Source organism: Corticimicrobacter sp., from assembly GCF_040137905.1.
In the GTDB taxonomy this organism is placed as follows: domain Bacteria; phylum Pseudomonadota; class Gammaproteobacteria; order Burkholderiales; family Burkholderiaceae_B; genus Corticimicrobacter.
In genome coordinates this window covers 1-51,242 of sequence record NZ_JBEFDG010000094.1, presented here as the reverse complement: position 1 = coordinate 51,242, position 51,242 = coordinate 1, and the positions used below count along the sequence as shown (strand labels likewise).

Below are 51,242 nucleotides of genomic sequence, written 5' to 3'. Positions count from 1 at the left end.
TCGGACAGCGACAGTACGAGTACGTCTGACAGCGGTTCGGATAGCGATAGCAGCAGTACGTCTGACAGTGGCTCGGACAGCGACAGTACGAGTACGTCTGACAGCAGCTCGGACAGCGATAGCACGAGCACGTCCGACAGCAGCTCGGACAGCGACAGCAGCAGTACGTCCGACAGTGGCTCGGACAGCGACAGCACGAGCACGTCTGACAGCAGCTCGGATAGCGATAGCAGCAGTACGTCTGACAGTGGCTCGGATAGCGATAGCACCAGCACCTCCGATACCGACTCAGATCATGAGCCTGAATTGGGGGTCAAGCTGGACGTTGCCTTGCAAAGCCGTGATGGCAGTGGCGATATCACTCATGTAAATGGTGGTAGCCAGAATCCTGACGGTTTCGATGTCAAGGATGGCAAGATCTATGCCATCGGTCAGAATGTCCAACTGTGGTACACCGACAGCAAGAGTGGCCGGGAAGGGCAGTCGAACTACAAGGAATATCGCGATCTGTCGCAGCAGGAAATTGAACAGATCATCAAGAACAGCCCGCAAGGCGTGAGCCAGGATAACTTCAAGGCTTACCAGCAAGGCAATGTCCACGGTTCGACGGGCAAGAGTGATGTCTTCATCCTGCAGCCGGAGAGCAGCTATTCCACTAGGCAGGTCGACAACCAGGGTACCCAGCACAACTGGCAGCAGATGAATGCTGTCACTGGCAACGCGGGCGACAGTCATCCCGATGTGGTCTTCATCCCGAGTGCATATGAGGGCAAGATCAAGCCCACGGGCGAAGTACCGCATCCGCAGAACAACCAGGTCAACCATATCGACAGCATTAACCTGACCGGTACCAATGTGAGTGGCAGCAACCAGCTGGCGGGTGTTGTCTATGGCAACGGCAAGACCGAAGGTGGGGTGCCGGCAACGCACGACTACGAGATCCGGCTCGATGCCGAAGTGCTCCATGGCAGCGATGCAGCCACGGTGTCTTCGGTCATCATCCAGGGGCTGCCTGCTGGTGCACAGATCATTGCGCCTGCGGGCGTGACTGCCGAGCATCAGGCTGACGGCAGCTGGATCATTACAGGGCCGCAGCTAGGCAATCTGCAGGCTGTGCTGGAAGTGCGCCTGCCAGCCGGCAGCAGCCCGCTGACACATATCGATGCCAAAGCCTATGCTGCTGACCCTGCTTCCAACCAGCAGGTCGAAAGTGATACGAAGTCTGCCACGTTGCACGCGGGCACGGATGGTGGTCATGATGGTGATAGCGGACAGTCGGGGGGATCGGACCATGCTGGCAGCACGGGACATGACTCCGATGCCGCTGGCAGTGATGCCGGCAATCATGGTGGCAGCGATGCTGGTCAGCCCGGCTCTTCCGAGCCACAACCTCAACCACAGCCAGAACCGACACCTATCACGCCGCCTGAGGATCAGCCCAACCTTGTCCGCAATGGTGATTTCGCTGAATACAGCAATCCCTACTATGCCGGCGATGGCTGGGCGAACTGGAACCGTAGCGGTTCTGGCTTTACCTGGGAGACTGTTGGCAAACCGTATGCAGGCTCTGGCGTCAATGCCTCGCAGGGTGTTTCGTCCATCAGCCAGGATGTGGCAGGTGTGAAGAGTGGCTCCGTGCTTGCGATCAATGTGGGCTGGGTGGATGTCCAGCGTGCTGGCGCAGGGGCGGGGGGCGTGTCGTTGGTCATCAAGCTCGGTGGTGTGGACTACGCTGTGCTGAGCAGTGCCGCCCAGGTTGCCGGATCGCATGATACGGGTCTGTTGACCATCGAGGCTTTGCACGGTGCGGCGGTCAGCAAGAGTGCGCTGGATGCTGTCAAGACGTTGTCCGGTGATTGGTGGGTCGATCCAAGCCTGCCTGGCAATGCCGATGGCTTTACGCAGATCCTGATCCGCCTGCCCGACGACATGCCCGATCATGACAGTACCAGACTGACGCTGGAGTGGAGTGTGAGCGGCAACTACAACCAGGCCGACAGTATTTTCGTGACGGGGCTGCAGTTGGTGGCTCCTGCCGAGATGACGATGGCAGCCGCCGAATCGGGTGATGAGCATGCCTCTCTTGCTGCGTTGTGGGCTCCTGATGAGGATGCCGATACGCATGTCCGGCAGCATGAGCAGGACCCTGCTTCGTTACATGCGCGTACTGTCAACGGTGGTGAGGGCGATGACGTGCTCTTCGGCAGTGTCGACGATGACATTCTGACGGGAGGCGACGGTGATGACACGTTCGTGTGGACGCTGAACGATGTCGGGTCCAATGAGCGCCCTTCGGTGGACGTGATTACCGATTTCGGCAAGTCTGGTACGGATACGCTCGATGTGCGCGGCCTGCTTTCCGAAGGCTTGCAGGATGGGAATGTTGATGACTACCTGAGTGTGCTGGAAGGCGACAAGGGACAGACCGTGATCGAAATCAGCAGCAAGGGCAAGGAGTTTGGCGTCGATCAGCGGATTGAACTGCAGAATGTGGATTATGACGCCAAGATGGCACAGGATATCGCGGCATCTCTGAAGGAGGATGGTACGTTAAAATCTTCTGACTATTGAGATCGTGTTGGATGCAATGACGCCCCAAGAGCCTGAGTATCGTATTCCAAGCGGTCATCGGGCCCGCCAGGTGACCCTGTTGTTCGGGTTCCTGGCGCTGGCCTCTGTACTTTGGCGCCAGCAAGCGCCGCTGGCACACTGGATATTGCCGGCATTGTTTTGCCTGGGTTGGCCATATCTGGCTCGAGAACTTGCCGAGCAGGCCTTGTCCCCCGGGGTCGCTCGGCGGCGCAACATCTTGGTGGACCAGTTCCTGGGTGGCGTCATGATTGCGATCATGCGTTTTGACATGCTGCCCTCGATGCTGGTGGTGTTGTTGGGTGGTCTGAATACCTGGCGTCAGGGCGGTGGCAGTCTGCTGGCCAGGGGTGTGGGCTTGCAGGCGTGTGGGCTGTTGCTGGGGGTTCTGTCCTACGGTTTCATGTGGTCACCGCACAGTAGCCTGTTGACTATCTTCCTGTGTGCGCCGTTGATCATGCTGCATCCCTTGTTGATCGGGCGCTCCCTCGACAAGGTGGTGGCCCGGCTGCGTCGTCAGCGCAAGGAGCATGAACGCAGGCTGCGTCACGATCCAGAGTCCGGCCTGTTTGTGCGGCGCTATTGGGAAAGTCAGGCACAGAATGTGTTTTCGCGTTGTCGCCAGGGGGATATCGCTTCATTGATCTGCCTGGCGTTTGACCCTGTTGCCGGCCGCGATGATGGCGTGGCCTCACAAACCAGAGACGCTTTGTTTCCTTCGCTGGGTGAATGCCTGCAACGTGTGCTGCGGGACGGCGATATCGTCGGACGCCTGGACGACTCGACCATTGGTATCGTGTTGCCAGGTGCCAGCCAGGCTCAGGCGCGCCTTGCCGTGCTGCGGATAAGGCGGGCGGTGCAGGATACGCCGCAATTGCAGGCTTTGGGTGTGACGCTGTGCTTTGGGGTTGCCGGCTATCGGCCCGAGTGGCTGGCGTTGGCCGATTGGGTCAGGCAGGCCAGCCAGGCGTTGTACCGTGCTCGCCAGGTGGGGCGGGACTGCATGGCGGTTGCGGGCGAGGCGGCCGTGGAGTCTGTGGGCAGGGCAGCAGACCTCGAGGCGCTGCATGCCCGTCAGCCGCAATTGATGGAAAAGCTTTTCGAAGGGCTGGAACAATCGGGATGCGGCCTGGGCCTGTTCGATCCCGATGATCGTCTGGTGCTTTCCAATGCATTGTTTCGCGAGTGGTTCAGTGTGCAGGCCGATACCAAGACCTTCGCCGACATGATGCGTTATTGTTTTCATCATGAGTGCGGTCCTGCGCTTGGCAGTACGCAGGATATTGATGCCTGGCTTCAGGTGGTCGATCACATGCGGCGCAGTGAGTTCTGTCGCCATTTCATGGTGGATATGGTGGATGGCGGCTGCCTCAGTGCGCTGGAGACTTCGTTTGGCGATGGTTGGGTGCTGTTGGTCCTGAACCGGGCAGACGTGACCGAGAGCCACGATGCGTAATATCTGTCAGGCCTGGAGTGGCATACCGGGATAAGGCAGTGCCGGGTCCCGTCACGCAGGACCCGGCACTATCCAGGATCGGGCTCAGCAGCAGCCTATGCGTCCTTTGCCACCGTAGCGCGCCTCCTGGCGCTCCCGAAAGAATGCTTCATAGCTCATCGGCTCCTGCTCCGGATGCGTCTTGCGCATGTGCGTCACATAGTTTTCATAGTCAGGCAGGCCAACCATGAGCCGCAACGTGCGACCCAGGTAGCGCCCCGCGCCGCCAGTGGCAGCCAGGGCATTGCCCGCCACGCCGTTGAAAAACAGTCGGCGGGCCATGATCAGTGTCCTGCAGGCGCAAGGGCCTCGTCGGGCAGGCGCTCATAGGGCGTTTCAGCCGTATGTGGCTGGCTGTCGCGGCGGGCGATCAGCACCGAACGGATGCCGAATACCAGGATGCTCAGCACCACGAAGATAAACAGACCGCAGAGCGTGGCATTGACGTAGTCGTTGAATATCACGCGCTGCATCTCGGCCAGCGACTTGGCGGGGGCCAGGATGACATCGTCGGCCACGGACTTGGCGTACACCTCGGCGCGTGACAGGAAGCCGACCTTCGGGTTGGCGTCGAACATCTTCTGCCAGCCTGCCGTGAGCGTGCAGATCAGCAGCCAGATGGTGGGCACGATGGTGACCCAGGCATAGCGGTCCTGCTTCATCTTGAACAGCACGACCGTACCCAGGATCAGCGCCACGGCAGCCAGCATCTGGTTGGCGATACCGAACAGCGGCCACAGGGTGTTGATGCCGCCCAGCGGATCGACCACGCCCTGATACAGGAAATAACCCCAGGCAGCCACGCACAGTGCGGTGGCCAGCAGGTTGGCTGGCAGTGATTCGGTGCGGCGCAGCGAGGGCGCGAAGGTACCCAGCAGATCCTGCAGCATGAAGCGACCGGCACGAGTACCGGCGTCAACGGCCGTCAGGATGAAGAGTGCCTCGAACAGGATCGCGAAGTGGTACCAGAAGGCCATCATGCCATCACCGCCAAACACCTGATGCAGGATGTAGGCCATGCCCACGGCCAGCGTCGGTGCGCCACCGGCACGGGAAATGATGGTGCTCTCGCCCACGTCGTGGGCCATCTGCGTCAACTGGTCGGGCGTGACCATGAATCCCCAGCTCGAGACGACCTGGGCGGCCTGTTCGGGCGTGGTGCCGATCAGTGCGGCGGGGCTGTTCATGGCGTAGTAGATGCCCGGCTCGATAACGCAGGCAGCCACCAGTGCCATCATGGCGACAAAGGACTCCATCAGCATGCCGCCATAGCCGATATAGCGGGCCTGGGTTTCGTTTTCGATCAACTTGGGTGTGGTGCCGGAGGCGATCAGCGCATGGAAGCCCGAAACCGCACCGCAGGCGATGGTGATGAAGAGGAACGGGAACAGGTTGCCGGACCAGACCGGGCCGGTGCCATCGACGAACTTGGTCAGCGCGGGCATTTTCAGCTCGGGCGCAACGTACAGGATGCCGATTGCCAGACCGACGATGGTGCCGATCTTCAGGAAAGTGGACAGGTAGTCACGCGGTGCCAGCAGCAGCCAGACGGGCAGCACGGCGGCGATGAAGCCATAGATGATGAGCGCCCAGGTGAGCTGCTTGCCATCCAGGTCGAACATCGGTCCCCAGGTCGGGTGTGCAGCGACATCCTGGCCGAACACGATGGCAGCCATCAGCAGCACGATGCCGAGGATGGAGATTTCGCCGATGCGGCCTGGCCGGATGTAGCGCAGGTACACGCCCATGAAGATGGCGATGGGAATGGTGGCGACCACGGTGAAGGTGCCCCATGGCGAATGGGTCAGTGCCTTGACCACGATCATCGCCAGCACGGCCAGGATAATCACCATGATCAGGAATGCGCCGAACAGTGCGATCACGCCCGGCACCTGGCCGAGTTCGGCCTTGATCAGGTCGCCCAGCGAGCGGCCATCCCGGCGCGTGGAGATGAACAGGACGATGAAATCCTGTACTGCACCCGCCAGCACCACGCCGGCCAGCAGCCAGAGCATGCCGGGCAGATAGCCCATCTGCGCGGCCAGCACCGGGCCGACCAGCGGGCCTGCCCCGGCAATGGCGGCGAAGTGGTGCCCAAACAGCACGTGCTTGTTGGTCGGCACGTAGTCCAGGCCATCGTTGTGCTTCCATGCCGGGGTCATGCGCGTAGGGTCGAGTTTGAAAACCTTGTTGGCGATGAAACGGCTGTAGTAGCGATAGGCGATCAGATAGACGCAGACGGCGGCGATCACGATCCAGAGCGCGTTGATGGTTTCGCCGCGCCCGAGCGCGACGGTGCCGAGCGCAAAAGCGCCGAGCAGGGCGATGCCCAGCCAGATGATATGGCTGGTCCAGCCCCTGTTTTCCAGGGTATGCATGTGTATCTCCTCGATTCCTCCGCGTGGTGCGGGGACTATCGGCTATTATTTCGGTTGCCCGCCTGGGCTCACAAGCGTGCTACTACGCAATTTCTCTACGTATTAATACACAGGCCATATACCGCTTTGCCATGAGGCTTCGCCTGAAAATCCTGCTGCTGGCAATTCTGCCTGTACTGGTTGCGCTGGCGGCGACGACCTGGAGCATGGCCCGACAGGGCATGGCATTGGCGCGAGAACAGCAGGCCATCGTCGAGCAGGCCTGGCTGGCAAGCAAGGAAAGTGAGCTGCAGCATTATGTCCGGTTGGCCTATAGCGTGATCGAGCCGCTGGCCGAGCGTGATGACGAGCAGGCCAGAATACAGGCGCTGGATCTGTTGGCGCGAATGGATTTCGGCCCGGACGGTTATTTCTTCGTATACGACGAGCAGGGTGTCAACCTGATGCATCCTCGCCAGCCGGAACTGGTCGGGCAGAATTTGTTCGATTTTCAGGATGCCAGTGGCCAGAAGCCCATCCGCCTGCTGCTTGAAGTCGCTCGCGAAGGCGGCCGTAATGGCAAGCCGGTGCGCTACCTTTGGCCTAAACCGTCGGCAGGAGGGCATGTTGCCGAAAAGCTGGGCTTTGTGGCCTCGCTCGAAGCATGGGGCTGGATGTTCGGCACCGGTATCTATCTCGATGATGTCGAGGTGGCCCTGGCGCAGGTCGATGCGGCTGCCCAGGACAGCATCCATGCCATGCAGCGACAGGCCATTGCGATTGCCTGTCTGGCGATCCTGCTGGTGACCGGCTGCGCGCTGGCGCTCAATATCAGTGACCACCGTCATGCCGATGCGCGGTTGCGGCAACTGGCGCGCAAGGTCGTCTATTCCCAGGAAGAAGAGCGGGCACGTCTGTCCAGGGAGCTGCATGACGGACTGAGCCAGATGCTGGTGTCGGTCAAGCTGATGGTCGAGACGGCACAGAATAGTCTGGCACGGCATCAGCAGGTCTGCCAGGCACCCGGACACAGTCTGGATGAGCCGCTGGCACGCGCCCTGGAGCGGTTGCACCAGTCCCTGGCCGAGTTGCGCAGGATGTCCCACAACCTGCGGCCGGCGTTGCTGGATGACCTGGGCTTGCCGGCCGCCTTGCGCCACCTTGCTGCAGAGTGTTCTCCCGAGGGGGAAAACCCTGCCGCGCTCCAGGTAAATGTGTCAGAATCAGGTCAGGCCGTACCGTTACCGGAGGCCTATGCCACGACGCTGTTTCGCGTTGCCCAGGAAGGGCTGACCAACATCGTCCGTCATGCCCGTGCGACTCGGGCGTCGCTGATCCTGCGCTATGCGCCCGATGGCGTCGAACTGGTCATCCAGGACAATGGCACCGGCTTTGGTGGCGGATCGTCCGAGAGCGAGGGAGGAATCGGCTTGCGTAACATGCGGGAACGTGTCGAGATGCTGGGGGGGCGGTTGCGGCTGGATGATGCGCAGGCGCATGGTGCATTGTTGCGTGCATGGTTGCCCCTGCCTGCCCGCAGTCCTGACTTCTCCAGTACGGTGAGTGCATGATCGAAACCGCTGCCGTGCAGTTGTTGCTGGTGGATGATCACGCGCTGGTCCGCGATGGCCTGCGCCTGCGGCTGGGGGCAGAACCCGGGCTGGAGATCATGGGCGAGGCCGAGAGTACCGCCAGTGCACTGTCGTGGTTGCGGGTACGAGAGCACCAGGGATTGCCGCTGCCGGACCTGATCCTGACCGATCTCAGCATGCAGGGCTCCGATGGGTTGGCGCTCATCGGCCAGGTGCATGAACAATGGCCGCAGATCGCCTGTCTGGTGCTGTCCATGCATGACCATGTCGAATACATCACCCAGGCCTTGCGGGCCGGTGCGCGTGGCTATCTGGTCAAGGATGGGCCGGCACACGAGATTGCCGTGGCGGTCACGGCCGTCATGGCGGGGCAGACCTGGTTCAGCGCTCGCATCATGGCCCGTCTGGCCCAGGCCGGGACCAGCGTTGCCTTGCTGACCCAGCGTGAGCGTGACGTGCTGCGCCAGATCGGTGAAGGCCTGTCCAGCAAGCAGATTGCCCAGAAGCTGTACGTGTCGGTGCGGACCATCGAGACGCATCGCTGCAATATCCGGCGCAAGCTGGCACTCGATGGACAGGCTGAACTGGTCAAGTACGCTGTCGAGCACCGGGATCTCTTCGAAGGCGGAGGAAGCGTGCCATGATGCTGCGCCCTGGCCGGGCTCGCGGGTATGTCCTGCTGGCGTGTGCCTGGTTGCTGGTGGTGCTGTCGGGACTGGTCTGGTCGTTCGACTATGACCGGGCACGGGTGTTGCAGCTTGCGCAGTCGCGCTATGGCTCCCCTGCTGTACAGGCCGTCGAGGCGTGGTTCGACCTGATGGAGCGCGGGCCTGCCGCATCGGAGCCAGAAACGCTCAGGGTGGTCAATGATTTCTGGAATACGCGGGTGCAGGGATCGACCGACCAGGCGGTCTGGGGCCAGGAGGATTACTGGGCGACGCCGCTGGAGAGCCTGGGCAAGCGGGCAGGGGATTGCGAGGATTATGTCATCGGCAAATACTTTTCCCTGATCAGGCTGGGCGTGGCTCCCGAGAAACTCCGGTTCGTCTATGTGCGCGCACGTATCGGCGGTATCGGCAGCCAGGAAAGCATTGCGCACATGGTGCTGGGCTATTACCCGACGCCCAATGCCGAACCGCTGGTGCTCGACAATCTGGTGGGCACGATTCTGCCGGCCAGCCAGCGGCGTGACCTCACGCCTGTATTCAGCTTCAATGCGCAGGGTATCTATGCGGGCGGACAGACGACGTCGGTTGACCGGATCAGTCGCTGGCGCGACCTGCTGACGCGGATGCAACAGGAAGGATTCCAGCCGTAAGGCTCGATTGATAATAAAGGCTTACCCATGTCTCTGCTCAGACAATTGCTTCTCAGCGTTACCCTGGCCATGATCTGCATCCTGGCGGGTACCCTGGCTTTCAGCATCGGCTCGGCGCGCGGCTACCTCAACGAACAATTGAGTGCGCAGGGCGAGAATGCTGCCGCCACGCTGGCGCTGGTGCTGTCGCAATCCACGAACCAGGACCCCGTGACCCGTGAGCTGATCATGATGGCCCTGTTCGATACGGCCCAGTTCAGCGACGTGCGATTTTCGGATACCGACGGCAAGGTCATTTTCGAGCGCAGGCTCGGGCAGGAAGGTGCGTCGGCTTCGGCGGCACCTGACTGGTTCAATCGTCTGCTGCCATTGACCACCGGTGCGGCGCAGCGTGGCGTGGCCGATGGCTGGGCCCAGGTCGGCGTGGTCAGCCTGACGCCGCATGATGGCTATGCCCGCGAGGCACTGTGGCGCAGCTCGGTACGCATCCTGGTGCTGGTGCTGGTGGCCGGGGCGACATGGGCACTGTTTGCGGTCTGGATGATTCGCTGGCTCAAGCGGGCACTGGTCAAGGAAGTCATGAACCCGGTGCAGTCGGTCGGCTTGAATGATACGGTTGATGAGCGACAGGCACCGCCTGTCATGGCTGAGCTGGCGTCGGTGTCGCAGGCCATCCATGCCATGCGCGAGCGGGTGCGTACCACGGCACAGGAACAGCATGCCCAGATCGAGCAGTTGCAACTCGAGCTACATACCGATGCCGTGACCGGACTGGCGACACGCCGCTACTTTGTCAATGAATTGCGCCGCCTGCTGCAGGCTGGCGGTGCGGGTGACGAATCGGCATTGCCGGACATCACCGGTCATGCGCTGGTCTTTCGGCTGCGTGACCTGGCTGCCATCAACCAGCAGATGACTCGCGTGCAGACGGATGAATGGCTGCGCTCGGTGGCCCAGGCGCTGGCCGTGCAGGTGCGGGACAATGGCGTGAAAGGGGCGGTACTGGCTCGGCTGAATGGTTCAGATCTGGCGCTGCTGCTGCCAGGTGTTTCGGCCCTGGAGGCCAATCGCCAGGCTCAGCGTCTGTTGCAGGTGCTGACCCGCCTGCGTGTGACCCTCGATAGTGGCAGGCAGTGCCGCTGGTCGCTGGCGCTGACCGACTATGTTCAGGGCGAGGATGTGGCGGCCGTCATGGGGCGTCTCGACCAGGCGCTGATGCGGGCAGAAAATGCCGGCCATGGCGAGATCGAATACCTCTCCGGGCAGGACCAGGGGGGCGGCTCCACCGGGGAAGGGCACTGGCGTCAATTGCTGGAGACCGCGCTGTCACGCAACCAGTTGCTGCTGTCATTGCAGCGCTGGCATGACGAGTCTGCTGGCGGGACCCCGGTCGATGCCGTGCGCTACGAAGCGACGTTGGGTCTGCGGACCCAGCAGAACGAGGTGTTGTCAGCCTATATGTTCATGCCGGCAGCCGTGCGCGTGGGCCTGTCGGCCGAATGTGACCTGCGGGCACTGGAACTGGCGTTGTCGTGGCTGGCGGTTGACGGCCGCGAACTGGTCCTGAAGGTATCGCTGGCATCGCTGGCCCAGACGGATTTCCGTGATCGGGTCATGGCGCTGCTGACACGCCATGCGCAACCGGCGCGGCGTCTGTTCATCGAACTGGATGCCTTTGCCCTGTCCGTCCAGGGGCAGCGCGATTATGGCGTGGATGTCCAGCAGTTCTGCGCAGGGCTCGCCCAGGCCGGCGTGAGGTTCGGCCTGCGCCGCCTGACGCAGCAGCTCGATGCCCTGCGCTATCTCGACAGCCTGGCGCTGGCCTATGTCAAGCTGGGTAGCGACTTCGTCGATGATCTGCCGCACCACGTCGGAGCACAGGCCATTCTGGGGGCCATCATGCAAACCATGTCAGCGATGCAGGCCCAGGCCGTGGCGGATGGCTCGGTCACGGCCGAGGCAGCGGAGCGGTTGCGCGAGGCAGGCGTACGCATCGTCGTGCTGCAATCCGAGGCTGAAACCGTGAGTGCCTTGCCGGGCTAGCGCAATCCTGCGAGGGCATGGCGCAAACCAGCCGGGCAATCGATGTGCGGTGCCTAGCCGGCAGGATTCATTCAGTATGCATTTCTGGCGTGACGGAATGGTGGGGCAGGTTATTATTGCCACCGTTGCCAGGCAGGGAAAGAAAACTGGCAGGCATATTGATGGTCGTAATGTTCTTGCCGCTGAGCCTGTTGCACAGTTCGACGACCAGTTGGCGCACCCACTCCCGGTTTTCCTCGTCGAGGCTCTGCAATGAACGGGCGATATCTGCGATCTGATCGCTCTGTCGAGGGGAACAGGTGCCGAGCAGGTCAACCAGTGGCACATTGAGCAGGTCTGCCAGGCGCAGCAGGCGTGGCAGTGGCGGCAGGGTTGCGCCGCGCTCGAAGCGGGAAATGGTTTCCTGCTCAACCGAAAGATGCTCGGCCAGTTGCTCCTGCGTGAGTCCTTTTGCCCTGCGATGATTGGCCAAAGTTAATCCGAGCTTGTTTGCGAAAGTTTTGATAGGCATGCTTTTCATACTCATGTGCTACAGATTTGGTCGTGTCACCACGACAGATAATGTGCTGGTTTGAGAATTTATGTAACGACATGGTTTGAGGTGTTTCCACAGAAGAAACGGACTGCCAAGGCTGCCACCTCTATGGAAAAATTCGGTCATGCCTGTCTGCGGGGCTCAGAATTAGAGCCGATCCAAGGTTTTCGTAACCTTTCGGGCAGGTGTATGGATGTCTGAAAGAGACAGGTCCGTCGCGCTTGGACATCCTGTCTGTTGCTTTCTTTATGATGGTTGTGCTAGGATTAGAGACTTGCCATTTTTGGCAGGTGCTTTTGTATTTGCAGTATTCAAATCATCAAGGCTGCCTTTGGGTTTGCCTTGTAATTCGCCCCAACCAATCGTAGTTGGGATTAAAGGGTACAACCCAGGGTCCAACCCCGGAGAAAATAATGTCGAAACCGACGTCCACGCCTGCCGCTCATCGGCTGGGGCTGCTGGGGCGCAAGGTTGGCATGACCCGCATCTTTACCGAACAGGGTGAATCTGTTCCGGTGACGGTGCTGGACGTGTCCAACAATCGCGTCGCTCAGGTCAAAACGCCCGAAGTCGATGGCTACGCCGCCGTGCAGGTTGCATACGGTACGCGTCGCGCCACTCGCGTGACCAAGCCGCAGGCCGGCCATTACGCCAAAGCTGGCGTAGAAGCTGGCTCCATCCTCAAAGAATTCCGCCTCGATTCCGCCACGGCAGCCGAACTGGCTCCCGGTGCCGTCCTGGCCGTTGAAAGTGTGTTTGCCGAAGGCCAGAAGGTCGACGTCACGGGCACCACCATCGGTAAGGGCTTCGCTGGCGTGATCAAGCGTCACAACTTCAAGTCGCAACGTGCTTCGCACGGTAACTCGCGCTCCCACCGTGCTCCCGGTTCGACCGGTATGGCACAGGATCCGGGTCGTGTGTTCCCCGGCAAGCGCATGGCAGGTCACATGGGTGACGTGACGCGCACGGCACAAAACCTGGACGTGGTCCGGGTTGATGCTGCGCGTGGTCTGCTGCTGGTCAAGGGTGCGGTCCCCGGTCATGTGGGTTCCGACATCGTTGTCCGCCCGGCAATCAAACACGTTGGCAAGGGGGCTTAAGCCATGGATATCAAGCTCCTGAACGATCAGGGTAATGCAGGCACCATCAGCGTGCCCGACACGATCTTCGGTCGCGACTTCAACGAAGCACTGGTTCACCAGATCGTCGTGGCCTACCAGGCCAACGCACGCAGCGGTGATCGTGCCCAGCTGAGCCGCTCCGTGGTCAAGCACAGCACCAAGAAGCCCTGGCGCCAAAAGGGTACGGGCCGTGCCCGTGCCGGTATGACGTCCTCGCCGCTGTGGCGTGGGGGTGGTCGTGCATTCCCGAACTCGCCCGACGAGAACTTCAGCCAGAAGGTCAACAAGAAGATGTTCCGCGCCGGCATCCGCTCGATTCTGTCGCAGCTGGCCCGCGAAGACCGTATCTCGGTCGTCGAAACCTTCTCGATCGATGCGCCCAAGACCAAGCTGGCCCAGGACAAGCTCAAGAGACTTGGCCTGCAGCCCGGTCCCCGCGAAGGCGTGCTGATCATCACCGATACGGTTGATGAAAACGTCTACCTGGCGACGCGCAACCTGGCCCACGTGGCCGTGATCGAGCCTCGCTATGCCGATCCTCTGTCGCTGGTTCACTATGCCAAGGTGCTGATCACCAAGGCTGCCATCGCTCAACTTGAGGAGATCCTGGGATGAGCAACGATCGTCTGTGGCAAGTCATTCTGGCCCCGATCGTGACCGAAAAGGCCACGTTCATTGCCGAAAAATATCAGCAGGTCGCGTTCCGTGTCGTTTCGGACGCTGCCAAGCCTGAAATCAAGGCTGCCGTCGAACTGCTCTTCAAGGTGCAGGTCGAGTCCGTGCAGGTTCTGAATCGCAAGGGCAAAGTCAAGCGCTTTGGCCGTTTCGTGGGTCGCCGTCGCAATGAGCGCAAGGCCTACGTCACGCTCAAGGAAGGCCAGGAAATCGACTTTGCGGAGGTGAACTAAATGGCTCTGGTTAAAGTCAAGCCTACCTCGGCAGGTCGCCGTGGCATGGTCAAGGTAGTGACCCCGGACCTCTACAAAGGACGCCCGGTCGATGCCCTGATCGAAAAGCAGAAGCGTGGTTCCGGCCGTAACAACAACGGTCACATCACGATTCGCCATCGTGGGGGCGGTCACCGCCAGCACTATCGCCTGGTCGACTTCCGTCGCAACAAGGATGGTATTCCGGCACGTGTCGAACGTCTCGAATACGATCCCAACCGTACGGCTCACCTGGCTCTGCTGGTGTACGCCGACGGCGAGCGTCGCTACATCATCGCTCCGCGTGGCCTCGAAGTGGGTGCCACCCTGGTGTCCGGCAGCGAAGCGCCGATCCGTGCAGGCAACACCCTGCCGATCCGCAACATTCCGGTCGGTAGCACGATTCACTGCATCGAGATGCAACCCGGCAAGGGTGCGCAGCTGGCCCGTTCGGCTGGTGCCTCGGCAGTGCTGATGGCCCGTGAAGGTACCTACGCCCAGGTTCGCCTGCGCTCCGGTGAAGTCCGCCGCGTGCACATCGAATGCCGTGCCACCATTGGTGAAGTCGGCAATGAAGAGCATAGCCTGCGCAAGATCGGCAAGGCCGGTGCTGTGCGCTGGCGCGGTATCCGCCCGACGGTGCGTGGTGTGGCCATGAACCCGGTCGATCACCCGCACGGTGGTGGTGAAGGTCGTACTGGCGAAGCTCGCGAGCCGGTCAGCCCATGGGGTACTCCGGCGAAGGGCTTCAAGACCCGTCGCAACAAGCGGACCGACAACATGATCGTCCAATCACGGCGCAAGCGTAAGTAAGAGGCCAAGACTATGTCACGTTCTATTAAGAAAGGCCCGTTCGTCGATGCCCACCTGGTCAAGAAGGTGGACACGGCTGTCGCGGGTAAAGACAAGAGGCCGATCAAAACCTGGTCGCGCCGCTCCACCATCCTGCCCGAATTCATCGGGCTGACCATCGCTGTGCATAATGGCCGCCAGCATGTTCCCGTTTACATCAACGAGAACATGGTCGGTCACAAGCTCGGTGAGTTCGCACTGACCCGTACGTTCAAGGGTCACGCGGCGGACAAGAAGGCCAAGAGGTAAGCCATGGAAACCACAGCCATTATCCGTGGTGTGCATATTTCGGCCCAGAAGGCCCGTCTGGTTGCGGATCTGATCCGTGGCAAGTCGGTCGAACAGGCTCTGAATATCCTCACCTTCACGCCCAAGAAAGCCGCAGGCATCCTGAAGAAGGCCGTCGAATCGGCCATCGCCAATGCCGAGCACAACGACGGCGCCGACATCGACGAACTGCGTGTGACCACCATCTATGTGGACAAGGCAGAATCGATGAAGCGTTTCTCCGCTCGCGCCAAAGGCCGCGGCAACCGTATCGAAAAGCAGACTTGCCACATTGTGGTCAAAGTCGGCGCTTAAGGAGCCACGATGGGACAGAAAATTCACCCGATTGGGTTCCGTCTTGCGGTGACCCGCAACTGGGGTTCGCGCTGGTTCGCAGATGACAAGACGTTCAGCGAAACGCTGGCCGCCGACATCCGCGTCCGTGAGTACCTCAAGAAGAAACTGAAGAACGCTTCGGTCAGCCGCGTCGTCATCGAGCGTCCTGCCAAGAATGCCCGCATCACCATTTTCTCGGCACGTCCGGGCGTGGTGATCGGCAAGCGCGGCGAAGACATCGAAACCCTCAAGGCCGATCTGCAGACTCTGATGGGCGTGCCCGTGCACGTCAACATCGAAGAAGTCCGCAAGCCTGAGACCGATGCTCAGCTGGTAGCCGATTCGATCTCGCAACAGCTCGAAAAGCGGATCATGTTCCGCCGTGCCATGAAGCGCGCCATGCAAAATGCAATGCGCATGGGTGCCCAGGGCATCAAGATCATGAGCTCGGGCCGTCTCAACGGCATCGAAATTGCACGTACCGAATGGTATCGCGAAGGCCGTGTGCCCCTGCACACCCTGCGCGCCAATATCGATTACGCGACGTCCGAGGCGCATACGACCTACGGGATCATCGGTATCAAGGTCTGGATCTACAAGGGCGAGATCCTGGCCAACGGCCAACTGCCGCCCGAAGCCGCACCGCGTGAAGAAGAGCGCCGTCCGCGCCGCGCGCCCCGTGGCGATCGTCGTGATCGTCCCGCAGGCGAGCGTACCGGCCGCGGCGGTCGTGGTGCACCGCGCAAGAGCGAGGCTGCTGCCGCGCCTGCTGAAGGAGAATAAGCATGCTGCAACCAGCACGCAGAAAGTATCGTAAAGAGCAGAAGGGCCGTAACACCGGCGTCGCCACCCGTGGCGCGCATGTGTCGTTCGGCGAGTTCGGTTTGAAGGCCATCGGTCGTGGCCGCCTGACCGCTCGTCAGATCGAAGCAGCCCGTCGTGCCATCAACCGCCGCATCAAGCGCGGTGGCCGCATCTGGATCCGTGTATTCCCGGACAAACCCATCTCGCAAAAGCCTGCCGAAGTCCGTATGGGTAACGGTAAGGGCAATCCCGAGTTCTGGGTTGCTGAAATCCAGCCGGGCAAGGTGCTGTACGAGATGGAAGGCGTGAGCGAAGAACTCGCCCGCGAAGCCTTCCGTCTGGCTGCAGCCAAGCTGCCTATCGCCACCACGTTCGTTACCCGCCAGGTTGGCGTGTAATTGCGGACCAGAGGAATATTGACATGAAAGCACAAGACCTCCGTTCCAAAGACGTGGCCGAACTGAACAAGGAGCTCGAAGAGCTGCTGAAGGCCCAGTTCAGCCTGCGTATGCAACGTGCTACCCAACAGCTGACCAATACCAGCCAGATTCGGCAGGTTCGCCGCGACATCGCGCGCGTCCGTACCGCGCTGACCCAGAAGGCAGGGAGCTAAACATGAGTCAAACTCAAACCACTCCGGTTGCCGAGCAGCCCGCCAAGCGCCAGCGTACGCTGGTTGGTCAGGTTGTCAGCAACAAGATGGACAAGACGGTCGTCGTTCGCGTCGAGCGTCGCGTCAAACACCCGCTGCTGGGCAAGATCGTGGTGCGCTCGAACAAGTACAAGGCGCATGACGAAACCAACCAGTACAACGAAGGTGATACGGTCGAGATTGCCGAAGGCCGTCCGATCTCGCGTTCCAAGTCCTGGACGGTGACCCGTCTGGTCGAGGCCGCACGCATCATCTGATCGTGACTGCCAGGATGCCTTTCCCTGAAAGGCATCCTGTCTGGTGATCATCCCAAGGCACTTGCTTCCGGCAAGTGCCTTTTTTGCGTGAACTGCCTGAGCGCATCGCCAGGCAGGGACTTGCTGAAATACCAGCCTTGTATTCCCATGTCATGGGTGCTGGCCATATGCAGGGCCTGCATTTGCTCTGCCGTTTCCACGCCTTCCACGACCACTTGCAATTGCAATCCATGGCAGAGATTCAGGATGCCGGATAGTACCTGCATGCCTTTGTCGGTATCGCTGGACAGGATGAAGCTGCGATCGAGCTTGACGACGTCGATATCGTAGCGATAGAGATGGCTCAGGGCTGCATAGCCGGTTCCGAAATCATCAATGTAGATCCGGGCACCAATATCGTGCAGGCGTCGGAAGGCATGGTGCAGGGCATGTTCATCGCCAATCAGCGTTTCTTCCGTCAGCTCGACCGATATCATGCCCTCGGCGCGCGCCAGAATGCTGGCCAGGTGTTCCAGCGCCGTTGGATCGAGAAGGGTGGCACCGGAGACGTTGATGCTGATGGGCAGCGTAAATCCTTCGCTGCGCCATTGACGGTATTGCTGCAAGGCCTGTCTGGCGACCCACAGATCGACTTCGGTCATCTGGCTGGCTTCATGCAGGGATTGCAGGAAACGGGCCGGCGACAGGATGCTGCCATCTGGTGTGCGGATACGCAGCAATGCCTCGCAACCGCTGCACTGGCGGTTGTGCAGGGAAACCTGTGGCTGGAATTCCAGATAGAACTCGGCGTGGCTGAGTGCCCGCATATCGCGCATTGCGGCGTCTTTGTTCTGCTGGTGCAGAACGGCCTGGCTGACCGGTTCGCGGGTCAGGAGCTGAGATGCCTCCTGCAGGCGTGTAAACGTGATGTCCATGGATTTGATATGGACAGACTGCCCCAGATGCTGGCGTTGCTCCATGCGTCGGATGAACGGTGCATAGCAGGCTGCACTCAGGGCAACCAGGAAGCACTGGAATGCAGCACCTGACCAGTTGCTGCCACTCAGGGCATAGGCATTGAACAGTATGGGTGTGCTGAAAGGCAGTTGCATGGGCATCAGCGTCAGCCAGCCCAGCTCCAGCACGCCCAGCGTGCAGACCATGGCTGTCATCGGAGCCAGGATAAAAGGAGCCAGCAGCCAGGGATTGAGGATGAGCGGAATCCCGAAGAGCAGGATTTCATTGATGTTGATGAAGGCTGTGGGCAGGCTGAGCAGCGCCAGCAGGCGCAGTGCCTTCTGTGACGAACAGAGCAATATGGCCAGGATCAGGCCAAGGGTTGCACCACTGCCACCGGTATAGACGAAAGTGAACAGCATGGCGCGGTTGAGGGCGTAGTGGTGATGGCCCTCGTGCAGTGCCGGCAAGTGATCCAGCATATCCAGGATGGGTTGCAGCAGGTAGTTTCCGTGGATACCGAAAAACCAGGCGATCGAGTTCACAAGTACCAGAACGGGGCCAAGCACAATGGCAGGCATGCGGGCCAGCCAGTCCTGCAGACCTGCGGGATCAAGCATGCTCAATGGAATCAATGTCGTCGAAACCAGCAGCAGCAGAATCACCCCGGTCACCGCGCCCGGCAGAATCAGATTGAGCGTTTCGCGCACGGCACTGCTGGCGATGCCACGTGGTGCCAGCCGGAGCCATCGGAGGCCATGCAGTCGGGCGATGATGGGTACGCAGAACAAGGGCGTGAGGATCGCCACCAGGAATGATAGTGTCTGGGCCAGACGAGGTGTGGCCGCCAGCAGACTATCGATCGGCAACAGGTAGGACAGGCAGAGAAACGCAGTTGGCAGCGGTGGCAGGCGATGCAGCGTGGCCAGGATATAGCCGATTGAAATGCTTGCGATCCAGGGCAGGATATCGCGCAGCATCCAGTAAATGGACGAAAGGGTATTGCTCCATTGCGCAGGCATGTCTGACATGCGACTGATTTGCGACAGGAGCAGAAAGAGCGTCGAGATCAGCAAAAATGGCAGCGTCCACAGCAAGCCCTCGCGTATCGCGACCATGGGCCGTGCGGTAGCCACTTTGGGCAGCCATGCCCTTGGTGCGTGAAATAATGCTAGAACAGACATGCCTGATCCTGACAATCGGTTTCGGTGAAATATATCCGATTGTTATCAGCGCCGCGATGGGTTGCCGTGATTGCACATGCACCGGTTTTGCGTCTGCTCAATCCGACGCAAAATACCGATGCATTTTGTTTCAGAGTGGCTTGAATGTCAGCAGGGCCTGGCCTGCTGACACAGCCTGTCCAGCCTCGGCCAGCAGGCTCTCCACGACGCAGGCGGCATCGACGGTCAGACTGTGTTCCATTTTCATGGCTTCAATGGTGGCGACGCTATCGCCGGCTTGCAGTGTCTGTCCGCAACTGACCGATATTTTCAGAAGCGTACCGGCCATCGGGGCTGTCACAGCCAGATCGCCTTGCAGTGCAGCGTCAGTCGGCTGAGCCAGCAGCAGCGCATGGGCTGCCGGGCGCAGAACCAGGAAGCGGCGTACGCTGCCATGCTGCCACAGCGTGCAGACAGGGCCATTGGCACCGTCTTTTTCGTCTTCGACCTGTACGACGAATGCACGGTCACCCAGGCGACCCTTCAGTCTGCGGCCTTGCGCTTCGACTGTCACGGCCAGTGTCATGGCAGGCGTCGAGTCGATGGCAATCTGCCAATTGTCGGCAGCGGTGTCGTGCTGTACGGCGATATGGCGCACGTGTCCAGGTTGTTCTGGAGCGCAGAGGCAATAGTGCATGGCAGTCTGGCCGACAGCGCCTGGGTCGGTGGCCAGTGAGCGTTCCCGCTGGCATTCACGCCAGGCTGCCAGGCTGGCCAGCAATGTTTCGTCAGCGGCGATGGCTCCGCCCGCAGGCAAGGCGTCGGGATAGTGGCGTGCCATGAATCCGGTGTCGAACTGGCCCGAGACAAAATCGTGGTGCTGCAGCAAAGTGGACTGCAGCGGGATATTGGCCTGCACGCCACGGATGACAAACTCATCCAGAGCTTGCAGCATGCCTGCAATGGCGCGGTCCCGGTCTGGGGCGTGGACGATCAGCTTGGCGATCATCGGATCGTAGTGAACCGAGATTTCCGCTCCGGGCTCGATGCCGGTATCCACGCGCACCCCATTGGCCTGTTCGGGCGGTACGTAATGTGTGATGCGGCCATTCGAGGGCAGGTTGTTCCGAAAAGGATCTTCGGCATTGATGCGGCATTCGATGGCCCAGCCGTCCATGCGTATATCTGCCTGGCTAAACGGCAATGCCTCGCCGGCGGCGGTCCGGATCATCCATTCCACAAGGTCCAGGCCGGTAATGGCTTCCGTCACTGGGTGTTCGACCTGGAGCCGGGTGTTCATTTCCAAAAAATAGAACGATTGGTCGCTGCCCACCACGAACTCCACCGTGCCGGCAGTACGATAGCCGACGGCTTGCGCCAGGGCGGCTGCCTGTTCGCCCATGGCGTGTCGGGTCTCGGATGATAGAAAACTGCTGGGCGCTTCTTCGATCAGTTTCTGGTGGCGACGCTGCAGCGAACACTCGCGCTCCCACAGGTAGAGGGCCTGGCCGTGTTCGTCTGCCAGGATCTGTATCTCGATATGGCGTGGCTGCTCGATGAATTTTTCGATGAAAATGCGGTCATCGCCAAAGCTGCGCATGGCTTCGCTCTGGCAGGCCAGGAAGCCGGCATGGGCCTGCTGGTCATCGTGGGCAACCCGCAGTCCCTTGCCCCCGCCGCCGGCAGAAGCCTTGATCATCACGGGATAGCCGATGCCACGTGCGATGTCCATGGCCTGTTCCGGGCTTTCCACGAGTCCGTCATGGCCGGGAATGGTACTGACGCCCGCACGCTGTGCCAGTTGTTTGGAGGCAATCTTGTCACCCATGGAGGCAATGGCCTCGGGGCGCGGGCCGATGAAAGCAATACCGGCTTCTTCCAGGCGGCGTGCAAAATCGGCACGTTCCGACAGGAAGCCATAACCCGGATGGACGGCATCGGCACCTGTCTGGCGGCAGGCGGCGATGAGCGCGTCGATATTCAGGTAGGACTCGCGCGAGGGGGGCGGCCCGATGCGGACGGCTTCGTCCGCCATGTGGACATGCAGTGCACGGCGGTCGGCATCGGAATAGACGGCCACCGTAGCAATGCCCATGCGGCGGGCGGTGCGGATCACGCGGCAGGCGATTTCCCCGCGGTTGGCGATCAGGATTTTCTTGAACATATCAGGCCTGCAGCAAGTCGAGGGCGGTTTGTACGGCCAGGGGGCAGTCGGCCGGGGCGGTCAGCAGATGGTATGGACCTGCCGGCTGCGCAGCGGGTCGTGCATCGGCAAACGTACCGCCGGCCTGGATGCCGGCACCCTGCCAGTCGATGCGGATATGGCGGGGCGTGGCCGGTGCCAGTCCCATGGACAGTGCGCCGGCACCCAGCGCCAGGCGCGGTACGATGCTGATGCGGGGCGTCTCCAGCGCCTGCCAGGCATCGAGAACACGCAGCCATGTCGCCAGTAGGTCGGCATCGGTGTCCGGCAAGGCGGGCAGCAGCCCGCCTGTGTCGATCAGGCTGAGTACAGGCAGCCTGCGGATGCGGCACAGTTGAAGGAAGCGTTCTATCCTGCGCAGTTCGGCCAGGCCAAGGTGGCCGGCGTGCCGCTGGGGCCGGTTCGACACGATGCCGAAGGTACGGCCCCGCAGGCGGGCAATGCCGGTGGCCACGGCCAGATCGTCGTCATCGTGCCATGCCAGCAGGCTGCCGGCATCGGTCAGTGTGTCGACCAGTTCGCGGCAGTCGAAGGCACCGCGGGTGTCGGGCAGCAGCGTTGCCAGGGCCTGGGCCGGCTGGGCTGCGCTGGCAGGAACCGGGCTTTGCAGGCTGGAAAGCAGCGGCAGGGCGAGGCGTGCATGTCGCAGCGCTTCGAGTGTGCTGCGGCAGGAGCGTAGTGCCAGGCCGCTCTGGTGGCGCAGCGCAGCGGGCCCCCCCAGGGCGTCGGCATCGAATACCAGGGCGCGTGCCTCTAGCATTGCGTTCGGGCCATGCAGCGCCAGGCTGCCAACCGGTCTGGCAACCAGTGTCAGGTCGGCCAGCGCAGCCAGCGCGGCAAGGGTGCCGGTCTGCTGCGTCAGCACGATGGACAGATAGGGGGCCTGACCGCGTGCAGCCGCAAGCCGCTGCAGCAGCAATGCCTGTCGTTCGAGCAGGTGGCCGTCTTCGTCAGCGGCGGGGCCGCAGGCAAAGATACCCATCAGGGGGCGTGCTGCAGTGCGCGGGGTCGCCAGGAATTCGAGCAGCGTTGCATGATCCGTACTGGTGCAATCGCTGCCATGCAGGACAAAGCAGTCCAGCGGATGGCCCAGCAGCGCGCCACTGGCCAGCGTCAGGCCACCGCAGTGGCGAGGCTCTGGCGGAGTGTCGAACAGGGCCGCGAGCAGCGTCTCGGGGGCGAGGGGCGTATGGATGTGACCCGTAGTCATGCTGCCATTCCTCGCAGGTGGTAGCCACGTTCGCCCAGTGCCTGCTTCAACGCTGCGGCAGTATTGACGGCATCGGGGCCATCGCCGTGTACGCAGATGCTGCCGATGGGCGTCGGGATGTGCTTGCCACCGGTCGAGATCAGGGCTCCGGCCTGCAGCATGGCATCGACGTGCGCCAGCGATGCCTCGGCCCCGTGGATCATGGCATCGGGTCGGCTGCGCGGTACCAGTTGCCCTTCATCGGTATAGGCCCGATCGGCAAAGATTTCCTCGATGACACGCAGGCCGGCTGCACGTCCTGCCAGGCAGAGCTGGGAACATGCCGGAGCCAGCAGAATCAGGTCCTGCGCGTAGGTACGGACGGCCTGGGCGACGACGGTGGCCAGGGCCGCGTCATCGCAGGCCATGTTGCTGAGTGCGCCATGTACCTTGACGTGCGTGACGCGGGTTTCTTCAGTGCGTGCCATGCCATCGAGTGCGGCGATCTGGTAGAGCAGTGCGGCTTCGAGTTCGTCGGGGGCCAGGTGCATGCGGCGTCGGCCGAATCCCTGCAGGTCGGGAAAGGAGGGGTGGGCACCGATCTCGACCCCGGCTGCCTTGGCGGCCCGCAAGGTGCGTCGCATGACGACTGGATCACCGGCATGAAAACCGCAGGCAATATTGGCGGAGTCAATGATCTGGAGCAGGACTTCGTCCATGCCCATGTTCCAGGCACCGAAGCTTTCGCCCAGGTCGGCATTGAGATTGATCGCGTTCTGCATGGCGGATGTCACTTGAATGAGTAGTCGATATGGGCCAGGGCGTCTGTCTGGAGCTCTCCGGCGGATGGCATTTTGCGCAGGCTGGCATGCCAGCCTGCAGCCGCTTCTGCATGGACTTGCAGTGCTGCCAGCGCTTCGGTGGCATCGACATGGCGGAACGCGACCTGGGAGCAGGGGGCCAGTTGTGCCAGCAGGGGCAGGTCTGCCTGGATGACCGTGGCGATCTTGGCATAGCCGCCCGTCGTCTGGGCATCGGCCAGCAGGATGATGGGCTGGCCGTTGGCCGGCACCTGGATGGCACCGGGTGTGATGCCGTCGGTCACGATATCGGCCCCCAGCGCGCCATGCCGGAGCTCGGGGCCTTCCAGGCGCAGGCCCATGCGGTCTGCATCGCGGGAGACGGTATAGGTTTCGGTGCAGAGGCAGGCCCGGGCCTGCTCGGTAAAGTGGTGGCTCTGGGGGCCGGTGATGACGCGCAGTGTCAGCAGTGTATTTCCATGCCGGGTTTCCGAAGGCGGCGTGGCAATCGGCAGTGCCTGCAGGTCGGTGCGCGCATCGGTGGCTGTCAGTGCTGTGCAGGGCAGGCGATGTCCCGCGCGCAATGGTTCGCCCGCCAGGCCGCCCAGACGTGCACGGCCATAGGTGGCACGGCTGCCCAGCACGGGTTCGGACAGAATGCCGCCACTCAGGGCCAGGTAGGCGGGCTGGCTATCGTCCAGCCTTACCTGCAACGTGTCGCCGGTATGCAGCACGATACCGCGCCAGGCGGGTAGCGTGTGCGTCAGACCTGCGGCCGATGTTCGTACCAGGGTGCCGGCACCCGCCAGGGCACAGCGTACCGGCCCTCGCAGGACGGCAAGCCTCGGCCCGCCGCCCAGCAGTTCCAGTGTGGCTGCTTGGGGGGTATTGCCTGCCAGCGCGTTGGCCACAGCCTGTCGACTCGGATCGAGTGCGCCGGACAACGGAATGCCCAGCGCACGGTAGCCGGCCCGGCCCTGGTCCTGAATGCTGGCTGCCCAGGCGGGATCAATGATTTCGAGCAGGCCGTCGGCGGTCGTGTCCGGGACGGCGTCCAGTGTGCCTGCTCTTGTACTTGCACGCTCGGGGCTGGGCTGTCCCCTGGCCGCGAGGGCTGCCGATTGCGTCGTGCCGGGTGTATGACTGGCAGGCTGGAATTCCTGGAGCGACCAGCCGGGGCGGGCGTAGCGGGCTTCCAGCGTCTCGTATTCATCGGCGGCAATGGCACGCCAGCGGACGCGGTCGCCGGGTACGAGCAGCGCGGGTCGTTCCGGACGGTCGAGACTGAACAGGGGGACGGGTGTTTGTCCCAGCAGATGCCAGCCGCCGGGGCTTTCCCAGGGGTAGGCAGCGCACTGTTCGCCGGCGATGGCGATGGAGCGTGCCGGTACGGCCTTGCGGGGCGTTTTCAGGCGTGGCTGGCTGAGCACGGGTGGCAGGCCATCCATATAGGGGAAGCCGGGCAGAAAACCCAGCATCCTGACCGTGAATGTGGTTGCCGTCATGAGCGCGATCACTTCGCGCACATCGAGACCGCAGGCTTGTGCAAGATTGTCCAGGTCAGGCGCATGGCGCGGGTCGAAGCAGACAGGGATCAGCCATTCGCTGCCTTCCGCTTCCAGGCGAGCCCCCTGGCCTGCCAGTGTCTGTAGCCTGGCGACCAGCGCCTGCCGATCGGTTGACAGGGGATCGAACCAGACCGTGACTGAACAGAAGGCCGGTGCCCATTCCGTGATGCTGCCGAGGATGGCGTCGTGCTCACGCTGGCGGGACAGCAATGTGGCAAAGCCCAGCGCCAATGCGCTGTTGTCGGGGGAGGCCTGACGCCCGAACACGACCGTCAGGGCGGCATCGCCCAGCGGTTCGATGGACGGGAGGTCGGATGCGGCAGCAGATATAGTCATACGATCACTTTCTGGCGATCTGTCGGATAAAAGGTGACGGATAAAACGCCACTGATTATTCGTGAACCCTCAGACCTTGTCGAACGCAAATTTCCTTTTCAGGTCGATCAATTATTCTTATCTGCGTGCCGCGCAAGTCCAGACGTTGCTGTACTGCTGCATGCCTGGGCTGCATATAGGGGATTGCCCACCCGTCCTGCACGACGGGGTGGCGTACAGTATCATCCGGGGTTATATGAATATCCGCTTTCTCGAAACTTTCCTGTGGGTTGCCCGTCTGCGCAGCTTCAAGGCCACGGCCGGCAAGCTTAACCTGACGCAGGCAGCGATTTCAGGACGGATCGCTGCACTTGAAGAGGAAGTCGGACAGCAACTGTTCGATCGCGGCATGCGCGACCTGCCGCTGACGCCCGCAGGCCGGGCATTGCTGTTCTATGCCGAGCAGATGCTCGAGCTCGAGAGCAACATGCGGCGCACGCTGCGTGGCCCCGAAGAGTTGCGCGGACTGGCGCGGATAGGGATTGTCGAATCCGTGGTTCATACCTGGTTCGCACCCTTCATCAAGCGCCTGCAGGAAACCCATCCCGGCCTCGAAATCGAGCTGACGACAGAGTCCACCCGACGCCTGCATGACTTGCTGCGCCGGGGAGTGGTGGATGTACTGCTGCAGACGGATCCGCTGATCGAGCGCGATGTCCGTAACCGTGATCTGGGGGCACTGCAGCAGGGCTGGATCTGCAGCACCGAAGCGGATATCCCGGAACGTCTGTCACTGGCCGAACTGGTCGAGCATCCGCTGGTGACCTTTCCACGCCACTCGCAGCCTCACTTGCAATTGCTGGACCTGCTGATGCACCAGGGCGTGCAGGCGTCGAGGATTCACTTCGTGTCGTCCATCTTCGCCTGCGTGCAATTGATACGAACCAATCAGAGCATTGCCACGCTGCCGATCGCCACGGTGCGGGACCAGATTGCTGCAGGCAAGTTGCGAGTGGTGCGATGCGATGTGCAGATGCCGGCGCTCAAGCTGGTAGCTACCTGGCGCCCTGATCCGGTGGCGTCATTGTCAGAGGCGGTCGTGACCCTGGCCATGGATGAAATGCATCGCTATGCCTCGGCCTGGCCCGACGATACGACACCGCCGCTCGATAGTGGTGTGCTGGTCATTTAATCATGTGATTGACAGCCTGCAATAGGCTGCATCTATACTCCAGAATTGTTTTCACTTACAGAGGCCCTGCTTCATGACCTCCCATACCTCGTCCGCATCCGCAGGCGGTACCACCCCGGGCAATCTGCGTCGCTCGATCTCCAATACGCTCAAGGGCTCTGCCGGCAACCTTGTCGAGTGGTACGACGTCTACGTCTACTCGGTCTTTGCCATCTACTTCGAATCGCAGTTCTTCGCGCCCGAAGACAAGAATGCCACGCTCTATGTCTGGGGCATTTTTGCCATGACCTTCCTGATGCGGCCCATCGGTGCCTGGTACTTCGGCCGTTTCGCCGATCGCTATGGCCGCCGCCTGGCGCTGACGGTATCCGTCACGATGATGGCAGCCTGCTCGTTCGTCATCGCGATCACGCCCAACATGGCCGCGATTGGCATTGCAGCACCGATCATCCTGCTGCTGGCCCGCCTGGTGCAGGGGTTTGCCACCGGGGGTGAATATGGCACCAGCGCGACCTATATGTCCGAGGCGGCCATTCCCGGACGCCGTGGTTTCCTGTCCTCTTTCCATTATGTGACGCTGGTCGGTGGCCATGTGCTGGCCCAGTTGACGCTGCTGGTCATGCTGACCTTCCTCGAGGTGCCGCAGATTTCCGAATGGGGCTGGCGCATTGCGTTCGGCCTGGGCGGGATTGCCGCGATCGTCGTGTTCTGGCTGCGCCGGACAATGGACGAGTCGCTCGGCGCAGAGTCCATCGAGGCCGCCCGCAGTGGTCGTGCCCGTGCCTCCGGCTCCTTGAAGGAACTTTTCGTCAATCAATGGCGGCCGCTGCTGCTGTGCTTCCTGGTCACGGTCGGGGGCACGGTTGCGTTCTATACCTACTCGGTCAATGGTCCCAAGATGATCCAGTCGGCCTTCGCCGGTGGTGATGTCATCACGGGTACGCTGATCAATCTGGGCCTGCTGACTTTCCTGATGCTGCTGCAGCCTGTAGGCGGCTGGCTGTCGGATATCGTGGGCCGCAAGACGTTGCTGGTGTTCTTCGGTTTTGGCAGTGTGTTCTATACCTGGTATCTGGTGACGGCCCTGCCGCAGCAGACCGATCCGTGGACTGCGTGCCTGATCCTCGGCATCGGTTTCGTGATCCTGACGGGCTATACCTCGATCAACGCCGTGGTGAAGGCCGAGCTGTTCCCGACCCATGTTCGCGCACTGGGCGTGGGCCTGGGCTATGCGCTGGCCAACTCGGCCTTTGGTGGCACGGCACCCGTGCTGTACCAGGCTGCACTCAAGGCCGATCAGGTGTCGGCGTTCGTGATCTATGCCACGGTCGTGATGGCAGTGTCGCTGGTGGTCTACATCTTCTTCCTCAAGAACAAGGGAGAGAACTGGCTTGATCACGAAAAGGGCATGTATGATCGGCTGGATGCCAAGCGTTGATGGTGCATCGGCCTTGAGCCGCAGCGGCCAGCCGTAGGGGCCGCGTCATCTCTCTGCCGTTACAGACAAGCGGACCGGGTGATTCATCCCGATCCGCTTGTTGTACGTGGAGAGGCCATAAAATGCAGGTCGATTCGCCCTAGGGGTTTTCCCGGTCGAAAAACAGAGGTATGCGGGGTGGCAGGGCCGGTTTGTGCTGGTGCCGGCCTGATAAGATTTTCTTATTCTTGTGGATGACAATAAACAGTTTGCCGTCCTTTTTTCCATTCGACAGAATCGCTGCAATTAGGCGATTTTGCCTGCATCGAGCATGGAGAAACCAAGTGACTTCTGTTATCCGCCAGGATCGTGCCGCAATGGGCGAGCTGTTCATCTGGACCGACATCGACCCGGCCCATGAGGGGGACTTCAACCAGTGGTATGACCGCGAGCACATGGCCGAGCGTGCCGGTATTCCCGGTTTCAACTGGGCGCGTCGCTATCGTGCCGCCAGTCTGGAAGGGCACCAGCCTGCCCGTCGCTATCTGGCGCTGTATCGTACGGAATCGATGGGTGTGTTCGGCAGCGAACCCTATCGCAAGGCATTTACCCAGCAGACCGAATGGTCGCTGACCAATTTTGGCCGCATGGGCAACACCTGCCGCCGCGTGATGATCGTATCGCCGCTGGCCGGCGTCGGTACGGGGGCTGCGCTGGGCCTGCTGCAACTGGGTGATCTGCTGACTGCCGAGCGTGCTGCCGCACTGGCCGCCGAACTGGCCCAGGTCGACGGTGCGCTGACGGTGCGCGTGTTGACGCCGGATCCCGAGCTGTCCACGCCGCTGCCTTCCGAAGATCCTGCCGGCCGTGTGCTGGAGCCGGTATTGCTGGTCGATGCCACGACGCCCGAGGCCGCGGCTGCTGCTGTCAAGCTGGCCGCGGAAAAACTGGCCCTGGCGCAGGACAAGGCCCATATCTACAGTTTGCTGTGGGATCTGCAATCGAATGATCTGCAGGCCTCGCGCTAATTACCCCTCTGAAACGGAGAAGCCACATGAAAAAAGCATTGACGATGGCCCTGGCGACCCTGTTCGCCGGTACGGTCCAGGCCGCAACCTGGAATATGTCTGCCGAACAGCCTGATGCCAATTACCTGACACAGAATGCACGCCAGTTCGCGCAGGAAGTCCAGGAAGCCACCAAGGGTGAACTGGAGATCAAGGTTCAGTCCAACAGCACGCTGCTCAAGCGGCCCGAGGTCAAGCGCGGTGTGCAGCAGGGCGTGGTCCAGGTGGGTGAGGTGCTGGTTGCCGCCATGGGCAATGAAGATCCCCTGTTCGAAGTCGACAGCGTGCCGTTCCTGGCATCGTCGTTCGACGAGTCCGAAAAACTGTGGAAGGCGACCCGTCCTTTCCTCGAACAGCGCCTGGATGCGCAGGGCATCGTGCTGCTGTACTCGGCTCCCTGGCCGCCCCAGGGCATCTATACCAAGAAGCCCATCGAAAGCCTGGCTGACCTGGCTGGCGTGCGCTTTCGCGGCTACAGCCCGGTGACCAGCCGCCTGGCCAGCCTGATGGGGGCGACGCCCACCACGGTGCAGACGCCCGAAATCCCGCAGGCCTTTTCGACCGGCGTGATCGATGCCATGCTGACCTCGCCAGCCACGGGCGTGGACACCCAGGCATGGGATTACGTCAAGCATTACTACGATGCCCAGGCCTTCATTCCCCTCAATTTCGTGATCGTCAACAAGCGTGCCTTCGACCGTCTGTCGCCCGAGTCCCAGCAGGCCGTGCGTGATGCGGCAGCGCGTGCCGAGACGCGCGGCTGGACCGATGCCCGCGAACAGACCCAGAAGCTGACCGACATCATGGCCCAGAATGGCATGGAAGTCGCACCGCTGCCGCCCAAGCTCGCAGAAGAACTGCGCGCCATCGGCGAGCGCATGGTCGGCGAATGGAAGGCCAAGGCTGGCGAAGACGGCCAGAAGCTGCTGGACGCCTATCAGCAACAATAAGCGAGAGCAATATGCCACTACTTGATCGCCTTGCCACGCTCAGCGGGTTTGTCGCCGCGCTGTTCCTGGCCATGATCGGCATCGTTGTGGCTGCGCAGATCGTCGGCCGCCTCATGGGTCATCAGATCCCTGGGGCGGACGATCTTGCTGCGTGGTCGATGGCGGCCTCGGTCTTTCTGGCGTTGCCCTATACCCTGCTGCGCGGGGATCACATCCGGGTCACGCTGCTATTGCAATTCCTGCCTGAACGGGCGGTCAAACCGTATGAAGTGGTGGCGACCCTGATCGGCTTCGCTCTGTCGGCCTGGGGTGCATGGAGCGTCAGCGAATTCGTCTACGAATCCTATGTCTATAACGAAGTGGCCCAGGGCATGCTCAATGTGCCCTTGTGGCCGGTGCAGATCTGTATGCCGATCGGCATGATCCTGCTGGCCGCGATCATGTTCAAACGGCTGATTGCCTGCATTCGTGGTCAACAGATCGAACGCGTGGAAGGAGCCAGCCATGGGTGATATGTTTCAGGCTGTCGTCCTGATTGGCACGCTTCTGATCCTGTTGGCCGGGGGCGTCTGGGTAGCTCTGGCATTGATTGCCTGCGGCCTGCTCGGGCTGGTGTATTTTGCTGACGCGCCTGCCGGGATTCTATTTGCGACCAAAGGCTGGGACGCGACCGCGAACTGGGCACTGACGGCATTGCCACTGTTCATCTGGATGGGCGAGATTCTGTATCGCACCCGTCTGGCCGAAGATATGTTCAACGGTCTCGCGCCCTGGGTGCGTCGTCTGCCGGGTCGGCTGGTGCACGTCAACGTGCTGGGCTGCGGCATTTTCGCGGCGGTGAGCGGTTCTTCGGCCGCGACGGCTGCGACGATCGGCAAGATTTCGTTGCCGGAGCTCAAGGCACGTGGCTACAACGACGGCATCAGTATCGGCTCGCTGGCCGGTGCGGGCACGCTGGGCCTGCTGATTCCGCCTTCGATCGTCATGATCGTCTACGGGGTCTCGGCACAGGTGTCGATCATTCGGCTGTTCATTGCAGGCATCGTGCCTGGCCTGATGCTGATGGTGCTGTTCTCGGGCTACATCGGCCTGTGGTCATGGCGCAATCCGGACAAGGTGCCGCCCATGGAGCCGGCGGTGCCGCTGCGCGAAATGTTCGGGCGCCTCAAGCTGCTGCTGCCGGTGATGCTGCTGATCGCCGGTGTGATCGGTGCGATCTATACGGGCCTGGCGACAGCCACCGAGTCGGCAACGGTCGGCGTGATCGGTGCGTTGCTGATTGCCGCGGCGGGCAAGTCGCTGACGCTCAAATCGTTCTTCGAGAGTCTGCTGGGCGCGACTCGTACTTCCTGCATGATCTGCTTCATCATGCTGGGTGCCGCCTACCTGACCAGTGCCATGAGCTTTTCCGGCCTGCCTGCCAACCTGGCAGCCTGGATCTCTTCGCTTGGTCTGAGCCAGTACCAGCTGATCGCGGTGCTCACGGTGTTCTTCATCATCCTGGGGGCGTTCCTCGATGGCATTTCCATCGTGGTGCTGACCACGGCAGTTCTGATGCCGGCCATCCAGGCAGCCGGTATCGATCCGATCTGGTTTGGTATCTTCCTGATCCTGGTCGTTGAAATGGCACAGATTACGCCGCCCGTCGGGTTCAATCTGTTCGTGATCCAGAGCATTACCGGGCGCAACCTGTTCGAGCTGGTCAGGATGTCCTTCCCGTTCTTCCTGATCCTGGTGCTGGCGGTGGTGATCATCAGCATGTTCCCGCAGATCGTGACCTTCCTGCCGGAAGCCATGCGCTGATTCGGCACATATCTGCCGCGCTGAAAACCGGGCTGTTTCGTACAGCCCGGTTTTTTTTGCGCCATCCGGCCATCTGGTTTTTTTGGCCGGGATGGTCGAGTCTGTCCTGGTCGCCGCAAAGATTCCCTTTGCGCAACATCTGTCAGGCAAAGGCAGTATGGGTATTGCAATGTTGCGTGATTGCGTATAGAATGGCCTGCTTGCCTAGATAGTTTTGTCTGGCAAGGTTAACTTTCCAGATTTCAACCCAGGGCAATGGCAAGGCGCATCAGTGCCGAGTTATTACCTGACGGGACCAAAACTGGTGAAATCGGTGGGGCGATCGCAAGGTCTTCCGGCTATTTTCGCTAAGTTGGAACAGGATAAATCATGATTCAAATGCAGACCACGCTGGACGTGGCCGACAACACCGGTGCACGTTCCGTCATGTGCATCAAGGTGCTCGGCGGTTCCAAGCGCCGTTATGCCGGCATCGGCGACGTCATTAAAGTGAGTGTCAAGGATGCGGCTCCCCGCGGGCGCGTCAAGAAAGGCGAAATCTACAACGCCGTGGTGGTTCGCACCGCCAAGGGTGTTCGCCGCAAGGACGGTTCGCTGATTAAATTTGGTGGCAATGCCGCCGTGTTGCTCAATGCCAAGCTGGAGCCCATCGGCACCCGCATCTTCGGACCGGTCACGCGCGAGCTGCGTACCGAAAAGTTCATGAAGATCGTGTCGCTGGCCCCGGAAGTGCTGTAAGGAGCGGATGATGAACAAAATTCGCAAAGGTGACGAAGTCATCGTTCTGGCTGGTCGCGACAAGAAGCGTCGCGGTACCGTGCTGGAAATGGTGGGTGAGGATCGTGTGCTGGTTGAAGGCGTGAACGTCGTCAAGAAGCATGCACGTCCCAATCCCTCGCTGGGTACGGCTGGCGGCATCGTCGAAAAGACCCTGCCTATCCACATCTCGAATGTGGCAGTGTTCAACTCGGCGTCCGGCAAGGGCGAGCGAGTGTCGATCAAGGTCGAGCAGGTCGAAGGCAAGCGCAAGGCGGTTCGTGTGTTCCGCTCCAGCGGCGCAGTCGTCGGCGCCAAGGCATAAGGAACGAAGATGGCTCGTTTTCAAGAACTCTATCGCGACAAGGTGGCTCCCGCCCTGCGCGAAAAATTTGGCTACAAGAGCGCCATGCAAGTGCCGCGCATCACCAAGGTCACCCTGAATATGGGCGTGTCCGAGGCTGTTGCCGACAAGAAAGTGATCGAACATGCCGTTGGCGACCTGACCCGCATCGCCGGTCAGAAGCCCGTGATCACCAAGACCCGCAAGGCTATTGCAGGTTTCAAGATCCGCGAAAACTACCCGATCGGTTGCATGGTGACCCTGCGCGGTGAGCGCATGTTCGAATTCCTGGATCGTCTGGTGACCGTGGCCCTGCCGCGTGTGCGTGACTTTCGTGGTATCTCCGGCCGTGCATTCGACGGTCGTGGCAACTACAACGTCGGGGTGAAAGAGCAGATCATTTTCCCCGAAATCGAATACGACAAGGTGGATACGCTGCGTGGTCTGAACATCAGCATCACCACCACGGCCAAAACCGACGAGGAAGCCAAGGCGCTGCTGGCAGCGCTGAACTTCCCGTTCCGCAACTAAGGGGCGATGACGTGGCAAAACTCTCACTCATCAATCGCGACGCCAAGCGTGTCAAGCTGGCTGAAAAGTATGCACCCAAGCGTGCCGCGCTGAAGGCGATTATCGACGATGCGTCGAAGTCCGACGAAGAGCGCTATCAGGCTCGCCTTGCGCTGCAACAGCTGCCGCGCAATGCCAGCCCTTCGCGTCAGCGTAACCGCTGCGCGATCACGGGTCGTCCTCGCGGCGTTTTCAAGAAGTTCGGTCTCGGCCGCATCAAGCTGCGCGAGATGGCAATGCGCGGTGAGATCCCGGGCGTAACCAAGGCCAGCTGGTAGGAGAAACATTATGAGCATGAGCGATCCCATCGCCGATATGCTGACGCGCATTCGCAATGCGCAACAGGTCGAGAAAGTTTCCGTTGCGATGCCTTCCTCCAAGCTGAAAGTGGCCATTGCCGCCGTGCTGAAAGATGAAGGTTACATCGAGGATTTCGCGCTCAAGGGTACGCCCGCCAAGCCGGAACTCGAAATCGCCCTGAAGTACTATGCAGGTCGCCCCGTGATCGAGCGCATCGAGCGCGTGTCGCGTCCCGGTCTGCGGATCTACAAGGGCCGCAGCAGCATTCCCCAGGTCATGAACGGTCTGGGCGTCGCCATCGTGTCCACGCCCCGCGGCGTGATGACCGATCGCAAGGCTCGCGCCAATGGCGTGGGTGGCGAAGTGCTGTGCTACGTGGCCTAAGGAGAATCAGATGTCACGTATCGCAAAATACCCCGTAGAACTGCCCAAGGGTGTTGAAGCCAACATCACGGCAGAGCAGATCACCGTCAAGGGTCCGCTGGGCACGCTCAGCCAGCCCCTGAGCGGCGATGTCGAAATCAAGCTGGAAGATGGCAAGCTGAACTTCGCTGTGGCCAACGAAACCCGTCATGCCAAGGCCATGTCCGGCACGCTGCGCGCGCTGGTCAACAATATGGTCACCGGCGTGAGCAAGGGCTTCGAGCGTCGCCTGACCCTGGTTGGCGTGGGTTTCCGCGCTCAGGTCCAGGGCGAGGCGCTCAAGTTGCAGCTCGGTTTCTCGCACGATATCGTGCATCCCCTGCCGGTCGGTATCAAGGCCGAATGTCCCAGCCAGACGGAAATCGTCATCAAAGGCAGTGACAAGCAGGTGGTTGGAGAGGTGGCGGCCAAGATTCGTGCCTACCGCAAGCCCGAGCCCTACAAGGGCAAGGGTGTCCGGTATGCCGACGAGCGCGTCGTCATCAAGGAAACCAAGAAGAAATAAGCGCCCAGGTAAGGACAGATCATGGACAAAAAGCAAACCCGTTTGCGTCGTGCGGTGCCTACCCGTCGTAAGATTGCCGAACTGCGCGTACATCGCCTCTCGGTTTTCCGTACGAACCAGCACATCTACGCGAACATCATTTCTCCCGAAGGCGACCGCGTTCTGGTCAGCGCTTCGACCGTCGAAGCCGAGCTGCGTCAGCAACTCGCTGGCGAAACCGGCCGTGGCAGCAATGTCGCAGCCGCTAGCCTGGTGGGCAAGCGCGTGGCCGAAAAGGCCAAGGCTGCCGGCATCGAAACGGTCGCGTTCGACCGTTCCGGTTTCCGTTATCACGGCCGCGTCAAGGCGCTGGCCGAAGCCGCTCGCGAAGCCGGCCTGAAGTTTTAAGCGAGGATACTCATTATGGCCAAGGTACAAGGCAAAAACGCTGCGGCGGACGAGCGCGATGATGGTCTTCGCGAAAAGATGATCGCCGTCAACCGTGTCAGCAAGGTAGTGAAGGGTGGTCGCACCATGAGCTTCGCTGCGCTGACCGTGGTCGGTGATGGCGATGGCCGCATCGGCATGGGCAAGGGCAAGGCGCGTGAAGTGCCGGTCGCCGTCCAGAAGGCAATGGAACAGGCCCGTCGCGGTCTGTTCAAGGTTGCCCTCAAGAACGGCACCCTGCATCACACCGTCGTGGGCAAGCACGGCGCCTCCACAGTGCTGATCTCGCCGGCAGCCGAAGGTACCGGCGTGATCGCCGGTGGCCCGATGCGCGCCATTTTCGAAGTGATGGGTGTTCGCAACGTCGTGGCCAAGAGCCTCGGTTCGAGCAACCCGTACAACATGGTGCGTGCCACCCTCAACGGCCTGCAGGCTGCGATGACCCCGTCCGAAGTGGCGGCCAAGCGTGGCAAGACCGTTGAAGAGATTCTGGGGTAAGTCATGTCACAGAAACAAATCAAAATCACCCTGGTCCGGTCCGTGATCGGCACCAAGGCTCCGCACCGCGCCACCGTGCGTGGTCTGGGTCTGCGCGGTCTCAACAGCAGCCGCGTGCTGGTCGATACGCCCGAAGTGCGCGGCATGATCCGTAAAGTGGATTATCTCGTGCGCGTCGAAGAAGTCTGAAAGGATTCGTGATGACGGATAACGTTCAACTCAATACGCTGTCGCCCGCCGAGGGCGCCAAGCATCCCCGCCGCCGTGTTGGTCGCGGTATCGGTTCCGGCCTCGGCAAGACTGCAGGTCGCGGTCACAAGGGCCAGAAATCCCGTGCCGGTGGTTTCCACAAGGTCGGCTTCGAGGGCGGTCAGATGCCCCTGCAACGTCGTCTGCCCAAGCGTGGTTTCACGCCCCTGGGTGGTCACCTGCGTGCCGAAGTGCGCCTGTCCGAGCTGCAAGCCCTGCCCGTTGATGAAGTCGACGTCCAGGTCCTGAAGCAGGCTGGCGTGATTGGCCAGGCCGTGCGCTTCGTCAAGGTCATCAAGTCCGGCGAACTCTCCCGCAAGGTTGTTCTCAAGGGTCTGACGGCAACGGCCGGCGCACGCGCCGCGATCGAAGCCGCCGGCGGCTCGCTGGCCTGAGAAGAGCGGAGGACGAGTGGCTAACGCGCAGGCACTTGGAAAGACAGGGGCACGCTACGGCGATCTGAAACGTCGTCTGGTGTTCCTGTTGCTGGCCCTGGTTGTATACAGGCTGGGGACTCACATCCCCGTACCTGGCATCAATCCGGACGAGCTGGCTTCCCTGTTCCGCCAGAATGAAGGCGGAATCCTGGGACTGTTCAACATGTTCTCGGGTGGAGCCCTGTCGCGCTTTTCCATCTTCGCACTGGGGATCATGCCGTATATCTCGGCATCGATCATCATGCAGCTGGCCTCGGTGGTGATCCCATCGCTCGAGGCTCTGAAGAAGGAAGGCGAAGCAGGTCGTCGCAAGATCACTCAATATACGCGCTATGGCACGGTCGTGCTGGCTCTGGTGCAGGCGGTCGGTATTTCCGTCGCTCTCGAGTCGCAACCTGGACTGGTCATTGATCCTGGCATGCTGTTTCGTGTCATGACCGTGATTACGCTGGTGACCGGCACCATGTTCATGATGTGGCTTGGCGAGCAGATTACCGAGCGCGGTCTTGGCAACGGTATCTCGATCCTGATTTTTGCAGGTATCGTGGCGGGTCTGCCGGCAGCACTGGGTGGTACGCTTGATCTGGTCCGGACCAACTCCATTTCGGCTTTGTCGGCGTTGTTCATCCTGACACTGGTCGTTCTGGTAACTGCATTCGTCGTGTTCGTGGAACGCGGTCAGCGCAAGATTCCGGTCAACTACGCAAAGCGCCAGGTCGGCAACAAGGTGTATGGTGGGCAAAGCTCACACCTGCCCCTCAAGCTGAACATGGCTGGCGTGATTCCGCCGATCTTCGCCTCGTCGATCATTCTGTTCCCGGCTACGATTACCCAGTGGTTTTCGCAGGGTGGCGATCAGGGTTGGTTTGCGAAGTGGCTGAGTGATCTGGCTGCAGAGCTGTCGCCGGGTCGTCCGCTGTACATCACGCTGTATGCTGTGGCGATTGTGTTCTTCTGCTTTTTCTATACGGCTCTGGTGTTCAACAGCCGCGAGACTGCAGATAACCTCAAGCGCAGCGGTGCCTTCGTCCCCGGGATTCGTCCTGGTACGCAGACAGCGCGGTATATTGATAAAATCCTGACCCGGCTCACGCTGGCTGGTGCCATCTACATCACGCTGGTCTGCCTGCTGCCCGAGTTTCTGACGTTGCGCTGGAATGTGCCGTTCTACTTCGGTGGAACCTCGCTCCTGATCATCGTCGTGGTGTCGATGGATTTCATGGCTCAGGTCCAGGCCTACATGATGTCTCATCAGTACGATTCTCTGCTCAAGAAGGCCAACTTCAAGGGCGGCAATGGACTGACGATGCGGTAGAACGACGATGGCAAAAGACGACGTCATTCAAATGCAGGGGGAGGTTGTCGAAAACCTCCCGAACGCGACATTTCGCGTCAAGCTGGAAAATGGCCATCAGGTGTTGGGCCATATCTCGGGCAAGATGCGTATGCACTATATCCGGATTTTGCCGGGCGACAAGGTAACTGTGGAGCTCACGCCATACGACCTGACGCGCGCCAGAATCGTATTCCGTTCCAAATAAGAACGGCCAGCGGGAATTCAAGGAGTTATTAAAAATGAAAGTAATGGCATCAGTGAAGCAGATGTGCCGTCACTGCAAAATCATCAAACGTCACGGCGTGGTGCGTGTTATTTGTACCGATCCGCGACACAAGCAACGCCAGGGCTAATCGGCTCTGAATTCGTTTTACTGAGGAACAGTCATGGCCCGTATTGCTGGCATCAACATTCCGCCGCATCAACACGCCGAAATCGGTCTGACCGCCATTTTCGGTATCGGTCGCACGCGCGCCCGCAAGATCTGTGATGCTGCCGGGATCCCCACCACCAAGAAGATCAAGGATCTGGACGACACCGAGCTTGAGCGTGTGCGCGAACAGGTCGGCAGCTTCACCGTCGAAGGCGACCTGCGCCGCGAAGTGCAGCTTTCGATCAAACGCCTGATCGACCTGGGGACTTACCGTGGCATGCGTCACCGTCGTGGCCTGCCGGTTCGCGGTCAACGTACCCGCACCAACGCACGTACCCGCAAGGGTCCGCGTCGTGCCGGTGTGGCGCTGAAGAAATAATCGAGGATAAGAGAAATGGCCAAAGCTTCTGCCAGCGGCGCATCACGCGTTCGCAAAAAGGTCAAAAAGAACGTTGCCGACGGGATTGCTCACGTCCACGCTTCTTTCAACAACACCATCATCACCATCACCGACCGTCAGGGCAATGCCCTGTCGTGGGCGACATCGGGTGGCGCAGGCTTCAAGGGCTCGCGCAAATCGACGCCGTTCGCAGCCCAGGTCGCTGCCGAAACCGCAGGCCGCGTGGCTCAGGAATACGGCATCAAGACGCTGGAAGTGCGGATCAAGGGACCGGGTCCGGGCCGGGAATCGTCGGTGCGCGCGCTCAATGCGCTGGGCATCAAGATTTCCAGCATCTCCGACATTACGCCCCTCCCGCATAACGGCTGCCGTCCGCCCAAGCGTCGGCGCATCTAAGGAAAAGCATCGTGGCACGTTATATTGGACCTAAATGCAAGCTCTCGCGCCGCGAGGGTACCGACCTGTTTCTGAAGAGCGCCCGCCGTTCGCTGGATTCCAAGTGCAAGCTGGACTCCAAGCCCGGTCAACACGGTCGCACTTCGGGTGCCCGTACGTCCGACTACGGTCTGCAACTGCGTGAAAAGCAAAAGCTCAAGCGCATGTACGGTATACAGGAAAAGCAATTCCGCAAGTACTTCCAGGAAGCCGAGCGTCGTCGTGGCAATACTGGCGAGACCTTGATCCAGCTGCTCGAATCGCGCCTGGACAACGTGGTCTACCGTATGGGCTTCGGCTCGACCCGCGCTGAGGCTCGCCAACTGGTGAACCACCGCGCCATCGAACTGAACGGTCATACCGCCGATATCGCTTCGATCATCGTCAAGGCTGGCGACGTCGTTGCCATCCGCGAGAAGGCCAAGAAGCAAGGCCGTATCAAGGAAGCCCTGGACCTGGCAACCGGCATCGGCCTGCCCCAGTGGGTGGAAGTGGACGCCGGCAAGCAAAGCGGCGTGTTCAAGCAAGCCCCTGACCGCGCCGACGTGGCTCGCGACATCAACGAGTCGCTGGTCGTCGAACTGTATTCGCGTTAATATCACGCGTTTCCGTACAAACGTACGCCTGTTCCCAGGCGTACGTTTGTTGCGTTTCCTGGCCTTGAAAGGCCTTCTCTCCATCAGCCTTATCGGTGTAACGAGCCGAGGGTATTGAAAAGGATACACATACATGTCCACCAATGGTCTGCTGAAACCGCGCAGCATCGAAGTCGAAGCGCTGGGTGTCAATCGCGCCGAGATCATCCTCGAACCTTTCGAGCGCGGCTATGGCCACACCCTGGGCAACGCCCTGCGTCGCATCCTGCTGTCGTCGATGTACGGCTATGCACCGACCGAAGTCCAGATCACCGGCGTCGTTCACGAATACTCCACCATCCCCGGTGTGCGTGAAGACGTGGTTGATATCCTGCTGAACCTCAAGGGCATCGTATTCAAGCTCCACAACCGTGACGAAATCACTGTTGTGCTGCGCAAGGAAGGCACCGGCCCCGTGCTGGCGTCGGACATCGAGCTGCCGCACGATGCAGAAATCATCAACCCTGATCATGTGATCGCCACGCTGACCGACAACGCCAAGCTGGAAATGCAGATCAAGGTCGAAAAGGGTCGCGGCTATGTGCCCGGCAACGTCCGCAACCTGCAGGAAGATCGCAGCGCCAGCCTGGGCCGTATCGTGCTGGATGCTTCGTTCAGCCCCGTGCGTCGCGTCAGCTACGCTGTCGAAAGCGCTCGCGTCGAGCAGCGCACCGACCTGGACAAGCTGGTCCTGGACGTCGAAACCAACGGCGTGATCTCGCCCGAGGAAGCCGTGCGCCAGTCGGCCCGCATCCTGATGGACCAGATCTCCGTCTTTGCCGCACTGGAAGGTGCAGGTGATCAGCCCGAGAACGGTATCGTGCGTGGCGGCGTCGCCCCGCAAATCGATCCGGTCCTGCTGCGCCCGGTCGATGACCTGGAACTGACGGTGCGTTCGGCCAACTGCCTGAAGGCCGAAAACATCTACTACATCGGCGACCTGATCCAGCGTACCGAAAACGAGCTGCTCAAGACCCCCAACCTGGGTCGCAAGTCGCTCAACGAGATCAAGGAAGTCCTGGCCGCACGCGGCCTGACGCTGGGCATGAAGCTCGACAACTGGCCCCCGATGGGCCTCGAGCGTCCCTGATCGCAACAATGCGCCAGTGCCGATAGGCCTGGCGCAGCCGTAGTTCAGCTATAATCCCGCGTCCAGCCGATTTCACTATCTGGCTGGCCGGATTGACTACCGGACCGCATGCCTTTCTCTCTGGCTGAAAGAAAGGCGTGATAGAAGAACCGGATCCTTGCGGCGCAAGCCGTTCATTAGATTCTTAACAGGAAAATTATCATGCGTCACCGTAACGGTCTCCGTAAGCTCAACCGCACCAGCAGCCACCGCCTTGCCATGTTCCGCAACATGGCTGTCGCCCTGATCACGCACGAAGCCATCAAGACGACCTTGCCCAAGGCCAAGGAACTGCGCGGCGTGATCGAGCCCCTGATCACCCTGGCCAAAGAGCCGACCCTGGCCAACAAGCGCCTGGCCTTTGCCCGTCTGCGTGACCGCACTGCCGTGGTCAAGCTGTTCGCCGAAATCGGCCCCCGTTACCAAGGCCGTCCCGGTGGCTACACCCGCGTGCTGAAGATGGGCTTCCGCCAGGGCGACAACGCCCCGATGGCCTTCATGGAGCTGGTGGACCGTCCTGAGCCCACCGAAGCCGAAGCCAGCGCCGAGTAAGCTGCTCGGAAGGCCGGATAGATAGAGCCGGCCCTGCACTCTTCGAAGTATTAGAGACCGTCCGCATGTGCTGCATGCTGACGGTTTTTTCATGGGTATCGTGCATCGTTCAGTGATCGGAGCATTCGGCTATCATGGGCATGTCGTTTTTTCCCGTGCAGCCATGACCTTTCCGCGCCCATCGACAGACGAGACTGCTATACATCTCGTCTTCTGCAATACCCCAGACCGCGACTGCGCCGAGCGTATCGCCCGTGCCCTGGTGGAACAGGGACTGGCGGCGTGTGCGAACCTTCTGCCGGATTGCCTGTCCATCTATGCATGGCAGGGACAGGTCGAGCACGCGCATGAAACGCCGATGCTGATCAAAACCACGGCCGCACGACTGCCTGACGTGATCGGAGCGATCCAGGCGCTGCACCCCTACGAGGTACCGGAGATCATTGCCTTGCCGGTCACGGATGGGTTGCCTGCCTATCTGCAGTGGGTGCGCGACCAGACTTTGCCTTTGGACAAATCCGCCTGAACGGTGGGCGGCTATGATCGGTCAGTGGCCCGGTTCCGGGCAAAGCAAGACAAGGAAGCGGTGATGCGCATGATGTGGCGGTGGTTGCTGGTAATGGCGGTTTTGTGGGGCGGTCAGGCTCATGCGCAACTGTTTGGTGCATCCGAGACGGACTTCCTGCCGCCGGAGCAGGCATTCGTGCTGTCGGCGCAGATGAAGGACCCGCATACGCTCCAGCTCGACTATCGGATTGCCGATGCATACTACATGTACCGCGAGCGCTTTGCCTGGGAGGCTGCGCCAGGGCCGCTGGCGGCCGACGCCGTGCGCTATCCGGACGGCCTGGTCAAGTATGACCCGACTTTCGAAAAAGACATGGAGATCTATTACGGCAGTGCTTCCCTGCTGGTGGCATTGCCCGATTCGGATCTCCCCCTGACGCTGCGTGTAGGCAGCCAGGGGTGCGCCGATGCCGGTCTGTGCTATCCGCCGCGCATGGAGCAACTGGAACTGACGCCGACGGCAGAGGGCTATGAACTGGTCATGGCCGGGCCGGGCCAGGCACTCATTCGCGAAGTGATCGACGGCGAGGTTATCGACAGTGATGCGGGCATGGCCACTGCGGCTGGTGCCGTATCGGGGAACAGGACGGAAGGCGGTTTCTGGCAGCGCTGGCTGCAATCGTCCGATACCGGCCTGATGGATGGCATGTTGTCGGCGGGTATGGCCCAGACGGTACTGATTTTCTTTGTGCTGGGCATTTTGCTGGCCTTCACGCCGTGCGTATTGCCGATGGTGCCGATCCTGTCTGCCCTGCTGGTACGCGGCGAGGGTGTGGAGGGTGGGCCCAAGGGGTCGCGGGCTCGTCGAGGCGGGCTGTTGGCGCTGGCCTATGTGGCCGGGATGTCGGTGGTCTATACGGCGCTGGGCGTGGCCGCGGGGCTGAGTGGCGTAGGGCTGGCCGCCTGGTTGCAGACGCCCTGGGTGCTGGCGCTGTTTGCGCTGCTGCTGGCAGGGTTGGCGCTGGCCATGTTCGATGTGTTTACCTTCCAGGTGCCGGGCGCACTGCAGTCACGCCTGAACCAGGTGCTGGCCCGGATGCCTGGAGGGCAACTGGGCAGCGCGGCCCTGATCGGCGCGATTTCTGCCCTGATCGTGGGGCCTTGCGTGGCGGCACCGCTGGCAGGTGCACTGTTGTACATCTCGCAGACGGGCGATGTCTGGCTGGGGGGAGCGGCGCTGTTTGCATTGTCATGGGGCATGGGCGTGCCGCTGTTGATCGTGGGTGCCGCCTCGCCGGCCTGGCTGCCCAGGCCCGGAGCGTGGATGGATCGCATCAAGCGACTCTTTGGCTGGCTTTTGCTGGCGACGGCCTGGTGGATGGTGTCGCCGGTCCTGCCGGTCGCCGTGCTGATGCTGGGTTGGGCGGCATTGGCAATCATGCTGGCGTTATTGCTGGGGCTGGTCACTCCATGGAGCGGACCGATCGGCTTTAGGCACTTGCTGTCGCGCACGGTTGCCATTTTGCTGGTGTTGCTGGCTGCAGCCTGGGTTGCTGGCGCACTGGCCGGGGCGCGCGATCCCTGGCATCCCCTTGCCCCCTTCATCGGTGGAAGCGTTGCGGGTCAAGGTACCGAGGCAGTCGGCAAGGACGGGTTCGAGCGTGTTGCTTCGGTGGCAGAGCTCGAGGCGCGGCTGCGATCGGCTGGCCGGCCGGTGATGCTCGATTTTTATGCCGACTGGTGTGTGTCCTGCAAGGAGATGGAGCGCTTTACGTTCAGCGATCCTGCCGTGGCCGCCCTGATGGGCGACTTCTTGTTGCTGCAGGCCGATGTCACGGCCAATACGGCGCAGGATCGCGAGTTGCTGCGCCGTTTCCGGCTCTTCGGGCCACCGGGAATCATCTTTTTCGACGCACAGGGACAGGAACAGGCTGACCCGAGGGTGATCGGCTTCATGAATGCGCAGGCGTTCGCCGGTGTGCTGGAGCGGGTGCGATAAGCACAGCGTATCTTGTCGGCGCATGACGCTGGCCGCCATGCGTCAGGCCGCAGGCGATCCATGTGGAAGGGAGAGAGGGGGCGGCGGCACCTGATCGCAAGTGCCGCCATGTGGGCGCGATGCCCTGTGATCAGGCCGTCTCGCGCAGCTTGCGGGCGGCTTCCAGTGCGAAATAGGTCAGGATGCCATCGGCACCGGCGCGCTTGAACGACAGCAGTGCCTCCATCATGACCTTGTCGTGATCCAGCCAGCCATTGGCTGCGGCCGCCTTGAGCATGGCGTATTCACCGCTGACCTGGTAGGCATAGGTCGGCACGCGGAAAGTGTCCTTGACCTTGCGCAGCACGTCCAGGTAGGGCATGCCGGGCTTGACCATGACCATGTCGGCTCCTTCGCGCAGGTCGGCTGCCACTTCGCGCAGGGCCTCGTCGCCATTGGCAGGGTCCATCTGGTAGGTGAACTTGTCGGCCTTGCCCAGGTTGGCTGCAGAACCGACGGCATCGCGGAACGGACCGTAGAAGGCGCTGGCATACTTGGCCGAATAGGCCATGATGCGCGTGTAGATGAAGCGCTGGTCTTCGAAGGCACGGCGCACCGCACCGATGCGGCCGTCCATCATGTCGCTGGGGGCGACGATGTCGACACCGGCCTGGGCGTGGCTGAGGGCCTGCTTGATCAGCATTTCCACCGTGGGCTCGTTCAGGATGTAGCCGTTGTCGTCGAGCAGACCATCCTGTCCATGGCTGGTGTAGGGGTCGAGCGCCACGTCGGTCAGGATGCCCAGCTCGGGGAAGTCCTGCTTGAGGCGAGCCACCACGCGTGGCACCAGGCCATCAGGATCGGTGGCGGCGCGGCCGTCGGGCGTCTTGAATTCCTGGGAAATGACCGGGAACAGGGCCAGCACCGGCACGCCCAGCTCAAGGCACTGCTCGGCGACCGGCAGCAGGGTGTCCAGTGTGTAGCGTTCGACGCCGGGCATCGATTGCACCGGGCCGGCCAGGTCGGGGCTGTCGGCCACGAAGACCGGGTAGATCAGATCATCGGCATGCAGGTGGTTTTCCCGCACCAGGCGGCGGCTGAAATCGTCGCGGCGCAGGCGGCGGGGGCGCGACAGCGGAAAGTCGGCGTCGGCATTGAGCAGAGTCATGGTACGACCTTGGGTGAGATCCAGTTTTCGATATGCAGGGCGGCTTCTTCGAGCCCGATGCGATGCGTGGCGGAAAACGGTACGGCATAGAGTGCACCGATTTCGGCCAGTTCTTTCTTGACGGCGAAGACCGTCTTGATCCTTTGACCATACGGCAGTTTGTCTGCCTTGGTCAACAGGGCCAGCACGGGGCGACCGGTCGGGGCCAGCCAATGCGCCAGGCGGCGGTCGAGGTCGGTCACGCCGCGCCGGATGTCGATCATCAATACCACGCCGGCCAGAGAGCTGCGGCTGCGCAGGTAATCGCCCAGCACTTCGGCCCATTCCTCACGGGCTTTTCTGTCGACGGCGGCATAGCCATAGCCCGGCAGGTCGACCAGAAAGCCGAGCGCGGCTTCGGGCTCGAGCGGATCGGGCAGGGTGAACATGTTGATCAGGCGGGTCCGGCCAGGTGTCTTGCTCGAGAAGGCCAGCCGTTTCTGGTTGGTCAGCACGTTGATTGCAGAGGATTTGCCGGAGTTTGAGCGGCCGACAAAACACACCTCGGGGGCGCCGGCTTCGGGAAGCTGGTCGAGGCGGGCGGCGGATGTAAAGAAAGAGGCGCGGTGCAGTAGCGACACGGATCGTCCGAGAGGAGCGGTTGGAAAAGGAGCAGCAAGGGCCTATTGTATAATCAACGATCCGCAAGGGGCCTTTTCGGGGAAGCTTGCGCTATATCAAAAACCTTGCGCCATATCAAAAACAAATCGGCTGCGCAGGTATAGCATAAGAAAGATTGTGGTCAGGAATATCCTGACTGATAAAAGCGCAGCATTCCACGTCCGCCGGGGCTGCGCATATGCGAACTGATCGAGGATTTCATGAAGCGTGTGCTGTCCAGGATACTTGTTACAAGTGGAGTGATGCTCTGTGCGTCCGTTTCCACGGCGAGCTTTGCGGCTGCCGATGGTCCGGTCCGTCCGGATGCCGCACGTGGCGAGATGCTGTACGAACAGGGCGACGCAGCGCGCGGCGTGATTGCCTGTGCGTCCTGTCATGGCGTGGCTGGCAACAGCCAGATTCCGCTCAATCCGAATCTGTCCGCCATGCCTCATGAATACCTCTACAAGCAACTGAGTGAATTCAAGTTCAAGGATGGCGAGGATGTCGCCGCCCGCGGTGGTGTCGATGGTGGCCCCTCGGTGATGAGCTTCAATGTCATGATGCTTGAACCCCAGGACATGCAGGATATCGCGCTGTACCTGTCGCATCAGGAACTGACCGAGCCGGCCACGGCCGAGAACGAAGCCACCGTCGAGGCAGGCATGCATCTGTGGCGTGGTGGCGATGCCGCTCGTGGCATCCCGGCCTGTGCGGCCTGTCATGGTGCTTCGGGTGAAGGCATTCCGGCACAGTACCCGCGTCTGGCGGGGCAGCACACCATGTATCTTGAAGAGCAGCTCAAGCTGTTCCGCGATGGGTATCGGGCCAACAATCAGGTGATGGTCACGATTGCCAAGCGCCTGTCGGATGCCGACATCAAGGCGATAGCAGATTACGCAGCTGGTCTGCGCTGATCCGTACTATCATATGCGCCGGATTTGAGCAGAATCAAACCGGCGCATCTTTCCGGCATCATGGCCGGAACTGAAGGGCTCGCCTTCAGTCTATTGGGGAGGCAGCCGCACTCCCCTTTTTTATGACCACGACACACAAGCCTCCTCCCCCGTCGCGCAGAATCGGCGCAGACCTTTTTGAATTGCTGGGTTCCATGCGGTTCGCCGTCAGCCTGCTGGTGATCATCTGTATCTCCAGTGTGGTCGGCACCGTGCTTGGACAGAACCAGTCCCAGGGTACGTATATCGATCGCTTCGGACCGTTCTGGTACGACGTGTTCGACAAGTTCGATATCTGGCAGGTCTACAACAGCGTCTGGTTCCTGGTCATCATGGGCTTCTTGGTGGTGTCGACCACCATCTGCCTGATCCGCAATGCGCCCAAGATGGTGCGTGACATGCGCTCATTCCGCGAGCATGTCCGCGCTGGCAGCCTGCGTGCCTTTCCGCAGCGGGTCGAGCAGCGCATCGATGCGCCAGCCGGTGCCATCGAATTGCGCATGCGCCAGTGGCTGGGACGCCAGGGCTATGCCATACGCGAGCGCCGCGAGGGTGATGCCGTACTGTTGGCGGCCCGCAAGGGAGCCAGCAACCGGCTGGGCTATATCTTTGCGCATGCCGCCATCGTGGTGATCTGTGTCGGCGGGTTGCTCGACAGCGAACTGCCGGTGCGCCTGCAGATCTGGCTGGGCGACAAGAAGCCGGTCGTCGACAACATGCTGATTCGCGAAGTGCCGGAAAGCGGCCGGCTGTCGCTTAATAATCCCAGTTTCCGCGCCAATATGATGCTTCCCGAGGGCAGCATCACGCAGAGCGCCATCATCCTGGCACGCGAAGGTGCACTGGTACAGCCGCTGCCGTTTTCCCTGCGGCTCGACGAATTCGTGGTCGACTACTACTCGAATGGCATGCCGAGCCGGTTCGCCAGCAAGGTGGAAGTCATCGACTGGGAAACAGGTGATCGCTTCGACCAGGTGATCGAAGTCAACGAGCCGCTGCGCTACAAGGGCGTGACGGTCTACCAGTCCAGCTTCGAGGATGGCGGCAGCAGCGTGCGGCTGATGCGCTACCCGCTGCGTGGAGGGCAGGCCGAAGGCAGTCTGGTCAGTGGCGTGGTGGGCGAGTCGCAAGATCTGCCGGGTCATGGTCAGGCGGCACTGCGGCTGGACCTGTCGGCGCTGCGTCCGATCAATGTCGAGGATCTGAGCTCCGGCCCGCCCCAGCCCAAGGAACTGGGTGAGCATGTGGCGGCCGTGACCGGAAGCGCGGCAGGTCAGTCCAATGGCAACCTGCGTAATGTCGGCCCCAGTGTCGAGTATCAACTGATCGATGCGGCCGGGCAGGCACACCAGTTCCACAGCTACATGGCACCGATCGAGCTGGAGGGCTTCCCGGTCTTCCTGTTCGGGGCTCGTCCGTCGCCGGCCGAGGATTTTCGCTATCTGCAACTGCCGGCCGACGAAAACCTGTCACTCGATGAGTTCATGGCACTGCGTGCCAGCCTCAACCAGCCCGAATTGCGACGTGAAGCCGCCGCGCGTTTCACCCGCCAGAATTCGCCGGCAGGCGGCCCCAATGCCGAGGCACTGCAAAATTCTGCCGAGCGGGCGCTGGAGACGTTTTCCAACGGCGGCCTGCAGGCCGTGGCCCAGTTCATCGACGGCAATGTGCCCGAGGCTGAACGCGAGCGTGCCGCCAGTATCGTGGTGCGCCTGATCGGTGCTTCCCTTGAGTCCCTGCGCGATATCAATCGCGAGCGCATGGGCCTGGCAGCTTTGCCGCAACAGGGCGACGAGGCCCTGCAGGCACAGATATGGACCCGTCTGGCAGTGGCAGCCCTGTCCGACCTGGCGTTTTATCCGGCAGATTCGGTGCTGACCCTGGTCGATTTCGAACAGCGCAAGGCCAGCGTCTTTCAGGTGACACGCTCTCCCGGCAAGAATATCGTGTATCTTGGCTGTCTGTTCCTGGTGATCGGCGTGTTTGCGATGTTCTATATCCGTGATCGCCGCATCTGGATCTGGCTCAAGCCGGAACCCGGTGCCGATGGCCCTGCGGCCAGCACCGGCCTGTTGGCCGCCATGACCTCGCAGAAGCGTACCCTGGACTTCCTGCGCGAATTTTCCCAGTTCCGGCAGATGCTGGAACGCATGGCCCCTGCGGCCGATGACCAGACTCAGCAGGCCGCTCCGGCGGCACCTTCACCGACGGAGAAAACATCATGAGCCGCGCACTCGCTTCCGCCAGTCAGGATTGGGTTGAATCGATTTCAGAAACCGGCGACGCTCGCCAGTTCCGGGGGCGGCCGGACTGGACTGACCTGGTGTTTCTGCTGCTGCTGGCGGCGGGGGCCTGGTACGCGCTGACTGCCTATGGCTATGCCATGGATGGCTACGAAAAAGTCATTCTGGTCTGTACGGTGCCGGTGGTGGTCTGGCTGGGCTGGCTGTGGCGCCCGCTGCGCACGTTGATGGTCGCCGTGGCCCTGGCCAGCCTGCTGGGCGTGCTGCTGTACCAGGATGACCTGGGGCGGGCCGATAGCGTGTTCTGGCTCAAGTACCTGTTCTCCTCCCAGTCGGCCATTCTGTGGATGAGCTGTCTGTTCGTGCTGGGTACGGTCTGCTACTGGATCGGTTTCGTCAGCCCGACAGCCGCCTGGCTGGGCACGGCCCTGACCTGGGGCGGTGTGTTTGCGGGTTTTACCGGCCTGATGGTGCGCTGGCGCGAGGGCCACCTGATGGGGCCGGACATGGGCCATATCCCGGTCAGCAACCTGTACGAGGTGTTCGTGCTGTTTGCACTGGTCACGGCGCTGTTCTATCTGTACTACGAGCGTCGCTATGCCACACGGGCACTAGGCGGCTTCGTGATGCTGGTGGTGGCCTCGATGGTGGTGTTCCTGTTCTGGTATTCGCTGACCCGTGATGCCCAGCAGATCCAGCCGCTGGTGCCGGCGCTCAAGAGCTGGTGGATGAAGCTGCACGTGCCGGCCAATTTCATCGGCTATGGCACGTTCTCGCTGGCGGCGATGGTGGGCTTCGCCTACCTGGTGAAGGAAAACGGCGAATCGCGCTCATGGCGCACGCTGGTGCCGCTGTTCATCATGGGCGTGCTGCTGATGGCCGAGCCGATGGTGTTCCGCACCGAGGGGCTGTCGGCGACCTGGGCGATCTATTTCGGCCTGGGGGCGATCGTGGCGGGCGGCATCCTGCTGGCACGTCGTCCGATTGCGGCGCGGCTGCCGTCGCTGGAAGTGCTGGACGACATCATGTACCGCGCCATCGCGGTGGGATTCGCCTTCTTTACCGTGGCGACGATTCTTGGGGCGCTGTGGGCGGCTGATGCCTGGGGTGCCTACTGGCAATGGGATCCCAAGGAAACCTGGGCGCTGATCGTCTGGCTGAACTATGCCGCCTGGCTGCACATGCGGCTGATCAAGGGGCTGCGTGGTACGCTGGCAGCCTACTGGGCGCTGGTGGGGCTGCTGATCACGGGGTTTGCATTCCTGGGGGTCAATATGTTCCTGTCAGGCCTGCACTCGTATGGAGAGCTGTGAACATGCCTTACGTCAATATCAAGATCACCAATGAAGGTGTGACGCCCGAACAGAAGCGACGGTTGATCGAAGGGGCCACGCAACTGTTGGTTGATGTGCTGAATAAAAATCCGAAAACAACAGTTGTCGTCATCGACGAGGTGGAAACCGACAACTGGGGCATCGGTGGCGTACCCGTGACCGAACTGAGGAAGACAGCAAAATAACGTCTGCCGGGCGTGTTTTTTGCTGTCTTTCTGGCTATGGGATCCGGTCAGGCCAGAACCGACTCGCCCCGCAGTTGGTCTTCCAGTGTTTCGCGCCGACGGATGATATGGAAGTCCGCACCATCGACCATGACTTCGGCAGGTCGGTTGCGGCTGTTGTAGTTGCTGGCCATGGTCATGGCGTAGGCACCAGCCGACTCGATGGCCAGCAGGTCGCCCTGCCGGATCGCCAGGACGCGCTGGCGGGCCAGCCAGTCACCGCTTTCGCAGACCGGGCCGACGAGATCCCAGGTCTGGGCAGATTCGTCCTGGCGCGGCGTGACTGGCAGGATGCCGTGCCAGGCCTGGTACAGGGCCGGACGGATCAGGTCGTTCATGGCGGCATCGATGATGGCGAAATTGCGTGCCTCGGTGGGCTTGAGGTACTGCACTTCTGTCAGCAGCACACCGGCATTGCCGACCAGTGAGCGGCCGGGTTCGAGCACCAGTTGCAGATTGCTGCGGCCACGCTGCTGCAGGCGTTCGAAGACTCCGTCGAGCAGAGCCTGCGGGGGCAGGGCGGTTTCATCTTCATAGCGGATGCCCAGGCCGCCGCCCAGATCGAGGTGGTGCAGCCGGATGCCATCGGTTTCCAGCGCGTCGATCAGATCCAGCAACTTGTCGAGGGCATCCAGGTACGGTGCGACGCTTTCGATCTGCGAGCCGATGTGGCAATCCAGGCCGACGACTTCCAGGCCGGGCAGGCTGGTGGCATGGCGATAGACGTCGCGGGCACGCTCGATGGCGATGCCGAACTTGTTGTCGCGCAGGCCGGTCGAGATGTAGGGGTGGGTCTGCGCATCCACGTCGGGATTGACGCGCAGCGAGACACGGGCCGTCTGGCCGGTACGCGTGGCGATGACCGACAGGCGCTCCAGCTCGGCGTCGGACTCGGCGTTGAAGCACTTGATGCCGGCAGCCAGCGCGGCCTCGATTTCCCAGACTTTCTTGCCCACGCCCGAGAAGACGATGCGTGCGGGATCACCGCCGGCGGCCAGCACACGGGCCAGTTCGCCACCCGAGACGATGTCGAAGCCGCTGCCCAGGCGGGCGAACTCGGCCAGCACCGCCAGGTTGGA

At 61.3% G+C, this 51,242-nt stretch carries 58 protein-coding genes; 46 read left to right on the top strand and 12 right to left on the bottom strand.

All coding sequences use genetic code 11. From position 1 onward, the window contains the following. The coding region (locus ABN482_RS15885; RefSeq protein ID WP_349504884.1) for a hypothetical protein at positions 1-269 on the bottom strand (269 nt) is incomplete at its 3' end. Between the two features lie 37 nt (positions 270-306). Between ABN482_RS15885 and ABN482_RS15880 the strand changes: the two genes are divergently transcribed. Together ABN482_RS15880 and ABN482_RS15875 are read left to right on the top strand one after the other, a co-directional pair. Beyond that, the gene (locus tag ABN482_RS15880; RefSeq protein ID WP_349504883.1) at positions 307-2,571 is read left to right on the top strand and encodes a type I secretion C-terminal target domain-containing protein; all 2,265 of its coding nucleotides are present in this window, start codon (positions 307-309) and stop codon (positions 2,569-2,571) included. A 16-nt stretch (positions 2,572-2,587) separates the two neighbouring features. Further along, positions 2,588-4,045, top strand: a complete 1,458-nt coding sequence (locus ABN482_RS15875) for an MASE2 domain-containing protein (protein ID WP_349504882.1) — start codon at positions 2,588-2,590, stop codon at positions 4,043-4,045. Between the two features lie 84 nt (positions 4,046-4,129). Here the strand turns inward: ABN482_RS15875 and ABN482_RS15870 are convergent, their stop codons facing one another. Beyond that, positions 4,130-4,366 (bottom strand): YbdD/YjiX family protein, encoded by a 237-nt coding sequence (locus ABN482_RS15870; RefSeq protein WP_349504881.1) that lies wholly within the window; start codon positions 4,364-4,366, stop codon positions 4,130-4,132. 2 nt (positions 4,367-4,368) lie between these two features. Further along, positions 4,369-6,462 (bottom strand): carbon starvation CstA family protein, encoded by a 2,094-nt coding sequence (locus ABN482_RS15865; RefSeq protein ID WP_349504880.1) that lies wholly within the window; start codon positions 6,460-6,462, stop codon positions 4,369-4,371. A 131-nt stretch (positions 6,463-6,593) separates the two neighbouring features. On the opposite strand from ABN482_RS15865, the gene ABN482_RS15860 reads away from it, so the two are divergent. From ABN482_RS15860 to ABN482_RS15845, 4 genes are read left to right on the top strand one after another with little or no spacing between them, the layout of a single operon-like run. Further along, entirely contained in the window at positions 6,594-8,012 is a 1,419-nt protein-coding gene (locus tag ABN482_RS15860) for a cache domain-containing protein (protein ID WP_349504879.1), read from the top strand. After that, positions 8,009-8,677 (top strand): response regulator, encoded by a 669-nt coding sequence (locus ABN482_RS15855; RefSeq protein WP_349504878.1) that lies wholly within the window; start codon positions 8,009-8,011, stop codon positions 8,675-8,677. The genes ABN482_RS15860 and ABN482_RS15855 overlap by 4 nt, the downstream gene beginning before the upstream one ends. Beyond that, the gene (locus ABN482_RS15850; protein WP_349504877.1) at positions 8,674-9,351 is read left to right on the top strand and encodes a transglutaminase-like cysteine peptidase; all 678 of its coding nucleotides are present in this window, start codon (positions 8,674-8,676) and stop codon (positions 9,349-9,351) included. Before ABN482_RS15855 ends, ABN482_RS15850 begins: the two co-directional genes overlap by 4 nt. Before the next feature lie 27 nt (positions 9,352-9,378). Next, complete coding sequence (locus ABN482_RS15845; RefSeq protein ID WP_349504876.1) at positions 9,379-11,394, top strand: bifunctional diguanylate cyclase/phosphodiesterase; 2,016 nt, start codon at positions 9,379-9,381, stop codon at positions 11,392-11,394. 67 nt (positions 11,395-11,461) lie between these two features. Here the strand turns inward: ABN482_RS15845 and ABN482_RS15840 are convergent, their stop codons facing one another. Further along, complete coding sequence (locus tag ABN482_RS15840) at positions 11,462-11,905, bottom strand: helix-turn-helix domain-containing protein (protein ID WP_349504875.1); 444 nt, start codon at positions 11,903-11,905, stop codon at positions 11,462-11,464. Between the two features lie 437 nt (positions 11,906-12,342). On the opposite strand from ABN482_RS15840, the gene rplC reads away from it, so the two are divergent. From rplC to rpsQ, 10 genes are read left to right on the top strand one after another with little or no spacing between them, the layout of a single operon-like run. Beyond that, the gene (rplC, locus tag ABN482_RS15835; protein ID WP_349504874.1) at positions 12,343-13,029 is read left to right on the top strand and encodes a 50S ribosomal protein L3; all 687 of its coding nucleotides are present in this window, start codon (positions 12,343-12,345) and stop codon (positions 13,027-13,029) included. A 3-nt stretch (positions 13,030-13,032) separates the two neighbouring features. Then, entirely contained in the window at positions 13,033-13,665 is a 633-nt protein-coding gene (rplD, locus tag ABN482_RS15830) for a 50S ribosomal protein L4 (RefSeq protein ID WP_349504873.1), read from the top strand. Further along, the gene (rplW, locus tag ABN482_RS15825; protein WP_349504872.1) at positions 13,662-13,958 is read left to right on the top strand and encodes a 50S ribosomal protein L23; all 297 of its coding nucleotides are present in this window, start codon (positions 13,662-13,664) and stop codon (positions 13,956-13,958) included. Before rplD ends, rplW begins: the two co-directional genes overlap by 4 nt. After that, entirely contained in the window at positions 13,959-14,789 is an 831-nt protein-coding gene (gene rplB / locus ABN482_RS15820; RefSeq protein WP_349504871.1) for a 50S ribosomal protein L2, read from the top strand. A gap of 12 nt (positions 14,790-14,801) precedes the next feature. Further along, entirely contained in the window at positions 14,802-15,077 is a 276-nt protein-coding gene (gene rpsS, locus ABN482_RS15815) for a 30S ribosomal protein S19 (protein WP_143859284.1), read from the top strand. A gap of 3 nt (positions 15,078-15,080) precedes the next feature. Next, complete coding sequence (gene rplV / locus ABN482_RS15810; protein ID WP_109062571.1) at positions 15,081-15,410, top strand: 50S ribosomal protein L22; 330 nt, start codon at positions 15,081-15,083, stop codon at positions 15,408-15,410. Positions 15,411-15,419: 9 nt separating this feature from the next. Next, complete coding sequence (rpsC, locus tag ABN482_RS15805; protein ID WP_109062572.1) at positions 15,420-16,214, top strand: 30S ribosomal protein S3; 795 nt, start codon at positions 15,420-15,422, stop codon at positions 16,212-16,214. Positions 16,215-16,216: 2 nt separating this feature from the next. After that, positions 16,217-16,633, top strand: a complete 417-nt coding sequence (gene rplP, locus ABN482_RS15800) for a 50S ribosomal protein L16 (RefSeq protein ID WP_349504870.1) — start codon at positions 16,217-16,219, stop codon at positions 16,631-16,633. Positions 16,634-16,656: 23 nt separating this feature from the next. After that, entirely contained in the window at positions 16,657-16,848 is a 192-nt protein-coding gene (gene rpmC, locus ABN482_RS15795; RefSeq protein ID WP_349504869.1) for a 50S ribosomal protein L29, read from the top strand. 2 nt (positions 16,849-16,850) lie between these two features. Then, positions 16,851-17,144: a 30S ribosomal protein S17 gene (rpsQ, locus tag ABN482_RS15790; RefSeq protein ID WP_109062575.1), complete on the top strand. Its 294-nt coding sequence runs from the start codon at positions 16,851-16,853 to the stop codon at positions 17,142-17,144. Between the two features lie 47 nt (positions 17,145-17,191). Here rpsQ and ABN482_RS15785 read toward each other — a convergent pair whose 3' ends face one another. The 5 genes from ABN482_RS15785 to ABN482_RS15765 form a co-directional block, all read right to left on the bottom strand. Beyond that, a complete protein-coding gene (locus ABN482_RS15785) occupies positions 17,192-19,198 on the bottom strand; it encodes an EAL domain-containing protein (protein ID WP_349504887.1) in 2,007 nt (668 codons plus the stop codon). A gap of 196 nt (positions 19,199-19,394) precedes the next feature. After that, the gene (locus ABN482_RS15780) at positions 19,395-21,407 is read right to left on the bottom strand and encodes an acetyl/propionyl/methylcrotonyl-CoA carboxylase subunit alpha (RefSeq protein ID WP_349504868.1); all 2,013 of its coding nucleotides are present in this window, start codon (positions 21,405-21,407) and stop codon (positions 19,395-19,397) included. Position 21,408: 1 nt separating this feature from the next. Continuing rightward, complete coding sequence (locus tag ABN482_RS15775) at positions 21,409-22,656, bottom strand: carboxyl transferase domain-containing protein (protein WP_349504867.1); 1,248 nt, start codon at positions 22,654-22,656, stop codon at positions 21,409-21,411. Continuing rightward, positions 22,653-23,417 (bottom strand): 5-oxoprolinase subunit PxpA, encoded by a 765-nt coding sequence (locus tag ABN482_RS15770; protein ID WP_349504866.1) that lies wholly within the window; start codon positions 23,415-23,417, stop codon positions 22,653-22,655. The genes ABN482_RS15775 and ABN482_RS15770 overlap by 4 nt, the downstream gene beginning before the upstream one ends. A gap of 8 nt (positions 23,418-23,425) precedes the next feature. Then, entirely contained in the window at positions 23,426-25,339 is a 1,914-nt protein-coding gene (locus tag ABN482_RS15765) for a 5-oxoprolinase subunit B/C family protein (RefSeq protein WP_349504865.1), read from the bottom strand. A gap of 235 nt (positions 25,340-25,574) precedes the next feature. Between ABN482_RS15765 and ABN482_RS15760 the strand changes: the two genes are divergently transcribed. From ABN482_RS15760 to dsbD, 26 genes are all read left to right on the top strand, one after another. Beyond that, a complete protein-coding gene (locus ABN482_RS15760) occupies positions 25,575-26,510 on the top strand; it encodes a LysR family transcriptional regulator (protein ID WP_349504864.1) in 936 nt (311 codons plus the stop codon). Positions 26,511-26,583: 73 nt separating this feature from the next. After that, a complete protein-coding gene (locus tag ABN482_RS15755) occupies positions 26,584-27,948 on the top strand; it encodes an MFS transporter (RefSeq protein WP_349504863.1) in 1,365 nt (454 codons plus the stop codon). Positions 27,949-28,304: 356 nt separating this feature from the next. Beyond that, complete coding sequence (locus ABN482_RS15750; RefSeq protein WP_349504886.1) at positions 28,305-28,955, top strand: hypothetical protein; 651 nt, start codon at positions 28,305-28,307, stop codon at positions 28,953-28,955. Positions 28,956-28,981: 26 nt separating this feature from the next. After that, a complete protein-coding gene (locus tag ABN482_RS15745) occupies positions 28,982-29,944 on the top strand; it encodes a TRAP transporter substrate-binding protein (RefSeq protein WP_143859273.1) in 963 nt (320 codons plus the stop codon). A gap of 11 nt (positions 29,945-29,955) precedes the next feature. Beyond that, positions 29,956-30,456 (top strand): TRAP transporter small permease, encoded by a 501-nt coding sequence (locus ABN482_RS15740; RefSeq protein ID WP_349504862.1) that lies wholly within the window; start codon positions 29,956-29,958, stop codon positions 30,454-30,456. Further along, complete coding sequence (locus ABN482_RS15735; RefSeq protein ID WP_109062586.1) at positions 30,449-31,747, top strand: TRAP transporter large permease; 1,299 nt, start codon at positions 30,449-30,451, stop codon at positions 31,745-31,747. The genes ABN482_RS15740 and ABN482_RS15735 overlap by 8 nt, the downstream gene beginning before the upstream one ends. A gap of 369 nt (positions 31,748-32,116) precedes the next feature. Beyond that, a complete protein-coding gene (gene rplN / locus ABN482_RS15730) occupies positions 32,117-32,485 on the top strand; it encodes a 50S ribosomal protein L14 (RefSeq protein ID WP_349504861.1) in 369 nt (122 codons plus the stop codon). Between the two features lie 10 nt (positions 32,486-32,495). Continuing rightward, positions 32,496-32,828 carry a 50S ribosomal protein L24 gene (rplX, locus tag ABN482_RS15725; protein ID WP_349504860.1) on the top strand — a complete coding sequence of 111 codons (333 nt, stop codon included), beginning with the start codon at positions 32,496-32,498 and terminating at the stop codon, positions 32,826-32,828. Positions 32,829-32,837: 9 nt separating this feature from the next. After that, a complete protein-coding gene (rplE, locus tag ABN482_RS15720) occupies positions 32,838-33,377 on the top strand; it encodes a 50S ribosomal protein L5 (protein ID WP_349504859.1) in 540 nt (179 codons plus the stop codon). Between the two features lie 11 nt (positions 33,378-33,388). Next, positions 33,389-33,694: a 30S ribosomal protein S14 gene (gene rpsN / locus ABN482_RS15715; protein WP_349504858.1), complete on the top strand. Its 306-nt coding sequence runs from the start codon at positions 33,389-33,391 to the stop codon at positions 33,692-33,694. Between the two features lie 10 nt (positions 33,695-33,704). Further along, positions 33,705-34,100, top strand: coding sequence for a 30S ribosomal protein S8 (gene rpsH, locus ABN482_RS15710; protein ID WP_349504857.1), 396 nt, complete (start codon positions 33,705-33,707; stop codon positions 34,098-34,100). Between the two features lie 10 nt (positions 34,101-34,110). Then, complete coding sequence (rplF, locus tag ABN482_RS15705) at positions 34,111-34,644, top strand: 50S ribosomal protein L6 (RefSeq protein ID WP_349504856.1); 534 nt, start codon at positions 34,111-34,113, stop codon at positions 34,642-34,644. Positions 34,645-34,665: 21 nt separating this feature from the next. Continuing rightward, complete coding sequence (gene rplR / locus ABN482_RS15700; protein ID WP_349504855.1) at positions 34,666-35,031, top strand: 50S ribosomal protein L18; 366 nt, start codon at positions 34,666-34,668, stop codon at positions 35,029-35,031. A gap of 15 nt (positions 35,032-35,046) precedes the next feature. Then, complete coding sequence (gene rpsE, locus ABN482_RS15695) at positions 35,047-35,568, top strand: 30S ribosomal protein S5 (protein WP_109062596.1); 522 nt, start codon at positions 35,047-35,049, stop codon at positions 35,566-35,568. 3 nt (positions 35,569-35,571) lie between these two features. Beyond that, positions 35,572-35,757 (top strand): 50S ribosomal protein L30, encoded by a 186-nt coding sequence (gene rpmD / locus ABN482_RS15690; RefSeq protein WP_349504854.1) that lies wholly within the window; start codon positions 35,572-35,574, stop codon positions 35,755-35,757. An 11-nt stretch (positions 35,758-35,768) separates the two neighbouring features. Continuing rightward, positions 35,769-36,212, top strand: a complete 444-nt coding sequence (gene rplO, locus ABN482_RS15685; RefSeq protein WP_349504853.1) for a 50S ribosomal protein L15 — start codon at positions 35,769-35,771, stop codon at positions 36,210-36,212. Between the two features lie 16 nt (positions 36,213-36,228). Then, the gene (secY, locus tag ABN482_RS15680; protein WP_349504852.1) at positions 36,229-37,569 is read left to right on the top strand and encodes a preprotein translocase subunit SecY; all 1,341 of its coding nucleotides are present in this window, start codon (positions 36,229-36,231) and stop codon (positions 37,567-37,569) included. A gap of 7 nt (positions 37,570-37,576) precedes the next feature. Further along, the gene (infA, locus tag ABN482_RS15675; protein ID WP_109062600.1) at positions 37,577-37,795 is read left to right on the top strand and encodes a translation initiation factor IF-1; all 219 of its coding nucleotides are present in this window, start codon (positions 37,577-37,579) and stop codon (positions 37,793-37,795) included. 34 nt (positions 37,796-37,829) lie between these two features. After that, a complete protein-coding gene (gene rpmJ / locus ABN482_RS15670) occupies positions 37,830-37,943 on the top strand; it encodes a 50S ribosomal protein L36 (RefSeq protein WP_109062601.1) in 114 nt (37 codons plus the stop codon). Between the two features lie 33 nt (positions 37,944-37,976). Continuing rightward, on the top strand, positions 37,977-38,342 hold the full coding sequence (rpsM, locus tag ABN482_RS15665; protein ID WP_349504851.1) for a 30S ribosomal protein S13: 366 nt from the start codon (positions 37,977-37,979) through the stop codon (positions 38,340-38,342). Positions 38,343-38,357: 15 nt separating this feature from the next. Further along, the gene (gene rpsK / locus ABN482_RS15660) at positions 38,358-38,759 is read left to right on the top strand and encodes a 30S ribosomal protein S11 (RefSeq protein WP_109062603.1); all 402 of its coding nucleotides are present in this window, start codon (positions 38,358-38,360) and stop codon (positions 38,757-38,759) included. 11 nt (positions 38,760-38,770) lie between these two features. Next, positions 38,771-39,394 carry a 30S ribosomal protein S4 gene (rpsD, locus tag ABN482_RS15655; protein ID WP_349504850.1) on the top strand — a complete coding sequence of 208 codons (624 nt, stop codon included), beginning with the start codon at positions 38,771-38,773 and terminating at the stop codon, positions 39,392-39,394. Between the two features lie 133 nt (positions 39,395-39,527). Next, positions 39,528-40,523, top strand: coding sequence for a DNA-directed RNA polymerase subunit alpha (locus ABN482_RS15650; RefSeq protein WP_349504849.1), 996 nt, complete (start codon positions 39,528-39,530; stop codon positions 40,521-40,523). Between the two features lie 201 nt (positions 40,524-40,724). After that, positions 40,725-41,114, top strand: coding sequence for a 50S ribosomal protein L17 (rplQ, locus tag ABN482_RS15645; RefSeq protein WP_349504848.1), 390 nt, complete (start codon positions 40,725-40,727; stop codon positions 41,112-41,114). A gap of 163 nt (positions 41,115-41,277) precedes the next feature. Further along, complete coding sequence (gene cutA / locus ABN482_RS15640) at positions 41,278-41,640, top strand: divalent-cation tolerance protein CutA (RefSeq protein ID WP_349504885.1); 363 nt, start codon at positions 41,278-41,280, stop codon at positions 41,638-41,640. Between the two features lie 69 nt (positions 41,641-41,709). Further along, positions 41,710-43,620 carry a protein-disulfide reductase DsbD gene (gene dsbD / locus ABN482_RS15635; RefSeq protein WP_349504847.1) on the top strand — a complete coding sequence of 637 codons (1,911 nt, stop codon included), beginning with the start codon at positions 41,710-41,712 and terminating at the stop codon, positions 43,618-43,620. A 130-nt stretch (positions 43,621-43,750) separates the two neighbouring features. Here the strand turns inward: dsbD and hemB are convergent, their stop codons facing one another. Both hemB and yihA read right to left on the bottom strand, forming a co-directional pair. Next, positions 43,751-44,767: a porphobilinogen synthase gene (gene hemB / locus ABN482_RS15630; RefSeq protein WP_349504846.1), complete on the bottom strand. Its 1,017-nt coding sequence runs from the start codon at positions 44,765-44,767 to the stop codon at positions 43,751-43,753. After that, positions 44,764-45,387 carry a ribosome biogenesis GTP-binding protein YihA/YsxC gene (gene yihA, locus ABN482_RS15625; protein ID WP_349504845.1) on the bottom strand — a complete coding sequence of 208 codons (624 nt, stop codon included), beginning with the start codon at positions 45,385-45,387 and terminating at the stop codon, positions 44,764-44,766. The genes hemB and yihA overlap by 4 nt, the downstream gene beginning before the upstream one ends. A 240-nt stretch (positions 45,388-45,627) precedes the next feature. On the opposite strand from yihA, the gene ABN482_RS15620 reads away from it, so the two are divergent. The 4 genes from ABN482_RS15620 to ABN482_RS15605 all read left to right on the top strand — a co-directional run bounded on the left by ABN482_RS15620 (position 45,628) and on the right by ABN482_RS15605 (position 50,124). Then, on the top strand, positions 45,628-46,323 hold the full coding sequence (locus tag ABN482_RS15620) for a c-type cytochrome (RefSeq protein ID WP_349504844.1): 696 nt from the start codon (positions 45,628-45,630) through the stop codon (positions 46,321-46,323). Positions 46,324-46,517: 194 nt separating this feature from the next. Continuing rightward, the gene (locus tag ABN482_RS15615) at positions 46,518-48,587 is read left to right on the top strand and encodes a cytochrome c biogenesis protein ResB (protein WP_349504843.1); all 2,070 of its coding nucleotides are present in this window, start codon (positions 46,518-46,520) and stop codon (positions 48,585-48,587) included. Next, positions 48,584-49,918 (top strand): c-type cytochrome biogenesis protein CcsB, encoded by a 1,335-nt coding sequence (gene ccsB, locus ABN482_RS15610; protein WP_349504842.1) that lies wholly within the window; start codon positions 48,584-48,586, stop codon positions 49,916-49,918. Before ABN482_RS15615 ends, ccsB begins: the two co-directional genes overlap by 4 nt. A 2-nt stretch (positions 49,919-49,920) precedes the next feature. Further along, the gene (locus ABN482_RS15605; protein ID WP_349504841.1) at positions 49,921-50,124 is read left to right on the top strand and encodes a tautomerase family protein; all 204 of its coding nucleotides are present in this window, start codon (positions 49,921-49,923) and stop codon (positions 50,122-50,124) included. 47 nt (positions 50,125-50,171) lie between these two features. Here the strand turns inward: ABN482_RS15605 and lysA are convergent. Further along, the coding region (gene lysA / locus ABN482_RS15600; RefSeq protein ID WP_349504840.1) for a diaminopimelate decarboxylase at positions 50,172-51,242 on the bottom strand (1,071 nt) is incomplete at its 5' end.

Bases quoted from the DNA above. Each gene is read 5' to 3' on its own strand.
- ABN482_RS15875 (WP_349504882.1), top strand. From the start codon at position 2,588: ATGACGCCCCAAGAGCCTGAGTATCGTATTCCAAGCGGTCATCGGGCC.
- ABN482_RS15870 (WP_349504881.1), bottom strand. From the start codon at position 4,366: ATGGCCCGCCGACTGTTTTTCAACGGCGTGGCGGGCAATGCCCTGGCT.
- ABN482_RS15865 (WP_349504880.1), bottom strand. From the start codon at position 6,462: ATGCATACCCTGGAAAACAGGGGCTGGACCAGCCATATCATCTGGCTG.
- ABN482_RS15860 (WP_349504879.1), top strand. From the start codon at position 6,594: ATGAGGCTTCGCCTGAAAATCCTGCTGCTGGCAATTCTGCCTGTACTG.
- ABN482_RS15855 (WP_349504878.1), top strand. From the start codon at position 8,009: ATGATCGAAACCGCTGCCGTGCAGTTGTTGCTGGTGGATGATCACGCG.
- ABN482_RS15850 (WP_349504877.1), top strand. From the start codon at position 8,674: ATGATGCTGCGCCCTGGCCGGGCTCGCGGGTATGTCCTGCTGGCGTGT.
- ABN482_RS15845 (WP_349504876.1), top strand. From the start codon at position 9,379: ATGTCTCTGCTCAGACAATTGCTTCTCAGCGTTACCCTGGCCATGATC.
- ABN482_RS15840 (WP_349504875.1), bottom strand. From the start codon at position 11,905: ATGCCTATCAAAACTTTCGCAAACAAGCTCGGATTAACTTTGGCCAAT.
- rplC (WP_349504874.1), top strand. From the start codon at position 12,343: ATGTCGAAACCGACGTCCACGCCTGCCGCTCATCGGCTGGGGCTGCTG.
- rplD (WP_349504873.1), top strand. From the start codon at position 13,033: ATGGATATCAAGCTCCTGAACGATCAGGGTAATGCAGGCACCATCAGC.
- rplW (WP_349504872.1), top strand. From the start codon at position 13,662: ATGAGCAACGATCGTCTGTGGCAAGTCATTCTGGCCCCGATCGTGACC.
- rplB (WP_349504871.1), top strand. From the start codon at position 13,959: ATGGCTCTGGTTAAAGTCAAGCCTACCTCGGCAGGTCGCCGTGGCATG.
- rpsS (WP_143859284.1), top strand. From the start codon at position 14,802: ATGTCACGTTCTATTAAGAAAGGCCCGTTCGTCGATGCCCACCTGGTC.
- rplV (WP_109062571.1), top strand. From the start codon at position 15,081: ATGGAAACCACAGCCATTATCCGTGGTGTGCATATTTCGGCCCAGAAG.
- rpsC (WP_109062572.1), top strand. From the start codon at position 15,420: ATGGGACAGAAAATTCACCCGATTGGGTTCCGTCTTGCGGTGACCCGC.
- rplP (WP_349504870.1), top strand. From the start codon at position 16,217: ATGCTGCAACCAGCACGCAGAAAGTATCGTAAAGAGCAGAAGGGCCGT.
- rpmC (WP_349504869.1), top strand. From the start codon at position 16,657: ATGAAAGCACAAGACCTCCGTTCCAAAGACGTGGCCGAACTGAACAAG.
- rpsQ (WP_109062575.1), top strand. From the start codon at position 16,851: ATGAGTCAAACTCAAACCACTCCGGTTGCCGAGCAGCCCGCCAAGCGC.
- ABN482_RS15785 (WP_349504887.1), bottom strand. From the start codon at position 19,198: ATGGTCGCGATACGCGAGGGCTTGCTGTGGACGCTGCCATTTTTGCTG.
- ABN482_RS15780 (WP_349504868.1), bottom strand. From the start codon at position 21,407: ATGTTCAAGAAAATCCTGATCGCCAACCGCGGGGAAATCGCCTGCCGC.
- ABN482_RS15775 (WP_349504867.1), bottom strand. From the start codon at position 22,656: ATGACTACGGGTCACATCCATACGCCCCTCGCCCCCGAGACGCTGCTC.
- ABN482_RS15770 (WP_349504866.1), bottom strand. From the start codon at position 23,417: ATGCAGAACGCGATCAATCTCAATGCCGACCTGGGCGAAAGCTTCGGT.
- ABN482_RS15765 (WP_349504865.1), bottom strand. From the start codon at position 25,339: ATGACTATATCTGCTGCCGCATCCGACCTCCCGTCCATCGAACCGCTG.
- ABN482_RS15760 (WP_349504864.1), top strand. From the start codon at position 25,575: ATGAATATCCGCTTTCTCGAAACTTTCCTGTGGGTTGCCCGTCTGCGC.
- ABN482_RS15755 (WP_349504863.1), top strand. From the start codon at position 26,584: ATGACCTCCCATACCTCGTCCGCATCCGCAGGCGGTACCACCCCGGGC.
- ABN482_RS15750 (WP_349504886.1), top strand. From the start codon at position 28,305: ATGGGCGAGCTGTTCATCTGGACCGACATCGACCCGGCCCATGAGGGG.
- ABN482_RS15745 (WP_143859273.1), top strand. From the start codon at position 28,982: ATGAAAAAAGCATTGACGATGGCCCTGGCGACCCTGTTCGCCGGTACG.
- ABN482_RS15740 (WP_349504862.1), top strand. From the start codon at position 29,956: ATGCCACTACTTGATCGCCTTGCCACGCTCAGCGGGTTTGTCGCCGCG.
- ABN482_RS15735 (WP_109062586.1), top strand. From the start codon at position 30,449: ATGGGTGATATGTTTCAGGCTGTCGTCCTGATTGGCACGCTTCTGATC.
- rplN (WP_349504861.1), top strand. From the start codon at position 32,117: ATGATTCAAATGCAGACCACGCTGGACGTGGCCGACAACACCGGTGCA.
- rplX (WP_349504860.1), top strand. From the start codon at position 32,496: ATGAACAAAATTCGCAAAGGTGACGAAGTCATCGTTCTGGCTGGTCGC.
- rplE (WP_349504859.1), top strand. From the start codon at position 32,838: ATGGCTCGTTTTCAAGAACTCTATCGCGACAAGGTGGCTCCCGCCCTG.
- rpsH (WP_349504857.1), top strand. From the start codon at position 33,705: ATGAGCATGAGCGATCCCATCGCCGATATGCTGACGCGCATTCGCAAT.
- rplF (WP_349504856.1), top strand. From the start codon at position 34,111: ATGTCACGTATCGCAAAATACCCCGTAGAACTGCCCAAGGGTGTTGAA.
- rplR (WP_349504855.1), top strand. From the start codon at position 34,666: ATGGACAAAAAGCAAACCCGTTTGCGTCGTGCGGTGCCTACCCGTCGT.
- rpsE (WP_109062596.1), top strand. From the start codon at position 35,047: ATGGCCAAGGTACAAGGCAAAAACGCTGCGGCGGACGAGCGCGATGAT.
- rpmD (WP_349504854.1), top strand. From the start codon at position 35,572: ATGTCACAGAAACAAATCAAAATCACCCTGGTCCGGTCCGTGATCGGC.
- rplO (WP_349504853.1), top strand. From the start codon at position 35,769: ATGACGGATAACGTTCAACTCAATACGCTGTCGCCCGCCGAGGGCGCC.
- infA (WP_109062600.1), top strand. From the start codon at position 37,577: ATGGCAAAAGACGACGTCATTCAAATGCAGGGGGAGGTTGTCGAAAAC.
- rpmJ (WP_109062601.1), top strand. From the start codon at position 37,830: ATGAAAGTAATGGCATCAGTGAAGCAGATGTGCCGTCACTGCAAAATC.
- rpsM (WP_349504851.1), top strand. From the start codon at position 37,977: ATGGCCCGTATTGCTGGCATCAACATTCCGCCGCATCAACACGCCGAA.
- rpsK (WP_109062603.1), top strand. From the start codon at position 38,358: ATGGCCAAAGCTTCTGCCAGCGGCGCATCACGCGTTCGCAAAAAGGTC.
- ABN482_RS15650 (WP_349504849.1), top strand. From the start codon at position 39,528: ATGTCCACCAATGGTCTGCTGAAACCGCGCAGCATCGAAGTCGAAGCG.
- rplQ (WP_349504848.1), top strand. From the start codon at position 40,725: ATGCGTCACCGTAACGGTCTCCGTAAGCTCAACCGCACCAGCAGCCAC.
- cutA (WP_349504885.1), top strand. From the start codon at position 41,278: ATGACCTTTCCGCGCCCATCGACAGACGAGACTGCTATACATCTCGTC.
- dsbD (WP_349504847.1), top strand. From the start codon at position 41,710: ATGATGTGGCGGTGGTTGCTGGTAATGGCGGTTTTGTGGGGCGGTCAG.
- hemB (WP_349504846.1), bottom strand. From the start codon at position 44,767: ATGACTCTGCTCAATGCCGACGCCGACTTTCCGCTGTCGCGCCCCCGC.
- ABN482_RS15620 (WP_349504844.1), top strand. From the start codon at position 45,628: ATGAAGCGTGTGCTGTCCAGGATACTTGTTACAAGTGGAGTGATGCTC.
- ABN482_RS15615 (WP_349504843.1), top strand. From the start codon at position 46,518: ATGCGGTTCGCCGTCAGCCTGCTGGTGATCATCTGTATCTCCAGTGTG.
- ccsB (WP_349504842.1), top strand. From the start codon at position 48,584: ATGAGCCGCGCACTCGCTTCCGCCAGTCAGGATTGGGTTGAATCGATT.
- ABN482_RS15605 (WP_349504841.1), top strand. From the start codon at position 49,921: ATGCCTTACGTCAATATCAAGATCACCAATGAAGGTGTGACGCCCGAA.